Source organism: Flavobacterium sp., from assembly GCF_039595935.1.
Classification (GTDB): Bacteria; Bacteroidota; Bacteroidia; order Flavobacteriales; family Flavobacteriaceae; genus Flavobacterium.
In genome coordinates this window covers 692,057-749,727 of the sequence record NZ_JBCNKR010000006.1, presented here as the reverse complement: position 1 = coordinate 749,727, position 57,671 = coordinate 692,057, and the positions used below count along the sequence as shown (strand labels likewise).

General features: G+C 33.4%; 55 protein-coding genes, 3 tRNA genes and 1 pseudogene (1 of these 59 cut by a window edge). 23 read left to right on the top strand and 36 right to left on the bottom strand.

Annotation, left to right across the window (positions count from 1 at the left end; translation table 11 throughout):
* Positions 1-9: 9 nt before the first annotated feature.
* Together ABDW27_RS13000 and ABDW27_RS12995 are read right to left on the bottom strand one after the other, a co-directional pair.
* Positions 10-834, bottom strand: coding sequence for a BRO family protein (locus ABDW27_RS13000; RefSeq protein ID WP_343696301.1), 825 nt, complete (start codon positions 832-834; stop codon positions 10-12).
* A 58-nt stretch (positions 835-892) separates the two neighbouring features.
* Entirely contained in the window at positions 893-2,242 is a 1,350-nt protein-coding gene (locus ABDW27_RS12995; RefSeq protein WP_343696300.1) for a serine hydrolase, read from the bottom strand.
* A 220-nt stretch (positions 2,243-2,462) separates the two neighbouring features.
* Between ABDW27_RS12995 and ABDW27_RS12990 the strand changes: the two genes are divergently transcribed.
* From ABDW27_RS12990 to ABDW27_RS12960, 7 genes are all read left to right on the top strand, one after another.
* Entirely contained in the window at positions 2,463-3,677 is a 1,215-nt protein-coding gene (locus ABDW27_RS12990) for a cysteine desulfurase (protein ID WP_343696299.1), read from the top strand.
* An 11-nt stretch (positions 3,678-3,688) separates the two neighbouring features.
* Complete coding sequence (locus ABDW27_RS12985; RefSeq protein ID WP_343696298.1) at positions 3,689-4,114, top strand: hypothetical protein; 426 nt, start codon at positions 3,689-3,691, stop codon at positions 4,112-4,114.
* Between the two features lie 2 nt (positions 4,115-4,116).
* A complete protein-coding gene (locus tag ABDW27_RS12980; RefSeq protein WP_343696297.1) occupies positions 4,117-4,542 on the top strand; it encodes a SufE family protein in 426 nt (141 codons plus the stop codon).
* A gap of 137 nt (positions 4,543-4,679) precedes the next feature.
* Positions 4,680-5,090: a GxxExxY protein gene (locus tag ABDW27_RS12975; protein ID WP_343696296.1), complete on the top strand. Its 411-nt coding sequence runs from the start codon at positions 4,680-4,682 to the stop codon at positions 5,088-5,090.
* Between the two features lie 84 nt (positions 5,091-5,174).
* Complete coding sequence (locus ABDW27_RS12970) at positions 5,175-5,498, top strand: iron-sulfur cluster assembly protein (protein WP_343698132.1); 324 nt, start codon at positions 5,175-5,177, stop codon at positions 5,496-5,498.
* 83 nt (positions 5,499-5,581) lie between these two features.
* Positions 5,582-6,091 carry a DUF2480 family protein gene (locus ABDW27_RS12965; protein WP_343696295.1) on the top strand — a complete coding sequence of 170 codons (510 nt, stop codon included), beginning with the start codon at positions 5,582-5,584 and terminating at the stop codon, positions 6,089-6,091.
* Between the two features lie 77 nt (positions 6,092-6,168).
* Entirely contained in the window at positions 6,169-7,119 is a 951-nt protein-coding gene (locus ABDW27_RS12960; RefSeq protein ID WP_343696294.1) for a DUF3078 domain-containing protein, read from the top strand.
* A 61-nt stretch (positions 7,120-7,180) separates the two neighbouring features.
* On the opposite strand, the gene hflX is transcribed toward ABDW27_RS12960, so the two are convergent.
* The 7 genes from hflX to ABDW27_RS12925 all read right to left on the bottom strand — a co-directional run bounded on the left by hflX (position 7,181) and on the right by ABDW27_RS12925 (position 17,759).
* The gene (hflX, locus tag ABDW27_RS12955) at positions 7,181-8,410 is read right to left on the bottom strand and encodes a GTPase HflX (RefSeq protein WP_343696293.1); all 1,230 of its coding nucleotides are present in this window, start codon (positions 8,408-8,410) and stop codon (positions 7,181-7,183) included.
* Between the two features lie 146 nt (positions 8,411-8,556).
* On the bottom strand, positions 8,557-9,414 hold the full coding sequence (locus tag ABDW27_RS12950; protein ID WP_343696292.1) for a hypothetical protein: 858 nt from the start codon (positions 9,412-9,414) through the stop codon (positions 8,557-8,559).
* Between the two features lie 141 nt (positions 9,415-9,555).
* Positions 9,556-10,905, bottom strand: a complete 1,350-nt coding sequence (locus tag ABDW27_RS12945) for a DUF5689 domain-containing protein (protein ID WP_343696291.1) — start codon at positions 10,903-10,905, stop codon at positions 9,556-9,558.
* An 18-nt stretch (positions 10,906-10,923) separates the two neighbouring features.
* Complete coding sequence (locus ABDW27_RS12940; protein ID WP_343696290.1) at positions 10,924-13,740, bottom strand: carboxypeptidase-like regulatory domain-containing protein; 2,817 nt, start codon at positions 13,738-13,740, stop codon at positions 10,924-10,926.
* A 214-nt stretch (positions 13,741-13,954) separates the two neighbouring features.
* Positions 13,955-15,172: an MFS transporter gene (locus ABDW27_RS12935; RefSeq protein ID WP_343696289.1), complete on the bottom strand. Its 1,218-nt coding sequence runs from the start codon at positions 15,170-15,172 to the stop codon at positions 13,955-13,957.
* Between the two features lie 309 nt (positions 15,173-15,481).
* A complete protein-coding gene (locus tag ABDW27_RS12930) occupies positions 15,482-16,522 on the bottom strand; it encodes a Gfo/Idh/MocA family oxidoreductase (protein ID WP_343696288.1) in 1,041 nt (346 codons plus the stop codon).
* Positions 16,523-16,688: 166 nt separating this feature from the next.
* A complete protein-coding gene (locus ABDW27_RS12925; RefSeq protein WP_343696287.1) occupies positions 16,689-17,759 on the bottom strand; it encodes an NADH:flavin oxidoreductase/NADH oxidase in 1,071 nt (356 codons plus the stop codon).
* A 197-nt stretch (positions 17,760-17,956) separates the two neighbouring features.
* Here ABDW27_RS12925 and rseP point away from each other — a divergent pair, with 197 nt between their 5' ends.
* From rseP to ABDW27_RS12900, 5 genes are all read left to right on the top strand, one after another.
* Positions 17,957-19,297, top strand: coding sequence for an RIP metalloprotease RseP (gene rseP, locus ABDW27_RS12920; protein ID WP_343696286.1), 1,341 nt, complete (start codon positions 17,957-17,959; stop codon positions 19,295-19,297).
* An 86-nt stretch (positions 19,298-19,383) separates the two neighbouring features.
* Positions 19,384-19,457, top strand: a tRNA-Asn gene (locus tag ABDW27_RS12915).
* Between the two features lie 38 nt (positions 19,458-19,495).
* Positions 19,496-19,569, top strand: a tRNA-Asn gene (locus ABDW27_RS12910).
* A 93-nt stretch (positions 19,570-19,662) separates the two neighbouring features.
* Positions 19,663-19,827, top strand: coding sequence for a hypothetical protein (locus ABDW27_RS12905; RefSeq protein WP_343696285.1), 165 nt, complete (start codon positions 19,663-19,665; stop codon positions 19,825-19,827).
* On the top strand, positions 19,820-20,422 hold the full coding sequence (locus ABDW27_RS12900; protein WP_343696284.1) for a zeta toxin family protein: 603 nt from the start codon (positions 19,820-19,822) through the stop codon (positions 20,420-20,422). Before ABDW27_RS12905 ends, ABDW27_RS12900 begins: the two co-directional genes overlap by 8 nt.
* A gap of 199 nt (positions 20,423-20,621) precedes the next feature.
* Here ABDW27_RS12900 and ABDW27_RS12895 read toward each other — a convergent pair whose 3' ends face one another.
* Complete coding sequence (locus ABDW27_RS12895) at positions 20,622-21,293, bottom strand: hypothetical protein (RefSeq protein ID WP_343696283.1); 672 nt, start codon at positions 21,291-21,293, stop codon at positions 20,622-20,624.
* Positions 21,294-21,580: 287 nt separating this feature from the next.
* On the opposite strand from ABDW27_RS12895, the gene ABDW27_RS12890 reads away from it, so the two are divergent.
* Positions 21,581-21,976 carry a helix-turn-helix transcriptional regulator gene (locus ABDW27_RS12890; RefSeq protein WP_343696282.1) on the top strand — a complete coding sequence of 132 codons (396 nt, stop codon included), beginning with the start codon at positions 21,581-21,583 and terminating at the stop codon, positions 21,974-21,976.
* Positions 21,977-22,197: 221 nt separating this feature from the next.
* Here ABDW27_RS12890 and ABDW27_RS12885 read toward each other — a convergent pair whose 3' ends face one another.
* From ABDW27_RS12885 to ABDW27_RS12870, 4 genes are all read right to left on the bottom strand, one after another.
* Complete coding sequence (locus tag ABDW27_RS12885; RefSeq protein WP_343696281.1) at positions 22,198-22,731, bottom strand: hypothetical protein; 534 nt, start codon at positions 22,729-22,731, stop codon at positions 22,198-22,200.
* Complete coding sequence (locus ABDW27_RS12880) at positions 22,694-23,353, bottom strand: hypothetical protein (protein WP_343696280.1); 660 nt, start codon at positions 23,351-23,353, stop codon at positions 22,694-22,696. Before ABDW27_RS12880 ends, ABDW27_RS12885 begins: the two co-directional genes overlap by 38 nt.
* Positions 23,346-24,140 carry a TIGR04255 family protein gene (locus ABDW27_RS12875; protein WP_343696279.1) on the bottom strand — a complete coding sequence of 265 codons (795 nt, stop codon included), beginning with the start codon at positions 24,138-24,140 and terminating at the stop codon, positions 23,346-23,348. The genes ABDW27_RS12880 and ABDW27_RS12875 overlap by 8 nt, the downstream gene beginning before the upstream one ends.
* 561 nt (positions 24,141-24,701) lie before the next feature.
* The gene (locus tag ABDW27_RS12870) at positions 24,702-25,883 is read right to left on the bottom strand and encodes a C1 family peptidase (protein WP_343696278.1); all 1,182 of its coding nucleotides are present in this window, start codon (positions 25,881-25,883) and stop codon (positions 24,702-24,704) included.
* A 255-nt stretch (positions 25,884-26,138) separates the two neighbouring features.
* Here ABDW27_RS12870 and ABDW27_RS12865 point away from each other — a divergent pair, with 255 nt between their 5' ends.
* Complete coding sequence (locus tag ABDW27_RS12865) at positions 26,139-26,936, top strand: helix-turn-helix transcriptional regulator (RefSeq protein ID WP_343696277.1); 798 nt, start codon at positions 26,139-26,141, stop codon at positions 26,934-26,936.
* A gap of 73 nt (positions 26,937-27,009) precedes the next feature.
* Positions 27,010-27,873 (top strand): type II CAAX endopeptidase family protein, encoded by an 864-nt coding sequence (locus ABDW27_RS12860; protein WP_343696276.1) that lies wholly within the window; start codon positions 27,010-27,012, stop codon positions 27,871-27,873.
* Positions 27,874-28,011: 138 nt separating this feature from the next.
* Here ABDW27_RS12860 and ABDW27_RS12855 read toward each other — a convergent pair whose 3' ends face one another.
* The 13 genes from ABDW27_RS12855 to ABDW27_RS12795 all read right to left on the bottom strand — a co-directional run bounded on the left by ABDW27_RS12855 (position 28,012) and on the right by ABDW27_RS12795 (position 42,527).
* A complete protein-coding gene (locus tag ABDW27_RS12855) occupies positions 28,012-29,199 on the bottom strand; it encodes a hypothetical protein (RefSeq protein ID WP_343696275.1) in 1,188 nt (395 codons plus the stop codon).
* Positions 29,200-29,254: 55 nt separating this feature from the next.
* Positions 29,255-30,220, bottom strand: a complete 966-nt coding sequence (locus tag ABDW27_RS12850; RefSeq protein ID WP_343696274.1) for a transporter — start codon at positions 30,218-30,220, stop codon at positions 29,255-29,257.
* 60 nt (positions 30,221-30,280) lie between these two features.
* Positions 30,281-31,480, bottom strand: coding sequence for a helix-turn-helix domain-containing protein (locus ABDW27_RS12845; protein ID WP_343696273.1), 1,200 nt, complete (start codon positions 31,478-31,480; stop codon positions 30,281-30,283).
* 136 nt (positions 31,481-31,616) lie between these two features.
* On the bottom strand, positions 31,617-32,195 hold the full coding sequence (locus tag ABDW27_RS12840) for a DUF4136 domain-containing protein (protein ID WP_343696272.1): 579 nt from the start codon (positions 32,193-32,195) through the stop codon (positions 31,617-31,619).
* A gap of 266 nt (positions 32,196-32,461) precedes the next feature.
* Entirely contained in the window at positions 32,462-33,862 is a 1,401-nt protein-coding gene (locus ABDW27_RS12835) for a DUF2252 domain-containing protein (RefSeq protein WP_343696271.1), read from the bottom strand.
* A gap of 14 nt (positions 33,863-33,876) precedes the next feature.
* On the bottom strand, positions 33,877-34,707 hold the full coding sequence (locus tag ABDW27_RS12830; RefSeq protein ID WP_343696270.1) for a hypothetical protein: 831 nt from the start codon (positions 34,705-34,707) through the stop codon (positions 33,877-33,879).
* Positions 34,708-34,805: 98 nt separating this feature from the next.
* Positions 34,806-35,819: an HAD family hydrolase gene (locus ABDW27_RS12825; protein WP_343696269.1), complete on the bottom strand. Its 1,014-nt coding sequence runs from the start codon at positions 35,817-35,819 to the stop codon at positions 34,806-34,808.
* A gap of 101 nt (positions 35,820-35,920) precedes the next feature.
* Positions 35,921-37,546 carry an arylsulfatase gene (locus tag ABDW27_RS12820; protein ID WP_343696268.1) on the bottom strand — a complete coding sequence of 542 codons (1,626 nt, stop codon included), beginning with the start codon at positions 37,544-37,546 and terminating at the stop codon, positions 35,921-35,923.
* A gap of 446 nt (positions 37,547-37,992) precedes the next feature.
* Positions 37,993-39,426, bottom strand: coding sequence for a pyruvate kinase (pyk, locus tag ABDW27_RS12815; protein ID WP_343696267.1), 1,434 nt, complete (start codon positions 39,424-39,426; stop codon positions 37,993-37,995).
* Positions 39,427-39,431: 5 nt separating this feature from the next.
* A complete protein-coding gene (locus ABDW27_RS12810) occupies positions 39,432-39,920 on the bottom strand; it encodes an IPExxxVDY family protein (RefSeq protein ID WP_343696266.1) in 489 nt (162 codons plus the stop codon).
* 125 nt (positions 39,921-40,045) lie between these two features.
* The gene (gene rnc, locus ABDW27_RS12805) at positions 40,046-40,786 is read right to left on the bottom strand and encodes a ribonuclease III (protein WP_012023223.1); all 741 of its coding nucleotides are present in this window, start codon (positions 40,784-40,786) and stop codon (positions 40,046-40,048) included.
* Positions 40,787-40,795: 9 nt separating this feature from the next.
* Positions 40,796-42,049 (bottom strand): beta-ketoacyl-ACP synthase II, encoded by a 1,254-nt coding sequence (gene fabF, locus ABDW27_RS12800; RefSeq protein WP_343696265.1) that lies wholly within the window; start codon positions 42,047-42,049, stop codon positions 40,796-40,798.
* Between the two features lie 241 nt (positions 42,050-42,290).
* Positions 42,291-42,527 carry an acyl carrier protein gene (locus ABDW27_RS12795; protein WP_007137004.1) on the bottom strand — a complete coding sequence of 79 codons (237 nt, stop codon included), beginning with the start codon at positions 42,525-42,527 and terminating at the stop codon, positions 42,291-42,293.
* Positions 42,528-42,702: 175 nt separating this feature from the next.
* On the opposite strand from ABDW27_RS12795, the gene purN reads away from it, so the two are divergent.
* Positions 42,703-43,278: a phosphoribosylglycinamide formyltransferase gene (purN, locus tag ABDW27_RS12790; RefSeq protein WP_343696264.1), complete on the top strand. Its 576-nt coding sequence runs from the start codon at positions 42,703-42,705 to the stop codon at positions 43,276-43,278.
* 68 nt (positions 43,279-43,346) lie between these two features.
* Positions 43,347-43,823, top strand: a complete 477-nt coding sequence (rnhA, locus tag ABDW27_RS12785) for a ribonuclease HI (RefSeq protein ID WP_343696263.1) — start codon at positions 43,347-43,349, stop codon at positions 43,821-43,823.
* 52 nt (positions 43,824-43,875) lie between these two features.
* On the opposite strand, the gene ABDW27_RS12780 is transcribed toward rnhA, so the two are convergent.
* Positions 43,876-44,223, bottom strand: a complete 348-nt coding sequence (locus tag ABDW27_RS12780; RefSeq protein ID WP_343696262.1) for a DUF6249 domain-containing protein — start codon at positions 44,221-44,223, stop codon at positions 43,876-43,878.
* A gap of 296 nt (positions 44,224-44,519) precedes the next feature.
* Here ABDW27_RS12780 and ABDW27_RS12775 point away from each other — a divergent pair, with 296 nt between their 5' ends.
* The 5 genes from ABDW27_RS12775 to ABDW27_RS12755 all read left to right on the top strand — a co-directional run bounded on the left by ABDW27_RS12775 (position 44,520) and on the right by ABDW27_RS12755 (position 49,348).
* Positions 44,520-45,107 (top strand): sigma-70 family RNA polymerase sigma factor, encoded by a 588-nt coding sequence (locus ABDW27_RS12775; protein WP_343696261.1) that lies wholly within the window; start codon positions 44,520-44,522, stop codon positions 45,105-45,107.
* Positions 45,091-45,495 (top strand): hypothetical protein, encoded by a 405-nt coding sequence (locus ABDW27_RS12770; RefSeq protein ID WP_343696260.1) that lies wholly within the window; start codon positions 45,091-45,093, stop codon positions 45,493-45,495. Before ABDW27_RS12775 ends, ABDW27_RS12770 begins: the two co-directional genes overlap by 17 nt.
* A gap of 228 nt (positions 45,496-45,723) precedes the next feature.
* Positions 45,724-46,647 (top strand): PfkB family carbohydrate kinase, encoded by a 924-nt coding sequence (locus ABDW27_RS12765; RefSeq protein ID WP_035646428.1) that lies wholly within the window; start codon positions 45,724-45,726, stop codon positions 46,645-46,647.
* Between the two features lie 81 nt (positions 46,648-46,728).
* On the top strand, positions 46,729-48,627 hold the full coding sequence (locus ABDW27_RS12760; RefSeq protein ID WP_343696259.1) for an amidophosphoribosyltransferase: 1,899 nt from the start codon (positions 46,729-46,731) through the stop codon (positions 48,625-48,627).
* A gap of 415 nt (positions 48,628-49,042) precedes the next feature.
* Entirely contained in the window at positions 49,043-49,348 is a 306-nt protein-coding gene (locus tag ABDW27_RS12755) for a hypothetical protein (RefSeq protein ID WP_343696258.1), read from the top strand.
* Positions 49,349-49,409: 61 nt separating this feature from the next.
* Here ABDW27_RS12755 and ABDW27_RS12750 read toward each other — a convergent pair whose 3' ends face one another.
* From ABDW27_RS12750 to ABDW27_RS12735, 4 genes are all read right to left on the bottom strand, one after another.
* The gene (locus ABDW27_RS12750) at positions 49,410-50,021 is read right to left on the bottom strand and encodes a superoxide dismutase (protein WP_343696257.1); all 612 of its coding nucleotides are present in this window, start codon (positions 50,019-50,021) and stop codon (positions 49,410-49,412) included.
* Positions 50,022-50,160: 139 nt separating this feature from the next.
* Positions 50,161-50,790 (bottom strand): aminoacyl-tRNA hydrolase, encoded by a 630-nt coding sequence (pth, locus tag ABDW27_RS12745; RefSeq protein ID WP_343696256.1) that lies wholly within the window; start codon positions 50,788-50,790, stop codon positions 50,161-50,163.
* A gap of 414 nt (positions 50,791-51,204) precedes the next feature.
* Positions 51,205-51,816 (bottom strand): 50S ribosomal protein L25/general stress protein Ctc, encoded by a 612-nt coding sequence (locus ABDW27_RS12740; RefSeq protein ID WP_008465977.1) that lies wholly within the window; start codon positions 51,814-51,816, stop codon positions 51,205-51,207.
* A 126-nt stretch (positions 51,817-51,942) separates the two neighbouring features.
* Positions 51,943-52,884, bottom strand: a complete 942-nt coding sequence (locus tag ABDW27_RS12735; RefSeq protein WP_343696255.1) for a ribose-phosphate pyrophosphokinase — start codon at positions 52,882-52,884, stop codon at positions 51,943-51,945.
* 287 nt (positions 52,885-53,171) lie between these two features.
* On the opposite strand from ABDW27_RS12735, the gene ABDW27_RS12730 reads away from it, so the two are divergent.
* Positions 53,172-53,251 (top strand) — tRNA-Leu (locus ABDW27_RS12730).
* A 306-nt stretch (positions 53,252-53,557) separates the two neighbouring features.
* Here the strand turns inward: ABDW27_RS12730 and ABDW27_RS12725 are convergent.
* From ABDW27_RS12725 to araA, 4 genes and pseudogenes are all read right to left on the bottom strand, one after another.
* Positions 53,558-53,890: a hypothetical protein gene (locus ABDW27_RS12725; RefSeq protein ID WP_343696254.1), complete on the bottom strand. Its 333-nt coding sequence runs from the start codon at positions 53,888-53,890 to the stop codon at positions 53,558-53,560.
* A 359-nt stretch (positions 53,891-54,249) separates the two neighbouring features.
* Positions 54,250-54,712, bottom strand: a pseudogene (locus tag ABDW27_RS12720) (OsmC family protein).
* 263 nt (positions 54,713-54,975) lie between these two features.
* Positions 54,976-56,160 (bottom strand): aldose epimerase family protein, encoded by a 1,185-nt coding sequence (locus ABDW27_RS12715; RefSeq protein ID WP_343696253.1) that lies wholly within the window; start codon positions 56,158-56,160, stop codon positions 54,976-54,978.
* Positions 56,161-56,268: 108 nt separating this feature from the next.
* Positions 56,269-57,671 carry the 3' portion of an L-arabinose isomerase gene (gene araA, locus ABDW27_RS12710; RefSeq protein ID WP_343696252.1) on the bottom strand. 106 nt of this gene lie beyond the right edge of the window, so the window shows 1,403 of its 1,509 coding nt (coding positions 107-1,509); its start codon lies off the right edge, out of view — the gene reads right to left on this strand; its stop codon occupies positions 56,269-56,271.

The following is a 57,671-nucleotide window of genomic DNA, read 5'->3' as shown; positions in this document are numbered from 1 at the left end:
GGTTTTTTATCATTTTTTCTTTTTTGAATCATCCTCTTTTAGCATTTTCTTATGTCCTTGCTTAAGTTCTTTTTTAACATCCGAAAGTTCCTTTCCTAAAGGTAAATTTTCAGGAGTTTTTCCAACGTTCTTCACAATAATTTCTCGAACTTCTTTTCCAACTTGAAAATGAGTTTGTTCTAAATTTACCTGACCTTTAATCCCTTTATTTTTAATTCTTTCTTCTGTTTGTGTAGTTCTAAATAGATTAGCCGCTAATTCAGTTCTCCCCATATGATCCATTAATTTCCCTTTCTTTACTCCTCTTTTTTGTTCTAATTTCCATGATGGCATATTATACATTCCAATATAACCTGCATTTTGAAATTTTGCAAAATCAGTTACTCCAGATTGTTTAGCAATAGAAGCTAAAGACTTATTACCCTCCGTTAGTTCTTCACGAATTAAAATTCTCTCAATTTCTTGATTATTTTCCAAGTGAAGCTCAAATCTTCTGGTTTGTTGAGCAAAATAAACTTGTGCTTCTGCTACTTCAACTTTCTTTGGATCACCATTCATTACTGTTAAGTAACAAGCAAACCTAGAAAGTTTAAAATCCTGACTATCCACACCATTTATGTTTCTCATTTGAGCAATAATATTCTCATAATGAGGAATATTTAAAGAAACAAAAGCTTTTGTCGCTCTATCTAATACTTTCTGAAAAGATTTCATATTAGGATAACCTAGCATCTTCATCAAATCAGAAGCCCACCAATAAGTAATTCCATTCTCATTCTTGAAATCTTCGAACGAAAGTGAATTACCATTTGTTTCTTGAATATCTTCTTCCATAGTTATAGTCATTTTTACGTTGCAAAAGTACAAAATTAAATTACAAAGAGAATAAAAATCACTTTTTCACACTCTCAATAATCCCCTTCAAAAACCCATTAAAATCAAATCCAGGTTCTTCTTCCTTCACTCCCATTCTCACAATTACCATATCCAAAGACGGAATAATCGCCACCATTTGCCCTTGGTAACCACTGCAATAAAACATATCACGAGGAACATCCGGGAATTTTCCTCCGGCATTTAACCAAAATTGCGCTCCATATTTTCCTTCAGAAGTATTGGTTGGTGTTGCTGTATATTTTACCCAGCTTTCATCTAGAATCTGCTCGCCGTTCCAGTTTCCTTTATGAAGATATAATAACCCAAATTTTGACCAATCTCTTGGAGTTGCCCATCCGTAAGACGATCCTACAAAAGTTCCAGACATATCTTGTTCAACAATCATGGAGTTCATTCCGATTTTGTCGATTACGGCGCTGTACCAAAAATCAAGATATTCTTGTTGTGTTTTAAATTGTCTTCTTAAAATTAAAGACAATAAATTTGTCGTTCCAGAAGAATAATTCCAATGTGTGTTTGGTTTAAATTGAGCAGGTTTTTCCAATTGCACTTTTCCCATATCTTCTGCCTGAAAAAGCATTTTTGTGGCGTCGCAGATTGTGCTGTAATTCTCTTCCCATTCTAAACCAGAATTCATGTGAAGCAAATCGTTAATCGTGATAATTTTACGCTCATCATTTTTCCATTCTTCAACTGGAGCAGGTTTATAAATATCGATTTTTCCTTGTTTAGCCAAAACTCCAAAGGCAGAACTTGTAATACTTTTTGTCATCGACCAACCCAGAATTTTACTGTCTTTATTGAAACCTGTATCGTATTTTTCGGCAATCAAATGATCTTTATATAAAACAACAACAGCACGCGTTCTTTTAATTCTTCCGCCTGTTTTATCAAAAGCATTTTCAACTGCTTTTTTCAATTTTGAATAATCAACATTTGCAAACGAAGTATCTTTTGGTTCCTTATTTCCGTATGGAAAAGCGAGATTGTTTTCTAATTTTGTTCTTTTCGGAAGTAAATAAGGTTTTGTAACATCAAAATCATCATTAATCAAAACTGCCCCTAAACCTTCGCGATAAATTGCTTTTCTTTCTTTAAGTCCGTAAACAGATGAAAGAGCAAATTTTCCAGAATCATCGATTGAATTTTTGGCCAAATCAACCAAATTGATATCATTGTCGGTTTTTTGGATTAAATCCAACGAACGATTATCAATAAAATGTCCAGATGCGACACTTTTAGCCGAAAAACCAGAAATTAAATCAAGCTTTGGATAGGTTGTAAATCCGAAATACAAAAAAGCGACAACTACTAGAAGCAAAAGTACTTTAAGAAATTTTTTCATGATGATTTAGATATTTTTAATGCAATATAAATAATTTATGTTCACGATTTTAAGACTCAAATCACAAATCTGTTTGATATAATTCAGAAAATATAATCGATTTTTACCAAATCAGCATTTACAGCTTGTAACAATGGCATCATAAAAGGAAATTATAGAATTGCTGTATAAACAAATTTAGTTTTAGTACTTTTGTAAATAGATTTTTTCTAAATAAGACATGCTAGATATTCAAAAAATAAGAGCTGATTTCCCGATACTTTCACAAACTGTAAACGGAAAGCCATTAGTATATTTCGACAACGGAGCTACTTCGCAAAAACCACAAGTTGTAATTGATGCTGAAGTAAAATATTATCAGGAAATTAACGCCAACATTCATCGTGGTGTTCACACTTTAAGCCAGTTAGCTACTGATGCTTATGAAATTTCCCGTGGAAAAGTAAAAGAACATATCAATGCAAAACATGCTCATGAGGTTCTTTTTACTTCTGGAACTACACACGGAATCAACTTAGTTACAAATGGTTTTGCTTCTATCTTAAAACCGGGCGACGAAGTTGTTGTTTCTTCATTAGAACATCATAGTAATATTGTGCCGTGGCAGATGTTATGCGAAAAAACAGGTGCTGTTTTGAAAGTAATTCCGATTGACCAAAACGGAGAATTAATCATTGAAGAATTTGATAAACTGCTTTCTGAGAAAACAAAAGTTGTTACGGTTAATCATATTTCAAACGCACTCGGAATCATTAATCCGATAAAATATATTATCGATAAAGCACACGCTGTTGGTGCTGCAGTTTTAATTGACGGCGCGCAGGCAGTTCCGCATTTAAAACCTGATGTTCAGGAATTGGACTGTGATTTTTATGCTTTTTCGGGACATAAAATGTGTGGTCCAACCGGAACTGGAATTCTTTATGGAAAAGAAGAATGGCTCAATAAACTTCCTCCTTATCAAGGCGGCGGCGAAATGATTAAAGAAGTTACTTTCGAAAAAACTACTTACGCAGATCTTCCTCATAAATTTGAAGCCGGAACTCCAAATATTGCCGGCGGAATTGTTTTAGGAACTGCAATTGATTATTTAAACAGCGTTGGTTTTGAGAATATTCAGGAATATGAACACGAACTTTTAGAATACGCTACAAAACGTTTATCTGAAATTAAAGGTTTAAGAATCTACGGAACCGGAAAAAATAAAGCTTCTGTAATTTCGTTTAATATTGATGGAATTCACCCGTATGATGTTGGTTCTATTATAGATAAATTAGGAATCGCCGTTAGAACCGGACATCATTGCGCACAGCCAATTATGAATTTCTTCTGTATTCCGGGAACAATTCGTGCTTCATTTTCATTTTATAATACAAAAGAAGAAATTGACCAGATGGTTGATGCCGTTAAGAAAGCTCAAACAATGCTAAGCTAAAAAAACTATTTATGAGAATATTATCTTTATTGCTTTTAACCCTTTTTATTGCGACTGGATGCTGCAGTCAGAAAAAAACACACATGGCCGAAACTCAGATTGAATATTCTGCAATGTCAAGAGGATATTTTAAAAAGATTGTCCTTCAAAATCAAACTGCTTTTGTTACAAACGGAAGAGATCAGCAGCCTATTGAAACTAAAATTGATGATGCTAAATGGAATAAAATTACGGCTGAATTTTCAAAAGTAAATTTAGATAAACTTTCAACTTTAAAAGCACCAACAGACAAACGTACTTACGATGGTGCTGCAATAGGAAATTTAAAAATAACTAAAGATGGAAAAACGTATGAAACCCCTGGTTTCGATAATGGTTTTCCTCCAAAAGAAATCGAAAAACTAGTTAATTTACTGGTTGATTTTGCTAAAGAATAATTATGACAATAAAGGAAATACAAAACGAAATAATAGACGAATTTTCGATGTTCGACGACTGGATGCAGCGTTATGAATACATTATCGAACTAGGAAAAAGCCTTCCGTTAATCAAAGAAGAGTACAAAGTAGATGAAAATTTAATCAAAGGATGCCAGTCTAAAGTTTGGCTTCAGGGCGAAGAACAAGGTGATAAAATCGTTTTTACCGCAGACAGCGATGCTATTTTGACAAAAGGAATAATTGCGATTTTAATTCGCGCTTTCTCCAACCAAAAAGCATCCGATATTATAAATGCAGATACTGAATTTATAGATGAAATCGGTTTAAAAGAACATTTATCTGCGACACGTGCCAACGGTTTGGTTTCGATGATAAAAAACATCAAAATGTACGCTTTGGCTTTTGATGCAAAAAATAAAAACTAAAAAATTTTAAACCATATAAGTAATATAAGAAAATTTAAGTTTTGTTTTAAATGAACTTATATAGCTTATATAGTGGAAAACAAATGTTGTAAGTTTTGTCTTTCTTTTTTATTTCTTGTTATTGCTAAAAAAGGCAAATGATAACAAAGAAATATTTGACTGATTTAATTTATCAGGTTAACGGAGCAGCGATTGAAGTTCATAAAAGTATTGGGGCTGGGCTTTTAGAAAGTATCTATCATCAATGCATGATCAAGGAATTGTCTTTACGAGGAATTAATTTTAAATCTGAGTTAGTGGTTCCTGTAGAATATAAAGGCTTAGAATTAAAGTCAGATCTAAGATGCGATTTATTCATTGAAAATTGTTTAGTTCTTGAATTAAAATCAGTCGATCAAATTATACCAATTCATGTTGCAAAACTGATGTCTTATATGAAACTTTTAAAGTCACCAATTGGTTTAATGATAAACTTTAATGTAACAAACATTTACCACGAAGGTCAAAAAACATATGTCAATGAGTTATATCGCTGGCTGGAAGATTAAATATAAAAACAAATATCATCATTAAAATTATTAAGTTTAGTTTAAATGAACTTATATAACTTATATGGTGGAAAAACAAAAACAATGGAACAAGAAATAGACACAAACGAATTAGGAGAATCTATCGTAAGAATTTTAAAAGGAATTTACGATCCTGAGATTCCTGTTGATATTTACGAATTAGGATTAATTTACGACGTAATGGTAAATACAGATTACGAAGTAAAAATTCTTATGACACTTACTTCACCAAACTGCCCTGTTGCAGAAAGTTTACCTAGAGAAGTAGAAGAAAAAGTAAAAGGAATCGAAAACATTAAAGATGTTGACGTTGAAATTACTTTCGATCCGCCTTGGAGCAAAGATTTAATGAGCGAAGAAGCTAAATTAGAATTAGGAATGCTTTAAAAAATAGTCATAAAGTTGAAAGTCATAAAGTCCAAAGTAAAAAGACTTTATGACTTTCGACCTTCGACTTTCAGACTAAAAAAATGGAAGAAATCATCAATAAAGTTGCCAATAGTGCTTTAGAAGTTTTTGATTTGGAGGATTATTATCCAAAAGGAATGCGTGTTCAGATTGACATTTCGCAATGGCTTTTGGAAGGATTTTTATTGAAAGAAAAAGACTTTAGAGAACATCTTAAAAATCATGATTGGTCACAATACCAAGATCAATATGTGGCGGTACACTGCAGTACAGACGCCATTATTCCGGCTTGGGCATTAATTTTAGTGAGTGTTCATTTAGCGCCTTTTGCTAAAAAAGTAGTCAATGGAACAATAGAAGACCTTGATGCTAGTTTATACGAAGAAATTCTGAGCAAAATTGATTACACTGCTTATAAGGGAAAACCTGTAATTGTAAAAGGCTGTTCTAAAAAACCAGTTCCAATGCGTGCTTATATTTTGGCAACAACTTATCTTCAGCCATTTGCCAGAAGCATTATGTACGGTGAAGCATGCTCTGCTGTACCTTTGTATAAGGAATCTAAGAAATAACCTGCATTTTCAGGGAATTTACGCCAAACCTTAAGTTAGTTTTTTGTATATTTGAGAATACACTAAACTACAAAACCATGAAAAAGCTGGCGTTTTTACTATGTATCCTGGCGAACTTTACTTTTGTTCAGGCCCAAAATTCGGAAAAAGAATTAGTTCAAAACACAGAAAAAGCTGTAAAAAAAATCAACGATACTATTGAAGAAGAGGGCTGGAAAGCAAAGGGAACTGTATCACTTTTATTAAATCAGTCCAGTTTTAATAATTGGATTGCGGGTGGAGAAGATAGTTTTTCCGGAACTTTAGGAATAAACTACGACTTTAATTATAAAAAAGACGACTTAACCTGGGATAATAAAATTCTGGCTTCTTACGGACTTTTACAAACTAAAAATACTGATTTCGGGAAAAAGACAGATGACCGTTTAGAGTTTAACTCAATTGTTGGTAAGAGAGCTTTTGGAGAATGGTACTACTCTTATTTTTTAAATTTTAGAACTCAGTTTACTACTGGCTATATTTATGGTCAGGATGAAAACGGAAAAGAAATCAGAACTGAGCAAACTAAATTTATGTCTCCCGGATATCTTACCACTGGGCCCGGTATTTACTGGTCTAAAGATGAACACTTAAAAATAAACTTTGCACCCCTAACTTCAAAGTTCACTTTTGTAGACAATGCTTATACAAGTGGAATTGATAGATTTACTGGTTTGCCTTATGTCGATGGTGATTATTTTGGAGTTGACGAAGGTAAAACCATGCGTTACGAACTTGGTTTTTATGCTTCTGTTTATTATAAACTGGCCATTATGACCAATGTAACTGCAGAAAACACATTGAATTTATATTCTAATTATTTGGAAGATCCTCAAAACGTAGATATTAATTACTCTCTAAATATTATTATGAAAGTAAATAAATTCCTTTCTGCAAATTTAGCTTTCCAGGCTATTTATGATGATAATGCTTTTAGAGGGCTTCAAACTAGAGAAGTATTTGGTTTAGGAATTAATTTTGGCTTTTAAAAACTCTTTTTAATCAATAAAAAACGGCTTTTGAAAAATTATCAAAAGCCGTTTTTCAATTTTATTCTTCTTCCTTTTCAATGGCATCCTTGTAATCAGGATATAAAAAGTTATTATATGGAAATCTGGTAATGTGAATCTGGCGAACCGCTTCGTAAACCATTTCTCTAAATTCCTCAAAGTTTTCTTTTCTTGTCGCAGAGATAAATAATGCTTTATCATGCCCAACATTGCTCATCCAGGTTTGTTTCCATTCCTCTAGAGTCCAGTGTTTTCTGGTTCTTTCGGTAATCAAATCATCTTCGTCAATTGTCAGGTGTTTATAAGCATCGATTTTATTAAAAACCATAATTGTTGGTTTATCGTTGCTTTTAATTTCCTGTAAAATCTGATTTACAGATTCGATATGATCTTCGAAATCGGGATGTGAAATATCGACAACGTGCAAAAGCAAATCGGCTTCGCGAACCTCATCCAGTGTACTTTTGAAAGAATCAACCAATTGTGTTGGCAGTTTTCGAATAAATCCAACCGTATCCGAAAGCAAAAATGGAAGGTTTTTAATAACCACTTTTCGAACTGTTGTATCTAAAGTTGCAAACAATTTATTTTCAACAAAAACTTCACTCTTTCCAATTGCATTCATCAAAGTTGATTTCCCAACGTTTGTATAACCCACTAAAGCTACACGAACCATTGCGCCGCGGTTGCTTCTTTGAATACTCATTTGTTTATCAATCGTTTTGATTTTTTCTTTCAATAACGAAATTCGGTCACGAACAATACGTCTATCCGTTTCAATCTCCGTTTCACCGGGACCACGCATACCAATACCTCCTTTTTGACGCTCAAGGTGTGTCCATAAACCTGAAAGTCTAGGCAGTAAATACTGGCATTGTGCTAATTCAACCTGAGTTCTTGCATAAGATGTTTCGGCTCTTTGTGCAAAAATATCCAGAATCAAATTGGTTCTGTCAAGGATTTTGCAGTCAATAATTCGTGAAATATTTTTTTGCTGCGATGGCGTTAATTCATCATCAAAAATAACCGTCGATATCGCGTTTTCTTTTACAAAAAGATTTATTTCATCTATTTTTCCCGTTCCCACAAAAGTCTTCGGATTCGGGCGTTCCATTTTTTGCGAAAAGCGTTTTATAACCTCACCACCAGCGGTATAAGTTAAAAACTCTAATTCGTCTAAATATTCATTAAGTTTTTCCTCACTTTGACTTTGAGTTACAATACCTACAATGGCCGTTTTCTCAAAATTTATAACTTCTTTCTCTAGCATATCTTAAAATAAGGGTACAAATTTAATCATTTGTAAACTACTACAATTATAGAATTTCAATTTTAAATCCTATTTAAAAAATAAACCATTTATAAATCAGGTCTTAACCTTACTTATAAATGGTTTAAAAGTATTTAAAAACTTATTTATTCGTAAATAAACGTTTTTTCAGTTTTTACAATTCCGTTTTCTTCTATTTGTGAACAAGAAATCGGGAAATTTAATTTGTTGTATTTATATTTTCGGCTTACCGCTACTAAAGCTGTAGACGATGGGCTGAAATTCATTTCATTATTATAAGATATCGCCTCAAAACTAAACTCATCTTCATGGTATGAAATCATGGGTACAATTACTTTATAATTTTGACCAAATAGATTTTGAACGATTAACTGATCTACTGATTTTTTATCATCAAAAGTATATGTTTTTGAGATCTTATCTCCCACTAAACCTTTATGTTTCACAACATTATCGTTAACATAAACATATTCTAATTTACCAATTATTTGTTTATTTCTATCACGTGAAGTACGTCTTACGATAATTCCGTTCTCAATAATGTATTCAATATCTTCAACTAAATTCTGGTGATTTGTACTTTTTTTAGTAGTTACTTTTACACGTGCGCCTTCATAAACAAATGATACTACCTTTGTGATGTAGTCTGGCCCTTCCTGGTATTTTTTTACAAACTTTGTAATGTTACCGTCAGCATCATAAGTATAATTGATAACTTCTTTCCAGTCACTTCCCACTTTATCTTTAACGGTCATATCCAGCAGTCCGCTTTTGTTATAAAAAAAGTGCTGTACGACATCAGAAGTGGTTATCGTTTGAAGTTTACCATCTTTAAAAACCATTGTTTTATTAACAATTTCACCGTCTTTAGAGTTTTGGTAATTCGTTTTTACAATATTAATCTGCTTTAATTTAACATTGTCCTGACCTTGCATCAAGAATGGGAATACCATCATTAAGATGGCGATAAAGTAGGTTCTCATTTTGTTCTCGTATTGATTTGGGATGACCAAAATACAAAATTCTGGCAAAATCTAATAGTTTAAAATCTCAAAAATAATACCTCATTAAATTATTCTCCCATAAATCAGTCTTTTAACCGAAAACCAGCAAAAACAGTTTTCCTACTTTTCGCCAAAAATCTTCACATCGTCAACCATAAATGCGCCGTTTAAAGTCTTATCTTTTCCAGATCCTATATATTTAAAAGCAATATGAATGTTACCTGAGTAAGCAGATAAATCTATTCCGCCTGAACTTATAAATTGACGCATTGGTGTAGAAAGATCAGCAACTTTTGCCTCTAATTTTGTCCATTTTGCTTTGCTGATATTTGATCCGTCAAAGTTTGTTGAAACATAAACTTCGAGTGCATTTAACGGAGAATCTACTTTTAAATCATGCTGTGCACTTCTAAATGATAATATTGCATTTTTATAATTTGTCAAATCAATTTTAGGAGAAACCAGCCAGGCAATATTTTCGGCTGCGGTTGTGCTTGTAGTATTAAATTCGGCATAACCATTTCCGGCATAAACCATACTTTTCCATAGTTTAGTGGCTTTCTCTACAATATTACTCCATCCCGGAAGTGCAAAATTGACATTGTTTTTAACGGACTGAAAATCCTCAGCAAAAAAAGGAACGCTTCTCTTTCCGTTCATTACGATATCATTTTCCGAGCGAACCATTAATTGATAATCTGTACCAAATTTTGTCAAAATTCCTCTCACTTTTCCGCTTCCTTCCGGCACAAAATGATCTGCAAATTTTGCGTAACCGCTTGTTCTGAAAATAATTTGATTTCCTGTTTTATCTCTCAGATTCCAGTTTGAAGATCCTCCAACATTATTTGATTCTTCAAAATAGTTTCGTCCTAAAGCCGCTTCTGTAAACTGAACATCATTAAGTTCTATTAACGTATTTAATTTACTGTCATCAAGCGCTTGTTCTATCGAAAGAGATTCAACTAATTGGCTTTCATCAATAAGAGTACATGAAGCATTTAAAACATTTTTATACTCATTTTGGGAAATTCTGCCTATCGTTGGATCGCCTGAACTGCTAACATACAAACTGCCAATTCTTAATCCTCCATAATATAAATCTGTAAATTGATTTTTAAGTTTTACATAGACTTTATTCCCAATTCGATAATCAATATAAGTGTTTGACGCATCAACCGGAACACTAAAACCTATTGCCGGGATTCTTTCTGAAGCTTTTGTCTGTAGTGTAATCGTTTTGAAAAAATTTCCTCCTTCATCACTTGAAACCACATAAGCTTCAATAATATCATCGTATAAATATTGTTTTGCAGTTGTACCCGACATTTCATAGACTTTTTCTACTGTTTTGTTTACTTTATAATCAGGCTGTGTACATTCTAATCTTGGTGTTTCAGCATCTTTACTGCAGCTGCAGATTAATAATAATGATGAAACTAAAAATGAATTAAAAATTATGTTTTTCATGGCAAATAAATTTTCGGTCTATAAACCGATTGTAAGATTTAAAAAATAAGTTCTTCCGTAACCGCAATAATATTTTGGACCAAATGATGGTGTTCCGCTAGAAATATCCTGATTTAACGCTCTGAAATTTGCGTTTCGAGCCTGCTCAAAACCGCCGGTTTTATACATTAGATTCAGGACATTATTTACACTGGCAAAAAGTCCAACATATTTTTTATGAATTCGCAAGGACTTTCCTCCATTGATATTTAGTAATATTACTGGATTAAATTTTTCTTGTTTCAGTAATTCATTTCCTCTTTCGGAAGTGGCTTCGGGAAAAGGAAATCCGTTTGCTGAATTAATATAGAATTGTGAGGTTCTTGATATTGGCGAAACATCAATATAATTATCACTCAAATAATTGATATTTGTTCCAATCCACCAAAATTTAGGATCGCGATATTCTAAACCAATTGAAATTGCATTTTGCGGCATTCCCGCTTGTTTGTAGTTTTTAAGATAGGCCTGACCAAAATCAAAAGTTGTCTGCGCACCATCTTTTGCGGCGTTTGCATCGTTTGTAATGGATACATTTGGATTACTGTTGTAAACATAATTTCCGTAAGCAGCAGATAAAGTAGTTTTAAGAGTAGGCGAAATCTGATATTCAAAACTCAATTCTGCACCTGTATTTTTCTTATCTAACTGAGTAAGAGTCTGACTAACAAAAGCATCTGTTGCATCGTAACCTGCTCCATTGTCGAAAATTCCTTCTGCATAAAAAAAGGAAGTTTTAGAACTGTTTTTTATTAACGCATAATAAGCTGTTAAACGTAATTTGAGTTTTGGCGAACGGTAAACATAATTGGCTTCTGCGCTAGTAATATTTTCACTTTCAATTCCTTCAACTATATTATTATTTAAGCGTGAATTTGAAAATGTATTTCGCAATGAAGGTGCTCTTGTTAGATGCGCGCCATTTACAAAAAACCATTCTTTACCCGAAATTTTATATGTGAATCCGCCTTTGAAACCAAAATTTTCAAAATTTACCTTTTCACTTTTTCCTAAAGAAGTTGTGGGATAAATTCCGTTTTGGTATAATCCCTCTCTTTGATAATCTGATACTGAATACGATTGTGCCAGATAAAATTCGGTTTTGTTGTACGTAAATTTAAATTGAGCAAAAGCGTCAATTGTATTGGCTAAAAGGTTGTAATTATAACCATAAATATCTCCTTGTTTTACCTGTCTATTCGGATTCTGTAAATCTGATTGAGCAAGATCGCCTTTATAAAAAGGATCAATATCTTCAAAATATGCTCCGCCAAGAAGATCTAATAAGTACTGAAAGTTATGCGATTTTAAATTCTTAAAAGTTATTCCTGCATCAAAAGAAATATTAGAATTAATCTGTGTATTTAGATTTGAATTTACTGCAAAAGTTTTATCATCTGTTCTGTCTTCATATAAAACATAATGACTCTGCGCTGGCTTATAACCATTTTGACCTGGTTTTTGATTTGTTAAATACATTCTGTTCCAGTCAATTTGAGAATTTGCCAATAATGTGATTTTGCTTTTCTCTGCATTTTCATAATCCGGAGTAAAATCTCCAGAAAATTCGCCTTTATCTTTTGCGTAAAGCGAGCTAAAATAACTCGGCATTTTTCTATAATAAACCGGATCCGGACTATCAGCATTTTGGTAATCGATATTACTGTTACCGACTTTTCCAAATTGATACATTACACCCGAATTCAGATTTGTTTTTTCATCAATTTTAAAATAATGATTGAGCATGAATAACGGTTCAGCTACATTTTTTACTCTTGCGTTTCGTTTTTCTCCATTCTGAAATCCCCAGTACGAATTGTATTTTTCGCCCATTAAATTCGTTACTTCATTTGTATTTGGAGAATTTTTGCCACGAGAATTTGGCGTATAAAATCCGGTAAAATTGAAAGAATGTTTATCGTTCAATTTCTTTTCAACACTCATAAAAAAAGAATCTGCATCGAAATTTGTTCCTTCAAAATAGCCTTCATCCGCCCATCTTTTACCTGCAGAAACAGCGTAAGCCCAACCCGAAGCATTCATTCCTGAAGCATAGCTCCCAATCGCACGCCAAGTATAAGTTGTATTGCTTCCTGAAAATGTGAGCTGCGTTCCTTTTCTGTATAAAGAAGCCTGAGTAGAAATTTGCTGCGTTCCTAAAACGCCTCCAAAAGTATAATTTGAAGCTGCGGTTCCAACAGAAAATTCCTGATTTCGAAGCACATTATTTAATCCGCCCCAATTGTTCCATTGCGGTCTGCCGTCGTAAATTTTATTCATCGACATTCCGTTGAGCATCATAGTTCCGTTTTCGCTGTCTAAACCACGAACTCTAAATCGGGCCTGACCCCAATTAAATGCAGAAGCCTGCATAAAAGCATCTTTAGAAGATTGTAAAAGTCCCGAAGTCATTTCAGAAGAACTATTATCATCAGATAAATCGCTGTCTAATAACGTTATTAATGCTGGTGGAATATCGTCTGAAAATGTATCTTCTAATTGCAGTATTCCGAGATTGATTTTTTGCCCAAAATCAGACTGAATTTTTAAAAGCTGATCTTTATATCCCTGACTATGAACCCATAATAATTGCTCTCCTTTTAGGGGAGAATTAAATTCAAACCTGCCTTTTTTTGAAGTAAGTGCGGTAATTGAAGTGTTTTGAATATTGATTACAACATTCTCAAGAGGTTTTTCTGTTTTAGCATCAATTACAAATCCGAAGAAGATTGTTTCCTGAGCAGAAGCAAAACTAAAAGACCATAAAATTAAAAAGACTGCGTATTTTTTTACCATTAAAAAATTCCAATTTACTTTGAAAATTATTTTTGGATATTACTCCATATTCAAAAGATAAAATTGGTTTTTGGAAAAAAGGTTTGTCTCATTTATAAGACAAGCAATACAACATTCAAATTTAGAAATAAATTTTAAAAAGAAATAAATTTCCTACAAAAATAAAAAAACGCAATCCAAATCAATTTAATTCCTTCAGATTGTATACAATAAATTATTCTGTCGTTCTAATTTTAGAAACCATAAAGGCAATCAGAACACCAAAGATTCCGATAAAAGCAAAAGAAAATTGTAATCCGAAGTTTTGAGCGATGTGACCAATTACCGGTGGTCCCATTAAAAAACCTAAGAAACTAACACTCGAAACTATTGTTAAAGCTTCTCCGGGAGGAACTGTCGGGTTTTTTCCGGCCATACTATAAACAGTTGGAACTATCGTTGCAACTCCTAAACCAACTGCCATAAAAGCAATCGTACACGGCACAAGATAAGGAAGAAAAACAGCCGTAAAAAGCCCTGCCGAAATCATGACACCGCTTATTTGCATAACACGTTCACGACCAAATTTATTAATTAATCCGTCGCCTAAAAATCTTCCGCTGGCCATCATAATCATAAAAGATGTATATCCTAAAATTACCAAAGGTCCCGGTGCTTGTACAATATCTTTAAAGTAAACTCCGCTCCAGTCAAACATTACGCCTTCGCTGGCCATACTGCAAAAACCAATTACGCCAAGCCAAATTAAAGCACTGTCTGGTTTTACAAATATTCTTCTTTTCTCGGTATTATGCTTGATTTTTTCTTTGGCTCTGATTAAAAACTTAAAGTTGAAAGCAATCATCAATAAAACAATTACGCCAACAATTAGAAAGTGATGTAATGGTGATAATTTTAAAGCCAACATTCCTAAACCGACTAATGCTCCTGTAAATCCTGCAAAACTCCACATTCCGTGAAAAGAGGACATAATTGTTTTTTTGAAAAGTACTTCGGTATAAACGCCTTGTGTATTTACTGCAATGTTTGCTAAGTTTCCAAATAATCCAAACAAAAACAATCCTATTGATAATTGCAATCCGGTTGTGGCTAAACCTAAATTGGCTAAACACAAAACATACATTATTAAGGAGAAAATCAAAACGCGGTGACTTCCAAATTTGGTTACCATTTTTCCCGAAAAAGGCATAACAATTAACTGCCCCATTGGCAAGGCAAAAAGTATAGAACCTAAATCACCTTCGGTTAAATGTAAAGCCGTTTTAATGTCAGGAATCCTGCTTGCCCAGGTTGCAAAACTTAATCCCATTCCGAAATAAAACATTCCAACGGCAAAACGAATTCGGTTTAGATAAGAAGCTTTTGCTTCTCTAAAAACTTTCTTGATTTTTCCTTTAGTCTGAAAAAGTTGTAAGGGATTAAAATTTATCAAAATGAATGCGTTTTGGGATTATATTATAAATGTACAAAAAACCTTTGTATTTACTTAAAGGTACAAATTGTTGAAATTATTTACAACGTTATTGTTTATAAATCGGTCGGTTTTGCCCGCAGATTTTACGGATTAAACGGGTTTTGCACAGCTGTTATTTTATTGTCACGCATAAAAAAAGACGCACTGCTGTGCGTCTCTACGATATATATTGTATGCATTTTGCTTACAGATTATAAAAAAATTAAATCAGCGTAAACCCATTTAATCTGTAATCCCGATAGCCATCGGGAGTGGGCAATCAATCTTTTATAAATTAATTACAGTTCGCTGCGCATTACTTGCAATTGCTGCTTCTATAATCTGCATTACTTTTACGCCATCTTGTGCCGTAACCGGTTCTTCAATATCGTTTGTAATAGAATTGAAAACGCCGTCGAAAAATGAGAAATAATTTCCCTGAAGTGTCGGCACTTTTTCACGAATAACTTTTCCATCAATTTCTGTATGCAAAATTCCCTGCAAATCTTCAGATTCTGTTCCCCAAGATTCTAAATTTGGTTTCTTTCCTATTTTTAATTCGTCTTCCTGAACGTCTCCGCGAGGTTTTAAAAAAGAACCTTTTTTCCCATGAATTGTATATGCAGGATTGGCTTCTCTTACAAAAAAACCTGCTTTTAGACGTACTCTGAAATCGTCGTAAATTAATGATAAATCAATCCAGTCATCAACTAAAGAATTTTCTCTTGTTATTCTGATATCTCCAAAAACCGATTTTGGTGAACCAAATAAACAAACAGCCTGATCAATAATATGCGGACCCAAATCTTTTAAAACTCCGGCGCCGTCATTGGCGGTTTCTTTATGTACTTTCGGACTCAATAACGGATTGTATCGGTCAAAGTGAAATTCGGCTTCGACCAAATCTCCCAGAACACCATCGTTAATTATTTTTTGAATGGTTTTAAAATCACTGTCCCATCTTCTGTTTTGAAAAACGGCTAGTTTCAATCCTTTTTCTTTGGCAATTTTAGCCAGTTCCTGAGCTTCGGCTACAGTTGTTGTAAAAGCTTTTTCGACAACGGCATGTTTTCCTGCCAGAAGTACTTTTTTGGCATATTCATAATGCGTTCCAACTGGTGTATTTACGATTACCAAATCGACATCATCGGCTAATAAATCATCAATTGAAGGATAGCTTTTTACGTACGGATAATCTTCCTGAATAAGTTTTTTAGATCTTTCCCAAGAACCTAATAATTCAAAACCGGGATGAATATCTAAAAACGGAGCATGAAAAACCTTTCCCGACATTCCGTATGATAATAGTGCTGTTTTTATTTTTTGCATTTTGATATGATTTTTTGCCACAGATTAATGTGATTAAAAAGAATTTTCTTTTTTGCCACGAATTTTCACAAATCAGTGCGCTCAAAAACTTAAAATAATTCGTAAAATTTGTAGCAACCAAAACTAAAAAAATCACTTTAATCTGTGCAATCTGTGGCTAATAAATTTAAAGTTTAGCTCGTTCGTATTGTTTTGGCCATTGAGTATCGCTGTTTAATTCTTTGGCGAAATCTAACGGTAAATTCGGATTTCTTAATGATTCTCTGGCAAACAAAATTAAATCGGCCTGACCTTTCTCTAAAATTTCTTCGGCTTGTTTTGCTTCTGTAATTAAACCAACTGCTCCAGTTAAAATGTTTGATTCTTTTTTTACTTTTTCTGCAAAAGGAACCTGATAACCTGGACCAATTTCAATTTTTTGATGTGAAACTAATCCACCGGAAGAAACGTCAATTAAATCAACTCCTTTATCTTTTAAGATTTTAGAAAGCTGAACTGATTCTTCCGGATTCCATCCGCCTTCTGCCCAGTCTGTTGCTGAGATTCTCACGAACAAAGGTAAATCTGAAGGCCATTCTGTCTGAACTGCTTCTACAATTTCGAGTGTAAAACGAATTCGGTTTTCAAAACTTCCTCCATATTCATCGGTTCTCACGTTTGTTAGAGGAGATAGAAACTGATGTAATAAATAACCGTGTGCAGCGTGAATTTCCAAAACTTTATATCCCGCTTCAACAACTCTTTTTGTTGCATTTTTAAAATCGATAATTACTTTTTGGATTCCGTTTTGGTCTAAAGCTTCCGGAAGATATGGTTCTCCGTCGTGATACGGAATCGCACTTGGCGCAACTGTCTGCCATCCGCCCTGAGCGAAATCTAATTTTTTATTTCCTTCCCACGGAGAAGAAACACTTGCTTTTCTTCCGGCATGTGCCAATTGAATTCCGGGAACAGAATTTTGAGAAACTATAAATTGGTTAATTTGTTTTAGCTTTTCGATATGTTCGTCTTTCCAGATTCCGAGATCAGCAGGAGAAATTCTCGCTTCGGGAGAAACTGCTGTCGCTTCCTGAATGATTAATCCTGCGCCGCCGCTTGCACGACTTCCTAAATGAACAAGATGCCAGTCGTTTGCAAATCCCTCAACGGCTGAATACTGGCACATTGGCGAAATAACGATTCTATTTTTTAAGGTAATGTTTTTTAATGTTATGGGAGAAAATAATTGTGAAGCCATAATTGTAACTTTTAATGATTTTAGGCTACCAATAAATTGACAGCCGTTTAAAAAGTAAAGTTACAGTATCTTGTTAAAACGAGAAATTGAAATGTTTATTAATTAACAAACATTTAAAATCTTAAGTATTATCTTGCGGCTTTAATTAAATAAGAAAACGCTACTTTTGTGCGTTAAATACGAACTAAAAATTTACAATGGATATAGTTATCAAACTCTCTCAATTTCTATTGAGTTTATCTTTACTTATTATTCTTCACGAATTAGGACACTTTATTCCTGCAAAATTATTTAAAACCAGAGTCGAAAAATTTTATTTGTTTTTTGATGTTAAATATTCACTATTAAAAAAGAAAATTGGCGAAACAGAATACGGAATCGGATGGTTACCACTTGGAGGTTATGTAAAAATCTCAGGAATGATCGACGAAAGTATGGACAAAGAGCAAATGGCACTTCCACCGCAGCCATGGGAATTTCGTTCTAAACCAGCTTGGCAGCGTTTAATTATTATGCTTGGCGGTGTTACTGTAAACTTTATTTTGGCGTTTATTATATATATAGGAATGGCTTATGCTTACGGTGATACGTATGTGGCAAATGCTGATTTAAAAGACGGAGTTTTTATCGAAAATCCTGCAATGCTTAAAGCTGGTTTTAGAACTGGAGATAAAATCATTTCTATTGATGGCAAAAAGGTAGAAAATTTTGACAGTGACATGAACATGAATGTGATTATGTCGAAACATATTTTGATTGAAAGAGACGGAAAACAACAAACAATTAATATCCCGAATGATTTTGTTGATCAATTATCTAAATACGAAAAAGGTTTATTAATCAACATTAGGATGCCTTTTGTTGTTGGTAAAATTGCTGATGATTCTGAAAATACTTCTTTGAAACCAAAAGATATTATTGTAAGTCTTAATAATCAAAAAGTAAAGTATTTTGATCAGGCAAAAGTTATTTTAGAAGCTAACAAAGGAAAAACAATTCCAGCGGTTGTTTTACGTGATTTAAAAGAAACTCCAGTTACGGTTAAGGTTTCTAAATTAGGAAAACTTGGTATTGGTGTTGGAGGTTTAGGCATCGAATCTTTGGAAAAATTAGGTTACTATAAAGTAAGCACAAAAGAATATAGTTTCTTCGAATCTATTCCGGTTGGAATTCAAAAAGGAAAAGATCAGTTAGTAGGTTACGGAAAACAGCTGAAAATGATTTTTAATCCTGAAACAAAAGCTTACAAACAAGTGGGTGGTTTTGCAGCGATTTACAACATTTTTCCAAGTTTCTGGAGCTGGGAAACGTTCTGGTCAATCACAGCTTTATTGTCAATTATGCTTGGAGTTATGAATTTATTGCCAATTCCGGCTCTTGATGGCGGACACGTGATGTTTTTATTGTATGAAATTATTAGTGGTAAAAAACCGAGCGATAAATTCCTTGAAAACGCCCAAATGGTTGGCTTCGTACTACTTATAGCGCTGCTTTTGTTCGCAAACGGTAACGACATTTATAAGGCAATTATGAAGTAGAAAAAAAAATCAAGAAAAAGAGTTAAAATATTTTTGAGAAACTAAAAAATCGATTATATTTGCACTCGCTAAAAAGAGCAATACTTTCCTCCTTAGCTCAGTTGGTTAGAGCATCTGACTGTTAATCAGAGGGTCCTTGGTTCGAGCCCAAGAGGGGGAGCAACTTTTTTTAGCAAACATATTTACCTTTAAGGTGATTCCTCCTTAGCTCAGTTGGTTAGAGCATCTGACTGTTAATCAGAGGGTCCTTGGTTCGAGCCCAAGAGGGGGAGCTTATTAAATACCACTTACTATTTGTAAGTGGTATTTTTTTGTTTATACGGCTTTTTAAATTTTATTTATATTTTTTGTAAATTTGTAAAACTATGAAAGACATATCAAATACAACTGAAAGAGTTAAGTTTGCTTTAAAGCAAATGGAAAAAGTTATGCCTATTGTTAAGCAACAAGTAGCCGTTTATGAAAGAAACATAGCATTAGGTAAAGACCAAAGAAAACCACCCATAGCTCCTCAGTTCAAAAATGTCTAAACCCATTTTACTTGTTATAGCAGGATGCAATGGATCTGGAAAATCAACTTTTTCAAAAGCACTTTCGCCTGACAATTTCACCCCTTTTGATTACGATTTTCAATTTTTAAAGTTTTACAATTCCTTAATTGATTCAGACATAAAGGAAATGATGGCTCATCAAATGGCTTTTAATGAATTAGAAAAACAAATTAAAAACGCAATTAAAAATAAATCTAGTTTTTGTTACGAAACCAACTTCAATTCTACTCCTCTCCATTGGCCCGACATATTTAAAAGTAACGGGTATGATTTGCAGCTAATATTTCTGTGTCTTGATTCCATTCAAGAAGCTAAAAAAAGGGTCGCAATTCGTGTAGAAAATGGCGGACATTATGTTCCGGAAAATGAAATAGAAAAACGCTATTATGATGGGTATAACAATCTGAATACATTTTTTGATTATTTTGATTACGTAGATTTATACGATTCTTCAAAACATTTAAATCATCCTTCCCATGTTTTATCTATCGAATCTGGAAAAATTTCTTCTTTAAACAAATTACCCGATTATTTAAATAACTTGATTCCAAACATAATCAAGATTATACCTTGAAAAGAATAAATTTTCTTCCAGCAATTCAATCATATTTCAAACATAGCTCGTGGTTTCAACCACGATAAACGCGACACAAATTATAAAAAATGTATTACCCAAAAATTGCATTTTCGCGGTTGAAATCGTGGGCTATGTTTATAAATCCTATTAAGTTTTTTATGGTTTAATTGCTTGCCTATTTTATGCTTTCATGCATTTATTGGTTCACGTTTTTACTCTCAAAAATTTTCATCATTTCTTCTGCTTTTCCTGTTTCGTTGATTGCTTTTAATGATTGTCCATATCTAAAGTAGTAAACGGTTTCTAAGTTTTTATCCAAATCATATAACTCAGAATAGTATTTGACAGCTTCTTCCAGATTGTCTTCAAAATAATACTTGTCAGCCACTTTTTTAAGCATTTCTACAGATTTGTATCCTTTATCTAAAACATTAGCGTAGGTGTCTACAATATCTACTTTTACGAACTTTTCCGAATAGGCCGGTTTGGTAACCTCAACATCGACTGGTTTAACGGTTTCTACATTCGCATCTGCCATATCTTTTGAAGCCATAATTGTATTTGTTAATCGGGCTCTTGGTTTTTTATAAATTGGGGTTACCGTTCTGGTATTATTCGGGCCAAGATCGTTAGTATAAACCATGTCAAGTTTTGAAACTTCGTATTTGGTAGTTCTTTTTCCAAAAGGCATATTGATAACCTCAACAACCAAATACGATTCTATAACACGATCGTCGTCTGGTTTGTTGTCAAATTTAAAGGGCGCTCTGCGAGTGTCTGCATTGGCAACCAAATAATTAGTCTGCTGGGCAAAACTATTTATAGAAAACAAAGCCGCAAGAGCAAAATGTCGTAAATATGTTTTCATAAGTAATGTAATTAAAGTTAATACTCCATAAAACACTATATAAAGCTACTGATTTCGTGACACTTATACATTACTTTAACTATGAAGTACTTATAAAAACGATTAAGTGTGCGTTTTGCTTTTTGCCCAACAATTTGTAGTTTTTATAATTATGGTTTTTGATCTTTTGCTGTGCGAAAAATTGTATTTTTGTGTTATCCCGAAAAACCAAAATTGTATCGCACAAAACAAAACTTGTATTTTACAGACAAAATACTTTTTTCAGGAATTTTAAATATCTTTGAATTATGAGCACACTAACAAAACCAAATCATATAGGGCGAAAAATAAGCCGCATTCGTGAACTTCGTGATATGAAGCAGGAAGCTTTGGCGCAGGCTTTAGGCACAAACCAGCAGACTATTTCTGCTATTGAAAACAGCGAAACTATTGACGAGGAAAAACTGAAAGCAATTGCCGAAGCTTTGGGCGTGTCTGTTGAAGGAATTAAAAATTTCTCTGAAGAAGCTATTTTAAATAACATTCAAAATAACTACGAAGGTTCTGTTGTTCATAGTGGACCAACTGTAAATCATAATTGCTCTTTTAATCCTCTTGATAAAGTTGTGGAACTTTATGAGCGTTTGGTTCAGGCTGAGAAAGATAAGGTTGAGTATTTGGAGAAGTTGTTGGAAGGAAAGTAGAATTTCTTTTTTAAAATCTATCAAAAGAAATAATAGACCTTTTTGCTAAATAACTATTGCTATTAGTTTTAGCAATAGTTATTCATGAGTAGTATTAAATCGCTTTAAATAAGTCCCAAATATGGATATTCTTTTTGTAACAATGAGTAAAAGGAAATATACCTTAACCGTACCTAATAAAAGTTAATACATATTTATTAATTATAATGTTTGCATAAATTTTATTGTTTAAGATTTAAAATTTCTGTTGCATTATCTGACTTCCACATTTTTAGATTATTCGTTTCATCAATATAAAGCCTAGCCATTTTTGCAAGCTCTTCAGTAGCATAATTATATTGAGCACTACTTACTTGACCAGCACTTAATAATGTACTATACCCAACTTGAATTTCCGCATGTGCTTTATTTATATCTCTAATCGGCCATAATATAGGCTTGTAATAAATCTTTGCGTGATTTCTTATTTCATTAACAAACAATAATGCTATTCCATAGAAATTTTTTTCTTTAATAGCTGGCTTAGAGTTTTTGTCTAAACGAACTCCTTGGCGTTTACAATAGTTTAATGTCGTGTAACTAAGCCTATTAACCGACAAGTCATCTGTCTTTACCCTATATGCATTGGGCTTTACATTTCCTTTAGCATTTATATTAAGAGGATTAAAAACCACTTTTACAATTTTTTCATCCTCTTTAATTTCTTTAGGAACTGATTTAATAAAGAGCTTGAATTTTTCTAATAATACTTCCAATAGTTAATTCGTTAATTTCTACATCATTAAAAAACTCTACCTCACTACCATTAAATTTAGTATAGTAAGATATTGCGTTATTCCCAATTTCTAAAGATAGTCTTTCTTCAAGATCATTTTCCCAAATTAAACTAGCTGTTCCAGTTGGATTTGGAAATATATCAGTAGGTGGAAAGAATTCAGAACTTAAATCCAAAACTTCTAAAAAGTCAATAGCATTTGCAGCACTTTTCACTTGTAAAGGAAATGCTCCATAGCCATCCCAACTTTCTTGTAAAGACTTAAATGATAAGATTGATTCTATAATCTCTTTCTTTTTTCTATTATTTAATACTTCATTATTTAGAAGATAATTATCCATTAAAAATACATTTTCATAATCCTCCAAAGAAAAAACACTTTGTTCGTTAATAACATTTTCAATATTAGGCTTAATATCAACTTTAGAAATTTCTTTTACAATCGAAGCGTTAGCAACATTGCATACCCCAAACACTAAAGCTGTCGAGTAGGCTCCTGCAAGTGCGCCATATCCATTATTTTTAGTTTCCAAGAGCTCACAAATATCCTCTCGACTGTAATTCATGTCCTCTATAATATATTCACTTATATATTCATTCATTGTTTAAGATTTTTACCGATTTACTATTTAAGAACCATATAAAAATATCAAAAATTTCTTCATTTAATTTTCTAAATATCTCTGAAAGATTTTCACAATTGATGTTTTCTGCGTTATATCTATCAATATCACAAATTAAATGTCCTAAGTTAGGGTTTACATTTGCGCTGTTAGGCTGAACTGTTAATCCTGATTTTAAATTTAATCCATCTTTGTCCTTTACGTAATTAACGCTATTGACATTTTGTTGGATAAATTCTTCCATCGGGTATGTATCTAAACTATAAGCAATCCTTTCGTTTAATAAATCTTTTGCTATCTGAGTTAAGCTTGTATTTTCAGGTATTTTTATTCCGATTATATTAATTTTTCTAATTGCAATTCTTGTTACATTCAAAATATTAAATGAAATCAATAGATTTTTTATCTTATTTATTTCAAAGTTTTGAATATCTGCGAAGTTTTTATATCCTAAGCCATTAATATTGATATCTATTGAAGTAGGGGTAAAAATAATTGTTTTATTTCCATCGTTAGATTTAAGAGAAAATCCTTGCCCTCTAGTTGTATTTACAATTGGGGTTTCATGTTGAAACTGAATTTCGTAATTTTTTGAAACATTATCATGCATTCTAGGATACTTCTCTGCAAATTCAGTTAAAATTTGACCCTTATTATCGCATATAACATTATTTTCTTCAAATCTAAACTGAATAGTAACTGTTCTTAAAAAATTACGTGTAAAAGTCTCTTTAATTGAATGGTCTACATTAGGAAATCCAAACATATTTTTTTTATAAATATAACTATATTAATACTATATATAAATATATTAAATCAAAATTAACTTCGATTTAAACTTTTGCAAAGGTACAAATTAAATATTTTTCGCTACTAATATATTAATTTACTTGAAACAGTGCATTAATATTTAAGAAAACTTAATTTCAATTTAAAAATTACTCATTAAAAAAGCATAATTTATTAAATTATACAAACAATAAATCAACTAGAATTTCAATAGTAAACAATCAACTTAACTCTTATAATTTTTTGATTTGTAACTGTTTATATTGTAAGATTTTTAAGCTTTAAGGTATGAATTAAATTAATTCATTTTGCAATTAATATTGAAAATATTAAGAAGCATGATCGAAATCATCAGTAATCCTTTAAGCTCATTTTTTTTAATCATCTTGTCAATGCTAGAAAAGTTATTATTTATAAATTCTCATTCAATTTCGTATACCTTGCGTTTTAATTTTTCAACTCATTATAACTCAAAAAAAAAGCGCCGCAATCCAAAGATCACAGCGCTTTTCTATTTTCATTAAAAACCTAAAACTTCTTAAACCCCTAATTTCTTAGCAATTTCAGCAGGAATTCCGCCTTTGTTTACCATTAAGGCAGTTGTTTTATATTTCACGAAATTTTTGGTTACAAATAAGAAACCTTTGTAGTCGTTTGTTTCTCCCCAGGAATTTTTTACGATATAGTATTCTTTTCCGGTTTGATCTTTTGCAAGACCAATAATATGCATTCCGTGGTCGTCTGTAGTGGTGTAGCTGTCAAACGCTGCCTGACGCATTTCTGGAGTAATTTCCGGTTCAGCTTTTGGTCCGTTAAACATATCTGCTTTTTCTTCGGCAGTCATGTCGTCAAATTTCTTTGTTGGTACGTATGCCACACCGTTTTTCCAGCTAAAGCTTTTCTCGCTTACGTCTGTCGCCCAAGCCACTGTATAACCTTTTTTCAATGCATTGTCGATAATATCGGTCATGTCGTTTACTTTTACGTTGTAAACCTGATCTAATGACCAGTTATCTGGTACCATTAAAGTTGTTTTTTGGTAATATGGAGCCGTTGTAAACGAAGACATTTCTACATATTCGTCAGGATTAATTCCTACCACTTCTTTTGCAAAAGACTGCGGCGTATAATTTTTTCCTTTGTAATTGAAGTTATCCGGCACTTTTCCTAAATAAGAATCGATAACGGCAGCATACGCTTTTTGCCAGTTTGGAGTTAACTCTCCGTTTGGATTTTTAACCACCGCAGCCAAAACACCTTCGATAAGAGCAGACATTTCGGCAAATTTATTTTTATCCGTTCCGTAGTTCAAACCTGTGTAAACTTCTCTTGGTACGGTTCCGTATTTTTTGTACATATTAATTACGTCGTGCAGCGAACCTCCGTCACCTAAAGTGATTGCGCCGTGCATACGAACATAATTTACACCTTTGTCAACATACACATTTCTTGCCGAAAATACCTGAGAAAGTTCAACAGGCTGTTTTCCTAAACGAATCATTTCTGACTCTAAAAATGAGTTTGATGCATAACTCCAGCAAGTTCCGGATGAACCCTGGTTTTTAATCGACGTTGTTCCTAAGTTAACTACTTCGGTGAATTTAAAAGCTTCTTTACTTTTATCACTCGCATTTAGCTTTAAGGAATTTACCAAAATGTCCTGCGCAAAACAGCCGCTTACACCCACTAAAAATGCAGATGCCGCGAAAACTGATTTCATCGTATTTTTATACATAATCAAAAGATTTAAATAGTTACTTATTTGTAGCCTGTATTATATTTTTGTTACAAAAAAATTAAATATTCGGTAAATAAACTATTATTTAACAGTTAATGTTTATACAATGTTTTTATTAATCCTCAAAACCTTACAAACTATATAAAAACATAATCTGTTTACAATCAAATCTTTTTTGATTTTATATGCAAATAAATAGTATTTTGGTTCCATAAATGCCACGCAACAAAACCGAAAATGTACGAACTCGAAAAAGAGCAATATTTAGGTAATACTAAAAACATTTTTACAACTTCAAACGGAATTGCGGTTGTCGAAACCGAATACCAAAATAAGGTTTACGAAGGCTGGCATTCGCACAATAACGCACACATAACGCTTTTCCTGAAAGGCGGAACTACTGAAAAAAGAAAAAATTTCAGCGAAACAGTCGGTTCCGGTTCGTTATTATTTTATCATAGTGATGAACTTCATTTAAACCAAAATACACTTTTTCCTTCCCGAAATATTAATATTGAAATTGAAGAAAACCTGCTGAAAGAACTTCAAATGTCTGAAGCTGTACTCGAAAAATCGATTCAAAATTCGGCATTTACCAAATTTCTTATTCTGAAGATTTTCAAGGAAACGCTTACCGCTGATGCTTTTTCTGCCGATACGATTACGATGCTTTTTTCGCAGATTTCGAATGCTCAAAATCATTTGGAACGATTTGAAAAAAGTCCATTTTGGGTCAAAAGTTTACAGGAATTACTGAACGATTGTTGGAACGAAAACCCGAATTTGCAGGATTTAGCGACGGTTTTAAACTTAAATCCCATTACGATTTCAAAACATTTTCCGAAATATTTTGGCTGTACTTTGGGAGAATATATGCGGAGAATTAAAATTAATCGTTCGCTTTCACTGATACAAACGCACGAAAGTAATTTAACCGAAATCGCCCTCGAATGCGGATTTGCAGATCAGAGTCATTTCATCAGAACGTTTAAAAACCAAACTGGATTTCTGCCCAAACAATTTCAAAAATTGTAAAGAGGCAAATTTCATTCTATTTTTTGTTTTCGGCCTGATTTACTTTTGCTTCAAATTAATAAACCAAACCAAAATGGAAACGCTTACCACAAAACAAAAAATATTCAATTTCCCATTAACCAAAATTATTTTAGGATTAATTGCTTGTCTTTTAATAATTAATATTGGGCAGTTCTTTGCGGGGAAATTATTACTGCAAACTTCTCTAGACAAAGATTATAGAAATCTTATAAAAGGAATTATTGTGTGTGGTTTAGCTTTAATAAGTTATATTGACTTTTTTAAATATTATGAAAAAAGAACCATAACAGAATTAGCTGTAAAAGGACTTGCCAGAAATTTAATCATTGGAATTTTAATTGGTGTAGTTTTACAATCGCTTACAATTTTGGTAATTTACCTTAATGGCGATTATGAAATTCTTTCTGTAAATCCGTTTTCGTTTATCATTATTCCGCTTACAATTGCTTTTACCGCGGCAATTATCGAGGAGATTTTGGTTCGCGGAATCCTTTTTAGAATTATGGAAGAAAAACTGGGAAGTTATTTTGCCTTAATAATTTCGGCACTTATTTTTGGCGCTCTGCATTTGGTAAACGAACATAGTACTTTACTTTCTGCATTATGTATTACTATTGAAGCCGGATTATTATTAGGCGCTGCTTTTATTTATACCAGAAATTTATGGTTCCCAATCGCGATTCACTTTGCGTGGAATTTTATGCAATCGGGAATTTTCGGCGCCATCACATCCGGAAACGCCAAAACAAACAGCTTACTGATTTCTAAAATTCAGGGTTCTGAATTTATTACCGGAGGAGATTTTGGTCCCGAAGGTTCTGTTCAGGCAGTTATATTTTGCTCTGCAGCTTCTATTATATTATTGGCTTTAAGCCGAAAGGAAAATAAAATTATTAAACCGTATTGGAAGAAATAATTTTTTTCTGCCACAAATTCACGAATTATATTTGAGTTCCCGATAAATAATTATTGGGAATTTTACATTTCACAATTAACAACTCACAATTCACCATTAACAATTCACCATTAACAATTAACAATTAACAATTAACAATTATCTAAGCCAATTACTTCCAAAAACAATATAATACGCCCAATCTTCATTTCCTCTGGCAACATCAATTCCCATTCGGAGTTTGAATTTTCGTGCTATTAAATATCTAAAACCCGTTCCGTAACTGTACACAACCGGTTTGGCAAAAGCCTGATCCCAGTCGTTAAAAGCACTTGCGAGACCTCCGTAGCCCATAAGGCTCCATCTTCGATACAAATCCCAACGTAATTCGGCTTCGGTAACAATACTGGTTTTTCCCTGATATCTTGCTGCCGGAATCCCTCGAAGGTTAATCCCCGGCCTTAGATAAAAAGGCGGACTCCCAAACGCCTGCTCTCCTTCTACCCTAAGCCCGCCAATTAATTTTTCTGTTAATGGATAAAATCCTATTGCTGATAAATTGACGCGCCAGGCATCATAATCGCTCCCTATTGCATCATCTGACCAAAAGAAATCTGACTGAAGCCTGATTCCTTTATCTGGTGTAAAAATATTGTCGCGTCCGTCAAACTGAATCGCCCCTCCAAACTGGCTCACTGTACTTTTTATATCGCCAGGTTTTACAAACGGCGGGGGAAGGTTAATATCCGGAAGGTTTATTTTAGAATTTATAAAGAAATATTGCGGCCCTGCGCTCCATTTTGCATTTCTAAATTGTTTTAACCATTGGGTATAAAAAACAGTCGATTTGAAGTTGAGTTTAAATTCCTGATCGGGTACGTTTGGCAGATTGTTTTCATAAAAAGATAAATTCATATCGCCATATCCGGCCATTACGCGATATAAAATTCTAGGTTTGACCAAAGTTGCTGATCGAAATGCACCTACCATCCAGCTTTTGTTTCCGGTATACATTCCGAGTCCTCCTGTTATATCCGGATTTATGAAACGTTTTTTGCCGTTTTCATCAATAACCGGCGGTCGTTTTTTTAGAAATACAGGTACAAGTGCGCCTCCAATATTTCCCAAAGCAGGCTCTGTAATAATGGTTGGAACCACAATAAAACCATGTGCATAAATAATATAATCACTTAAGTCGAATGCTCCATCGAGAGAATCTTTTACACTAATATGAGGTTTTTGTGCCGTTATTGCTTGTAAAGAAAAAAGACAAAATGCAAAAATGAAAACTAACTTCTCAAAAAGTTTTCTGTTTTTTAATGAAGAATCTGAATCTGTATTTCTCATTTAAATCAAATTTTAAAATTTATTTATCTCTTAAAACACATTCAATCCTTTATCATTATTCTTTCTTTTCTTTTGCTAAACTAAACACATGTGCCAGAGTAAGGAAAAAAGTGTTTCCCTGAAAACGATTGTGAGCACCAAATTCCGGAAGCCATCGAAGTCCTGCAGAAGTTTTACAGCCAATATGAAAATAGTTTACCTCAGCACCCACAGCAGCAATTCTGTCTTTGTCTGGTTCAAGTACAAAATTACCTATCGGGATTTTATCATTTGACACTTTATATTGTAAATAATAAATTATACCAGCATTTAAAATTCCTGTTGGTGCGGTTTTTTCGGCATTTAGCATGTAAAAAGTTTTTCCTAAACCGCCATCAAGACTCAAAATGTCTCCAGTTTTTATATCTGTATCTTTCTTTTTTCCGTTTATTTCATAAGATGCCAAAACAGAAAAATGAAACGTTTTTTTATCATTAAAAAACAAAGTTGTTCCAGCTGAAAATTCATTCATAAGCATTCCTAATCCTGCATTGTCTGAAGCTCCTGCGGTAAATTTTCCGGTGGGAAGATATAATTGATAACTAAACACAAAATCGGCTCTTTTTTCATGCCAGCCCAATTGAACTGGCTGAAAATACATGTCTGTAAATGCAAGTGAGTTTTTTGAATCAATGGTATTTCCCTGAATTGTGTTTGAGGCAAAAGCTACTAAAAGTGTCGCTCCGTAATTGGCTCCCAATATTTTAAAACTGCTTACATAATTGGCTCCAATTCCCGTTAAAAACATGGTTAAATCAGGATTTGCTGATTCGTTTCCGTTGGCATCTCTCAATGAACCGGCATCATATAAATAAGCTGGTATATAAACACTTAAAGCATTTGCCGGCGCTTGTGTCCCGGATTGTAATCCCATTGCCCCTAAAATATGCCCGCCTTTGAGCTGTGCATTTCCTAAAAAACAAACGGAAAGGAATAATATTGTAAACGCTGATTTTATTGCTGGTCTTTGTTTTAATTTCATTTTCATGGTTTCTTCTTTAAATTAATTAGACTTTGTAATCAACCTTTACAAACTATTTTTTCAATTTGTTGATTGTTTAAAGAAATAGGAATTGTTTTTTTCAGGGCTGATCCTGATTATTCTGAAGTATTCTGAAGGAGATTTTCCGGTATGTTTTATAAAAGCTCTAAAACAAGTTGTTCTGGATTTAAAACCTGACGCCCACGCCATTCCTTCTAACGAAAGATCTTTCCAGTCTGAATCGTTTATTTTTTCTTTAAAATATTCGATTCTTTTTAGATTGATATAATCCTGAAAATGCAGGTTAAACTCTGAATTAATCAGATTAGAAAGGTTGTTTACCGTAATTCCGGTTTCTTCTGAAATATCACGAATTACCAGATCTTTCTTTAAAAAGAGTTTTTTTGAGGCAAAAATGCTGTCTAATTTAGCCAGATATAATTTTCTTTTTTCGGGAGTTAATTCCTTAACTATCGGAAGTGAATTTTTTGCTTCCTGTGCAGAAAAAGATATTAAATCATCTGCGGCCAAATCATACATTTCGATTTCGTTTGCATCATAAAAAATCTGTGGTTTAAAATACAGCCATCCTACCGTAAAAACTAATACGGAAGAAATAAGAATGTAACATGAATAATCTATGTTATCGACATTGTTGTTTATTAAAAAGAAATGAACAAAAAGTGTAGAGAATAAAAACAACACCGTAAGATTATAAACTCTTATCCAGCTTAAAATTTTTACACGGTTTAAATGATTATTTTCTTTAAATCTTTTTATGTCATAATTTAAGATCATCATAGTCTGGCAGAAAGCATATATGAGCCATACACTAAGACTTAACATTGAGAAAGGACTTTTTATTTTTTGCGAAAGGTAATCTATGAAATAAAAATCAGTGTAATTACCAATCCATACTACAATGGTCAGCGAAAAATAGATTAAAAATGGAAGAAAATGAAACCAGTCGAATTTTTTAAAGGCTGAGTTAGGAAACAAAACACTTCGAACATACAAAAATGCACAAGGAGCCGATAAAAAAATAAACGATTTGGTGATCATAAACAAATCAGGGAAATCTTTAAAAACATTGGCCGATAAGTAAAAATTATAGATGCTTACAACAGCAAGGCTAAACAAAAACAGTCCTAAGAAGAAACTTTTAGAATAGTTTTTCTTTGAAAAAAGAACCATAAATGAAGTAGCAAAACCTACAATTGTCGCTATAAAAAAGAAAAGTGAAAGTACTATATCGATCATAATTCCTGGCTTGATTATAAAAAGTAGAAACCTCATTTCTTTTAAATTACTTCAAAAGAAAATGTAAAATGAAATTTTAACAGAAGCTGTACTTTTCGGGTGAGAAAAGCACAGTCTTCCCTATAAAACTTTTAGATTATTTTTTAACTGCTCCCGGAGGAAATCCTTCTAAGATTTTTTTGATAGAACTATTTATAAATTCCTCAGGATTGTCTGGTTTGCTGTCGATTTGGGCATTTCCAATTCCCTGCCAGACTAACTTTTGTGTTTTTATAGAAACGATATCAATAATTAATGAGCCATCGACATAATCATACGTATTAAATGTCGTATTGGCTCCGCCCATCATGGCACCGCCGCCCCAATATCCGTAAGGGCGATACATTCCGCCATAACCATAAAAATTAGAATCGGCCGTAACTTGAGTTTTATTTTTTAATATAGAAACTGCGTTTACTTTTAAATCCGGATTAGAGCTTTCTGTAAATCCTTTTGCGATCATTTCTGCACGAATTGCTTTTGTAACACGATCTACATTTAATTGATTTACCTGACCTTCCTGTGCTTTTAAATCGTAAACGGCAAAGGTTTTATATTCACTAAAATTGGCAGAATGATCATAATCTGTTGTTACTTTTACTGTTGGAGAACAGCTGTAAATTAAACCCAAAACTAATATTGGGAGTATGCGAAGATTTGTTCTTTTAATATTCATCTTATAGAATTTAAATTAATGATTAATTAGCTTAACTCGAAATTTTTAATTCTGAAAAATCTTGAATGAATCGTAAAGGGCTTCGACTGATGTGCGGGGAAAACACAAATAACTATATTACAGGCATTTAGATACAATTCAAAGATAAATCATTTTATTTAATTAACATAATAAACGGCATAAAATTCTTACTTATTTAATTTTAACATATTTTAATAACAGAATAAACCATTTATTCGTGTTTGCATTTTTTTTGTTAATGAAAATTATATTTCTGCTGCTATCGGAATTCTGCCTTCTTTAACAGCCATAGTCATTTTGTTGTAATCTGATTCATTTTGATCGGCATATAAAATTGAAAATTTCGAAATCGCATCTGCAAATTCGTTACTATCTCCTATATATCCAGATAATATCGAAGGGTCTCCTGAACGTGCATGAGCTCTCGCAAGTGCCCATCCGCAGGCTTTGGCATAATCTGTCATATTTTCTTCTTTCATAATTTCAAGAACGGGCTTTACTTTTGCATCGCGAAGCTGACGGATATAAAAATATCTTCCTCCTTCACCATCTGTCCATCCCAAAAACATATCTGAAGCTGACTGCATTAGCTTTTGCCCCATAACAATTCGCTCGCCCTGATGTTTGTATTTTCCTTTAATTTTTACATGTTCTTCTAGCACGCTTTTTCTTGCTTCTTTAAACTGCAGAAAAATAGGTTCTCCGGTTGCAGACATTAATAAACAAATCCCGCAAAGTGTTCCAACACTTCCTACGCCTACCACTTTCATTACAAAATCATGCATCGAATATCTGTTTAATAAAATTTGCTTTTCTTCTGAAAGAGATTCTAAATATTTTTTATGAACAAGTTTTGCTTCTTTTAAGGTATAATTCTCTTCATCTCCTGAAAGATGATAAATTAAAGGCGGTTCATCTTTTATTCTTGCCCGGGTACCATCCTGATACGTCATTTTTGCAAATTCTTTTTCATGCGCTGTATATTCCAAAGCTTTTTTTATTCTTTTTTGATGAAATTCTTTTATGTCTTCATCTTTTCCAAATTCGATAAGTTCAGCCAGATCAATATCGGCATACCAAATCTGGAGTGCCGATAATTTACTGTAATCCAGCATATGTCTTTTATAACTGTCAGCAACGTTCCATGCAAATTCTTTACAGCTTTTGTTAGAGAACTTTCTCCATCGGCCGGCAATTGCAAAACTTGCGGCGAGCCTTTTTACATCCCATTCCCACGGTCCCTGAAAAGTTTCATCAAAATCATTAATATCAAAAACCAATTTGCGCTCCGGCGTGGCAAAACCTCCAAAATTCATTAAATGACAATCTCCGCAAAGCTGTAAATTGATTCCTGTATTTGGCGTATGTTCTAAATCTGCAGCCATAATTGCCGCCGCTCCACGGAAAAAAGCAAATGGTGATTCCATCATTCTTCTGTATCGAATAGGCAGCAGACTTTCAATTCTTCCAACACTTGTTTTTATTAAAATATCGATTGGATCTTTGCGATCTTCAGATGCTGTCCATTCCTGATGCGACGAACGCGGCACAATTTTTCTAATCGCCGCACCTTTTTCATAACGTTCTGCTTTTGATGCTGACGGATCAAACGAAATTTCTGTTTTATCTGCTGATTTTTCGATCATAAAATGACTTTAAATTATGAACCCGGAAACACAAAAGCTACAACCGCTCTTAAACCCCAGTCTGGTTTTATTGCCTGATGTCCAACAATTGGAATTAGCGGCTGTACTGAAAATTGAACGACCTGAGAACCAAATTTTGTAATTCCGCCAATAGAAGGATTTAGGGATATTAATGTTATATTACCTTCCCAGTTTTGTGTTATCTCTGAATTGATACCTAAACTGGCTCCGCTTTTATAACTGTAGGATAGAAATATTTGTGTGTAAAACTGATTAAAATCTGCCCGATCCTCATTTCCTGCAACCGACCAAATTTGGTTGGCTATAAAACCAACCGAAAGTCCATTTGCCTGATGCATTATCAATGCGCTTGGACCAACTCCAAATTTTTCTGTTCCTAAAACCTTTTCTGTGGCAGTTGGAACCAAAAATGCCGGACCAATTCCATAGATCAGTTTCTTACTTTTGGGAGCAAAAAAAGCTGTTACGGTAGCATCACTTAAACCAAATTCATGTGTATTAAGTCCTGTTATGTTTCTTTGGTCTACAACCGGAAGGATATAACGTGTGATTAAATTTAAATTATCTGATAATTTAAAAGGAATTACCGGCTGTATGTTGACAGTATACTTGACTCCGTTGTAAGGACCAATTCCATAATTTATATTATTTTGAAGCGGTACACTAATTAAACTCGCCACTGGATTTGCTAATTTATCTGCAAGTTCCTGTGCACTGTTTCCCGGTTTTGAATCCGATTCTTGTGCAATAACCGTGAATGACAGCATCAAAAAAGCTGCACTAAAAATTAATTTATCGATAATACTGCCTTTAATTCGTTTCATAATTATTCCTTCTAAAGATTTTTAATCGACTCTAAAATCCAAATGAAACAGCTCTTTTTTAGAAGAGTTGCTTCATTTTAGATCCTAACTAATTCAAATTATTTATCTGCAAAAACTTTTTTCCAGTCGTCTTTAATGCTTACCACATGCCACTTATTTTTTGCGGCTGTACTTAAGGACAAATTATCTTTTTCCTGATAACTGTATTCTCTAATCGAATCGTTATGATTTACCAGTAATTGAAATGATGGATATTTATTTCCCTGCGAATATTTAAGCATGGCAATATCGCCTGCTCCTCCTTCATTTCCACAGGCAAAAACCGGACGCTGGCCAATATGTAATTGTATACCAACAGGTTTTCCTTCTTTGTCATTAAAATGATCTAGAGCGGGTTCTCTCTGTACTGCATTTTTAGCATCATCGTATTTATATTTAAAAGAAGTACCTACTACCTGGTCTTTTGGAATTCCGTAAAAATCCTGAGATATAGCTCGCACTACTTCTATTGTCCCGCCGGTTACGATATAAGTTTTAAATCCATTTGCCCGTAAATAATTCAATAATTCCAGTTGCGGCTGATATCGTATTTGCTTTACCGGAACATTTTTGCCGGGATATTTTGCATCCTTAAAAAATGTATTGACTGATGTTTCAAATTCATCTTCGGTCATACCTGTATGGGTTGCACCTACAAGCTGTATAAGTGCTTTATCGCCTCCTTTTTCAAAATAGCTTTTATCTTTTTCGATTACGGCTTTAAAAGGTTGTTTTTGTGCCAAAGACGGATTTGCTTCAACCATTTTTTTTACCCGATAAAAAGCAAATAATTCCTGAACATAAGGTTTTTCAGCCCAAAGTGTTCCATCATTGTCAAAAGTTGCGATTCTATTTTCTGTAGGAATAAAATCCGGGCTTCCTTTTTTGGTTACTTTTTCGACATAAGCAATTATATCTTCCTTTAGAGGTCCGTTATTCCAGCTTGGCAAAGGATCGCCGGTTATACTATTCTCTGTTTGCTTATTCTCTGTAGGCGCAGTTAAAGTATCCGATTTTTTACAAGAGAAAAAAAACAAAAGCAATAGCGGTATAAAAATTATTCTTTTACGCATACTTTTTTCTTTTATTAACGAGATTCAGATTCTTAAATCTGAATCTCGTTATCATTATTTATTTTTTCTTTTTTGAAGCTGCCTCTTCTTCCTCTTTAACTTTAGGCAAGCACATTTTTCTCAATATATTTTTGTGCTTTAATATCTCTCATTGCTTCTTCCATTATAGTATAAGCAGAGAAGCTTGGCGGGATTGATCTTGGCGGATATTCCTTAAATGTTTCAGCAAATACTCCTACCTCATAAATAGCTCCATAAACTGCCGGTACATGATTCATTACCCAATCCCAGTAAGTATTTGAAGTAAAGTCGGCCCTTTCAAAAGGATCCTGATACAAATTGAATATTTTTTGAAGACGAAGCTTAGTAAATGGTTCTGCCCAAACTCCAAGTGTACCAGCTAGACGCTGCTCTGCAAAAACATACTTATAGTCTCCTTCTCTTAAACCTACCAAAAGGCCGTCATCATCAGTATAAAAGAATTTATCTCTGGCACTTTTTGCAGATTTTCCACGTAAAAAATTACTTTGATCATAACCATCAAGATGCACTTTATAAGTTTTTCCGTTTGCATTATATCCTTTCAAAAGTTTATTTACTAAATCTGGTTCTCCTGCAATTGAAGCCAGAGTTGGCATCCAATCGTTATGGCTCATTAACTCAGTAGTTATAGTTCCCGGTTTAATTACACCCGGCCAGCGAACTATACATGGCACACGGAAAGCCCCTTCCCAGTTTGTATTTTTTTCTGAGCGATACGGTGTCATGGCACCATCAGGCCATGTATTCATGTGAGGACCGTTGTCTGTAGAATAAATAACAATAGTATTATCAGCTATTCCTAAATCGTCTAATGTTTTAAGAATACTTCCAATAGTTTCATCGTGTTCAATCATACCGTCGATATATTCGCTGTCTCCATGCGTATATCGCCCTCTATGTTCTGCCCTAACGTGTGTACGAAGGTGCATACGAGTCGCATTGAACCAGCAAAAGAACGGTTTTCCCGCTGCATTTTGTCTTTTTATAAAATCAATTGCTGCAGCAGATGTTTCATCATCAACCGTTTCCATTCTCTTTTTAGTAAGGGCACCCGTATCTTCTATTTTTTGTTTTCCAACTCTTCCAAAACGAGGATCGGTAGTAGCATCATCCACATTTGTTGCGGTACATTTTAAAACTCCTCTTGGACCAAATTTTTTGAAATAAGCCGGATCTTTAGGATAATCAGGTAATTCTGGTTCTTCCTCGGCATTTAAGTGGTATAGATTTCCAAAGAATTCATCAAAACCGTTTACAGTAGGCAGATTTTCATTGCGATCCCCTACGTGGTTTTTACCAAATTGTCCCGTTACATATCCTAAATTTTTCATGATTCCACCAATAGACGGATCTAACTGGCTCATTCCCATTGGTGCTCCCGGATATCCTACTTTTGTAAGCCCAGTTCGAAGCCCGTGTTGTCCTGTTAAAAATGCAGCACGGCCTGCCGTACAGCTTTGTTCTCCATAATAATGTAAGAAACGTAATCCTTCGTTAGCTAAACGATCTATATTGGGAGTTGTATACCCCATAACACCATCGCTATAAGCGCTAATATTGGTAGTTCCGATGTCGTCACCCCAAAGAACTAAAATGTTGACTTTTTTTTGAGCTTTCACCTGAACAATCGTGAAGCAGATAAATGCGAAAAGCACTATGGCATTTCTAAATTTACTTTGTTTCATGGTAATAAGATTTATTAATAATTCGTTTGTATAAGGGTTTTTATGTGAAATCGAACTATAACTTTCTGCTTGAATGATGCAGAAAAAATAACCTGTATTAAAAGCAATTTCTTAGAACTTTTTTGCTGTTGATAATGGGGGGATTTGCAACAGCAAGTTTTTAACGTTTTGTTAAGTGTCTCAAAATTAAGTAATAAAAAACCGAATTATCCTATTTTTAAGGCTTTACGTTGTTGCAAATTATAACTTGCAACATCAAAAGGGTTTTATTTTGCTCCAATATGTTTCAAATTATAATTTGCAACATCCATTTTTAAGCTGAAGAATCTTATCTTTTAATTTTTTATAATTGAAAAATTAAAATTGAAGCTATTTAAAGGTATATAACAAAAAAATCCACCCGGTATCGGATGGATTTTTTTAAATATTGTAATCTTAAAAGAAAACTATTCTATTTCAGAAACTCTCATAGTATTAACCATTCCTTTTTCTTTAATTGGCATTGCAGCAAGGTTAATTAAATAATCTCCTTTTGAAGCATACCCTTTTTCAACTGCAATTTTATTTACATCTGTTACTGTGTCATCTGTACTTTCTTCATTATCATAATAGAAAGATTTAACTCCCCATAATAAATTCAATTGTGTTAAGATTCTTCTGTTTGAAGTAAATACTAAAATATGAGCCGAAGATGGTCTCCAAGCCGAGATTTGGAAAGCTGTATAACCGCTGTTCGTTAATGTACAAATTGCTTTTGCTTCGATTTCGTTAGCCAATAAAGCTGCTTGGTGGCAAACTGTTTTAGTAACAAAACGTTTTGTTTTAATTTGCGGCGTATTTTGCGGAACCTGAATTAATGGTGAATTCTCAACAGCTTCACAAATTTGTGCCATTTTTTGAATTACTTGTACTGGATAATTTCCAGTAGCAGTTTCTCCAGAAAGCATTACAGCATCTGCACCATCCATTACAGAGTTAGCAACGTCGTTTACCTCTGCTCTTGTTGGAGTTAAACTTGTAATCATTGTTTCCATCATTTGTGTAGCAACGATAACCGGAATTCGGGCGGTTTTTGCTCTTCGAATTAAATCTTTTTGTACCAATGGAACTTCGTGAGCAGGAAGCTCAACACCAAGATCTCCACGAGCAACCATTAAACCATCGCAGTAAGCTACAATTTTATCCATGTTCTCAAGAGCTTCCGGCATTTCAATTTTAGCAACGATTGGAATTTTATATTCTGAATGCTTAGCGATTAATTCTTGTAAATCTTGTAAATCGCGTGGTGTTTTTACGAATGAAAGTGCGATCCAGTCTACTTTTTGCTCGATTGCGAAGATGGCATCGGCAATATCTTTTTCTGTTAAAGCTGGTAAAGATATTTTTGTGTTTGGAAGATTTACTCCTTTTTTAGATTTTAATTCTCCTCCCTGAATAACTCTAGCTACAACTTCAGTTTTTTTATCTGTTGAAACAATTTCGAAAATAAGTTTACCATCATCAAGCAAAATACGCTCTCCCGGATTCACATCATTTGGGAAATTCTGATATTTCATGAACACTCTTTTTGATGTTCCGATAATATCTTCAGCAGTTGTAAAAGTGATTTCATCACCATCATTTACTACTGTTCCTTCTTCCATTACACCTACTCTAAGTTTTGGTCCCTGCAAATCTCCAAGAATTGCTGTTGTGTAACCAAACTCTTCGTTTAATCCTCTGATGATGTTAATTTTTTCTTTTACTCCTTCGTAATCTGCATGCGAAAAATTGATTCTAAACACATTCACCCCTGCATCGATCATATCTTTAATGATCTCTCTTGTACTACAGGCAGGCCCAAGTGTAGCAACAATTTTGGTTTTCTTACTTGTCAACATTTTTTTTAAAAAATTAGATTGTTTTTTGATTTTATTTTATTGGTATCTACTGCATAAATTGCCGCAATACTTTCTATTGAATTTAGTTGTTGCTGAATTTCTGAAAAATCGACAGCCTCCTCACTGTTATCGATTTTCAGGAAAAAATCTACTTTTTTGAATTCAGGAAGTAAATGAATTGTTGTAGAAACCTCACTTGTTTCATTAGAAAACAAATTCTGGAAATCATTTGTACTCACAGAAATGATCTCATTTTTATTCTGAATCAAATTCCATGAAACAGCTTTCTCAGAATCATAATAATAAAATCTCGAAAAATTTGCCTCGCCTTCTTTAGTCTGAGCATGGATCTCGTTTTTGCTCTTACTTAGGTTAATAGGAAGGGTCTTATTGATAAAATAGGCCAATCTATAATCTTCTAATGAAGTATGAATTGCCATTAAATAATAATCAATTTCGTCAAATTCGTCTAAATCCAATCTATGAACAGCCATATCATGAAAAATCAAGTTGTAAATATACTATTTCTAACGGAGCATCAATAGTTATAATCTGCTTGTTTTTGTTAATTTATAAACGAAAACGATTTAGCATTAAGAAAATTACACCATTTTTGTAATTATTTCTTATCTATTTTTTCCTGAAATGCAAAATAAGCTCTTTGTGAAGCTTTCTCTTCTGCTTTCTTTTTTGAAGTTGCCCGCGCTCGTGCGACCACTTTATCGTCTATACTTAATTTGACCCCAAACAATCGTTGTCCGTCAATGCCGTTATCTTCAAAAATGTCGTAATGAAAGATCCTCTTTTCTTTCTGACACCATTCGATAACTAAACTTTTATAACTAATTACTTTTCCTTCCAGTCTTGCAATATCGACATAAGGTGTAATTACTCTTTTTTGAATAAATCTCTCACAATACGAATAGCCTTTATCCAGATAAATTGCACCAATTAATGACTCGAAAATATTACCGTGAATATTTTCGCCAAAATGCTGAACCGGTACTTTGCTTTCTACAAAACGTACTAAATTCAAATCTTTACCAAGTTCATTCAAATGTTCACGGCTTACGATTTTTGAACGCATTTTTGTCAAATAGCCTTCGTCTCCGTTTGGTGCTTTATTAAATAAATGTGCAGCAATAACGGCGCTTAACATCGCATCTCCTAAAAATTCAAGACGTTCGTAATTGATAGGATGTCCGGCTTCGTCAAGTTTATTTGACGATCTATGCGTAAAGGCTTTTTTATAAAATTCAATATTAATAGGCTGAAAACCAAGAATTTTCTGAATAGTGTCAAAAAAAATCCCGTCTTCTAGAGAACGGGATTTAGAAAATATTTTTTTGATAATATTCATAAGCGAAAATTAGTCAGCTAATTTTTTAAACAATACACAAGCATTGTGTCCTCCAAAACCAAAAGTGTTACTCATAGCAACGTTTACTTCTCTTTTTTGAGGTTTGTTTAAAGTTAAATTCAATGAAGGATCAATGTTTTCATCAACAACCGTATGGTTGATTGTAGGAGGAACAATACTGTGTTTCATTGCCAAAATAGAAGCAATTGCTTCGATAGCTCCGGCAGCACCAAGTAAATGTCCTGTCATTGATTTTGTTGAATTGATATTGATATTTTTAGCATGCTCACCAAAAACATTACTAATTGCTTTTAACTCTGCAACGTCTCCTAACGGAGTAGAAGTTCCGTGAGTATTAATATGATCAACATCTTCTGGATTCATTCCAGCGTCTTTCAACGTATTTTTCATTACTGCAATAACGCCAATTCCTTCCGGATGTGGTGCTGTTAAGTGGTAAGCATCAGATGACATTCCGCCGCCTCCAATTTCACAGTAAATTTTTGCGCCTCTGGCTTTTGCATGTTCGTAATCTTCAAGAACTAAAGCTCCTGCTCCTTCTCCTAAAACAAAACCATCTCTGGTTGCATCAAAAGGTCTTGAAGCTGTTTCCGGGCTTTCATTTCTTGTAGATAAAGCGTGCATAGAACTAAAACCACCCATACCTGCAATAGTTACGGCTGCTTCAGATCCACCAGATATAATAACATCACACATTCCTAAACGAATGTAGTTGAAAGCATCAATTAATGCATTTGCAGAAGATGCACATGCTGAAACTGTAGTATAATTTGGTCCCATGTACCCGTTACGCATAGAAATATGCGCAGGAGCAATGTCAGCAATCATTTTAGGAATAAAGAAAGGATTAAATTTTGGAGTTCCGTCACCTTTTGCATAATACATTACTTCTTCCTGAAAAGTTTCTAAACCTCCAATTCCAGCTCCCCAGATAACACCAACTCTTGTTTTATCAACATTATCGTTTGTAATTCCAGCATCTTTGATCGCCTCATCACTGGCAGCAATTGCATATTGAGCAAATTTATCTAGTCTTCTAGACTCCTTACGATCCATGTAATCTTCAATATTGAAGTTTTTTACTTCGCAGGCAAATTTCGTTTTATGCTTCTCTGTATCATAATATGTGATAGGAGCGGCTCCGCTAACTCCATTCACAAGTGCATTCCAATATTCCTGGATATTATTCCCGATAGGAGTAAGTGCACCTAATCCTGTTACAACAACTCGCCTTAATGCCATAAATATGTATTTTGTGTCTTTAAACAAATAAAACCCATGCTTTCTTAACTGTATTGCTACTTAAGAGCCATGGGTATTACAATATAAATATATCTTTTAGATTGAAAATCAATCGAAATTTAAATTTTAAAAAATAATAACACCCGACTTTTAACAAATTTCAAGTTTCAAAAAATAAATTCCAAAATTTGGAATTTGGAATTTCAAAAATTGGGATTTTTAAAAATCGGGTGTGGTATTATTATTTTTTAGCTTCCTCGATATAAGAAATAGCTTGACCTACAGTAGCAATGTTTTCTGCTTGATCGTCTGGAATTTGAATATCAAATTCTTTTTCGAATTCCATAATAAGCTCAACAGTGTCTAATGAGTCAGCTCCTAAATCATTAGTGAAGCTTGCTTCTGTTACAACTTCGTTTTCGTCAACACCTAATTTGTCTACGATAATCGCTTTTACTCTTGATGCAATGTCTGACATAATCTTTAATTTTAGAATTTAATTTGTTGGCAAAAATAAAAAACTTTATTTTAAAACAACTATTTAGTTTATAAATGTGACACTAATTTATAAAATTAATTTCAAGAAAGGTCTTTTAAAGCTATTTATTTTCGTTTTTTATTCCGTTTTTTGCACTCTCAAAACACACAACTTTATGAAAAAAATTATCGTTTTTGCCTCAGGATCAGGAACTAATGCAGAAAACATTATAAAATATTTTTCGAATACCCAAATTGCAAGAGTCGTTTCTGTTTTTACAAATAATGCGTCTGCAAAAGTTATTGACAGGGCAAAAAATCATCAAATTCCAGTCGAAATCTTCGAAAAAAACGAACTTTTAGAAAGAAACATACTACAAAAAATACAAGAAATCGATCCGGATTTGATCATTCTTGCCGGTTTTTTACTCAAATTTCCAGAAAACATAATTGAACAATATCCAAACAAAATAATCAACATTCATCCTGCACTTTTACCTAAATATGGAGGCAAAGGAATGTATGGAATGCACATACATAGAGCCATAGTAAATAATAAGGAGAAAGAAACCGGAATTTCTATTCATTATGTAAATGAAAACTATGATGAAGGCGCTATTATTTTTCAAGCCAATGTTACTCTGACAGATGAGGACACTCCTGAAACTGTTGCAGAAAAGATCCATGAACTGGAACAAAAACATTTTCCTGAAATTATTCATAGAATTCTTGACGAAAATTCCAAAATTTAAATTCCAATTTCCAATTTTAGACAAAGCATTAAATCTGCAATCTAAAATCTACAATCTAAAATAAATAAATGAATCACGAAGTACATATATATACAGATGGAGCTGCAAAAGGAAATCCCGGCAATGGTGGTTATGGCGTGGTTATGGAACTCGTGGGAACTCCATATAAAAAAGAATTCTACGAAGGTTTTCGCTTAACTACTAATAATAGGATGGAACTTCTGGCTGTAATTGTAGGATTAGAAAAACTTAAAAACCCAAATATGAAAGTTCTGGTTATATCCGATTCTAAATATGTTGTAGATTCTATTGAAAAAAAATGGGTTTTTGGATGGGAAAAAAAAGGATATAAGGATAAAAAAAATCCAGATTTATGGAAACGTTTTTTAATTGTTTACCGAAAACACCAAGTCGATTTTAAATGGATTAAAGGTCACAACAATCATCCGCAAAATGAACGATGCGATCAACTCGCCGTTATGGCATCAATACAGCCGAAGCTTTCTGTAGATGTTTATTACGAAACCATTGGATCTAAGGAATAAAAAAACGCATCAAATATTTTGATGCGTTTTTTGTACTAACTCAATTTCTTACTTACTCTTTATCTAAATCTTTTGCAGTTTTAAATCCAGTCAAAAGTCCGATACCTGCCATTATAAAAATAATTGAAGGGTAAACCGCTCCATCATTAAGAGAAGTGTAAGTTGTAATTACCAAAGCAAGGAAAATTCCAACACCACTACCTATTAATAAAAATGCTAGATTTACTACAAGGATTTTCCATGGTGAGACTCCATTTGCTTTTGCCTGTAAAAAAATACTGGCATCAACCCCTTTTTCTATAAGAGCTAAACGCTCTCTGTTTCTTGTTGAATAAATAAGATAGACAATCCCAAAGATCATCGCAAAAAAGCTAAGTGGTACTAAAATTTCTGGTCCCATAATTTTATATTTTTTTTAATTGATTGATACTCCATATGACGAGGGTTTTTAAAATGAGGTTACAACTTTTTTAAAAAATTTTCAAATTTCAAATCCTAAACCCCAAAATCACCTGATAATCAGTTAATTTTGAATTAATATTTCTTTTAATAAATGTCAAAGCTTTGTCAAAGTTTAAAACTTTGACAAAGTTCTATACTATATATATGTATAATTCAAATTTGGAATTTTTAAAAAATTTAAAATTTATTTAAAAATCTTGTAACCTAAAATGAAACTCTGTCGTCCTATATAATATGAGTACAATAACTGATCAACATTATATCGATAAAATTTTGCAGGGCGAGACAAATGCGTTTGCCGTTCTTGTTGATCGTTATAAAAATATGATCTTTACATTGGCTCTCAAAATGGTTAAAAACAGAGAAGAAGCCGAAGAAGTTTCACAAGATACTTTTATTAAGATTTACAGTTCGATAAATAAATTTAAAGGCGATTCTAAGTTTTCGACCTGGGTTTACAAGATTGCCTATAATACTTGTCTGGATCGATTAAAGAAAAATAAAAAAGATGATTTGAATATTTCAATAGATGATTTTTCTTCGCATTTAATCAAAACAATGGACAATGCACTCAGTGCTTTAGAAGAAAAAGAACGAAAACATACAATTCAGAAATGTTTAAATTTATTACCCAATGATGAAAATTTCCTTTTGACTTTATTTTATTTTGATGATCAAAATTTAGAAGAAATTGGAAAAATTATGAATATTTCGGCAAACAATGCGAAAGTAAAATTATTTAGGAGCAGACAAAAATTAGCCGTAATTTTGAGACAGCAGTTAGAACCGGAAATAATAGAATGTTATGAAAGAGAGCGATAAAAATTTAGAACAGCTTATTGAAAAAATGATGACTGAAGACAATCTACAGTCACCTTCAATAGATTTTACTTCAAAAATAATGGCAAAAGTCGAATTATTAGAAGAGAAAAAAATCAAAACATATAAACCTTTAATTTCTAAATCGGTTTGGATGCTTATGGGAGCTGCTGTAATTGGTTTGTTTATTTATATTTCTCTTTTTTCGTCAACAGAAAGCAACCTGAAAATAGATAAAATAGGAGAATTATATTCTAATAAAATCGCAGGAATATTTTCTGGAATTCAGCTTTCAAAAACACTCTTATACACTATTTTAGTTGTGCCTTTTATGGTTTTGGTTCAGGTTGGGGTTTTGAAAAATTATTTTGATAAGAAGTATGAGTTGTAGATTATAAAAATTTAAATGAAAATTCCTTGCTTTTTTTCAAAATAAACATTGCATTTTAAATCTGGAAAACCTATTTTGAGCTTTCTAAAAAACACATTTTAACCAATTCATTTACAATAGTTTTACTTCGAAATCGTTGTCATTTTTTTAAGAAAATTTTGAGAACACAAACCGTTGCAAGATTGTAACTTATAGAGTATCTTTGCACCCTAATTCGAAATTCATAAAATGAATAAATTATTGATTGTTGGAACAGTTGCTTTCGACGCGATTGAAACTCCTTTCGGAAAAACAGATAAAATATTAGGTGGTGCTGCAACGTACATTGGTTTATCAGCATCATTTTTTAACTTACAATCGGCCATAGTTTCTGTAGTTGGCGACGATTTTCCTCAAGAACATTTAGATCTTTTAACTTCAAAAAATATTGATATCTCTGGTATCGAAATTGTAAAAGGCGGAAAAACTTTTTTCTGGAGCGGTTTATACCATAACGATTTAAATTCAAGAGACACTCTTGTAACTGAATTAAACGTTTTGGCTGATTTTCAGCCAAAAGTTCCTCAAAACTACAAAGATGCTGATGTTGTGATGTTAGGAAACTTACATCCGTTGGTACAAAGCAGTGTTTTAGATCAAATGGAGAAAAAACCAAAATTAGTAGTTTTAGATACTATGAACTTTTGGATGGACTGCGCTCTTCCAGAATTACTAGACGTTATTAAACGTGTAGATGTTATTACAATCAATGACGAAGAAGCAAGACAACTTTCTGGTGAATATTCATTAGTAAAAGCGGCTGCCAAAATCCAGGATATGGGACCAAAATATGTGGTGATCAAAAAAGGAGAACACGGAGCGCTTTTATTCCATAACAGAGAAGTATTCTTTGCACCAGCTTTACCATTAGAAGAAGTTTTCGATCCAACAGGAGCCGGAGATACTTTCGCAGGTGGCTTCTCTGGATTTATTGCGCAAAGCGAAAACATTTCTTTTGGAAACATGAAAAATGCAATTATTTACGGTTCAAATTTAGCTTCGTTCTGCGTAGAAAAATTTGGAACCGAAAGGATGGAAACATTAAGCAAAGCCGAAGTAGCGATTCGATTACAACAGTTTAAGTCGTTAACTCAGTTTGACATAGAAATATAATGCCTAAGAGCCTCGATAAAACGGGGCTTTTTTTATTACGTTAATACACACAACTTACAACAACACACAAAATAAAAAACAATGAGCGACGCTTTAAAACACGAATGTGGTATAGCCTTAGTTAGACTACTTAAACCGCTTGAATATTATAAAGAAAAATACGGAACTGCATTTTACGGAATTCAGAAAATGTATTTAATGATGGAAAAACAGCACAACCGAGGACAAGACGGAGCTGGTTTTGCAAGTATTAAATTTGATGTTGATCCGGGACAGCGCTACATTAGCCGTGTTCGTTCTAATCACTCACAGCCAATACAAGACGTTTTTAAACAAATCAATGAGAGAATCAGCGAAGAGTTAAAAGCACAGCCTGAGCTGGGAGATAACATGAAAGAACTAAAAGCAAATATTCCTTACGTTGGAGAATTGTTTTTAGGACACGTTCGTTACGGAACTTTCGGAAAAAACAGTATCGAAAGTGTTCACCCTTTTTTACGTCAAAGTAACTGGATGCACCGTAACCTGATTTTGGCCGGAAACTTCAATATGACAAATGTTAAAGAGCTTTTCGAAAATCTGGTTGAACTTGGACAGCATCCAAAAGAAATGGCTGACACCGTTACTGTAATGGAAAAAATTGGTCACTTCTTAGATAAAGAAGTAATGCAATTATACCAAGACTGTAAAGCCGAAGGTTACTCTAAAAAAGATGCTTCGCCAGTAATTGCTGAGCGTTTGGATATTGCCAAAATACTAGCTCGTTCGGCTAAAAACTTAGACGGTGGTTACGCAATGGCCGGATTATTAGGTCATGGTGATGCTTTTGTTTTTAGAGATCCTGCAGGGATTCGTCCGGCTTACTTTTATCAAGACGATGAAGTAGTTGTCGTGGCTTCTGAAAGACCGGTTATTCAAACTGTATTTAATGTACCTTTTGAAAGCGTTCAGGAAATCGATCCGGGAAATGCTTTGATTATCAAGAAAAACGGAAAAGTTTCTATGAATCAAATCTTAGAACCAACCGTTAAGAAAGCTTGTTCATTCGAAAGAATTTATTTCTCAAGAGGAAGTGATGCTGAAATCTACCAAGAGCGTAAAGATTTAGGTAAATTAATTTTACCTGCTGTTCTTAAAGCAATTGACAGCGATACAGATAACACTGTTTTCTCATATATTCCTAATACAGCCGAAACTTCATTTTATGGTTTAGTTGAGGCCGCTCAGGATTTCTTAAATCAAAGAAAAAATAATTACATTCTAGAAAACAGAAATACCTTAACTACAGAATCACTTCAGGAACTTTTAGCTGTAAAAATACGTACAGAAAAAGTTGCTATTAAAGATGCTAAACTTAGAACCTTTATTACCGAAGACAGCAGCCGTGACGATTTAGTGGCTCACGTTTACGATGTAACTTATGGCGTAATTAAACCAGAAGATAATTTAGTTATCATTGATGACAGTATTGTTCGCGGTACGACTTTAAAAATGAGTATCATCAAAATGATGGATCGTTTAAAACCAAAGCGTATCGTGATTGTTTCATCTGCACCGCAAATTCGTTACCCTGATTGTTACGGAATTGATATGGCTAAATTAGAAGGTTTGGTTGCTTTTAGAGCAGCACTTGCTTTATTAAAAGAAAGAAACCTGTACCATATTGTAGACGAAGTTTATGCAAAATGTAAAGCGCAGGAAAATTTCCCAGACCGTGATGTTGTAAATTACGTAACCGAAATTTACGATCAATTTACTGATGAGGAAATTTCAGATAAAATAGCAGAAATGTTAAGCTCTCCGGAAATCAATGCTGAAGTAAAAATTATCTTCCAGACTGTAGATGATTTACACAAAGCTTGTCCTAAAAATCTTGGCGACTGGTACTTTACAGGTGACTATCCTACCCCAGGAGGTAACCGTGTTGTAAATCGTGCCTTTATGAACTTCTACGAAGGGAAAGACGCCAGAGCTTATTAAAAAAGTATTAAAAAAAGGTTAATTTGTGCATTTCATCGGTTTTTTTTGCCGTTCATCCTGTTTGTTTGGTAAAAATGAAAAGCTACAATACTTTTGAGATACCATAACATTAGTAGGTTAAGTTTATGGTAGATTTGGGGCAAAAAGGGTGGAAGCAATTCCACCTTTTTTATTTGGTACAAACTCAAGTATTTCGATTTTAATGCATTACGTTCACTTTATCGGATATATTTGCCATTCATCTAAAAAGTTTTTTAAATTAAAATAACTACCATACATTTATAAAACCATAACATTAGTAGGTTAAGTTTATGGTAGATTTGGGGCAAAAAAGGTGGAAGAGATTCCGCCTTTTTTATTTAGTACAAATTTGGAAAATTCTTAATATTGCATTGTAACTATTAAAACCCAACGAATGAAATTCCTTAAAAAAATTTTTACAATCACTATACTAAGTATTTTCTTTATTAGCTGTTCTGCAACCAAATCTGCCGACACTAATTCAATTAAAGATGGAAGTTCAATTAAAAATGCAATCAAGGTAAAAAGTGTATCAGAAGAATATCAAATCGTGAGAAAATTGTGCCCGGGCTGTCAAATAAACGGGCAAGCTTTATTAAGCGAAGGAAATAAACACTATGATCTATTGAAAGCAACTAATGAAAAAGGAGAAGAAGTAAATTATTACTTTGATATCAATAGTTTTTTTGGAAAATGGTAAAATAAAAAAAGACGAGCACCAATGGTACTCGTCTTTTTTCTTTGTTCTTTAGTCTATCTTCTTATTTTTCTAAAGCAAATCTTCTAGCAACTTCTGTCCAGTTGATTACACTGAAGAAAGCCTCAATATAATCTGGTCTTCTGTTTTGGTAGTTTAAATAGTAAGCGTGCTCCCAAACATCCATTCCTAAGATTGGAGTTCCACCGTGACCAGCAACTTCCGGCATTAATGGATTATCTTGATTTGGAGTACCTACAACTTCTAATTTTCCTCCTTTTTGCACTGTTAACCAAGCCCATCCAGAACCAAACTGAGTTGCACCTGCTTTAGCAAATTTTGCTTTAAACTCTTCGAAAGTTCCAAAAGAAGATTCGATAGCAGCCAATAAGTCTCCTGTTGGTAATCCGCCTCCGTTTGGAGACATTACAGTCCAGAATAAGTTGTGATTGTAGAAACCTCCACCATTGTTACGAACTGCTGCGTTTGATTTATCTAAATTAATTAAGATATTTTCGATTGTTTTTCCCTCTAAATCTGTTCCGGCAATTGCTGCATTAAGATTTGTAGTATAGGCATTGTGGTGCTTTGTATGATGGATTTCCATAGTACGTGCATCAATATGTGGTTCTAATGCATCGTATGCATAAGGTAATTGTGGTAATTCAAAAGCCATGGTATTATGATTTTTATGGTTTATAATAATTTATTCCAAATTTAGACATTTAACTTTGGAATTGAAAATACTATTTCGTTATAATTGAATTAAATTCACTGATAATTCACATTTTTACAATATAAACGACTGTAAATCTTTATTTTCCATTAAAAGTCGTCATTGTATTTTCCAAACCTGCTGTTCCGAAAGTTCTAATAATTTCTGATGAAATTTCTAGTCTTTCCGGTAATTTCGAATTCTCATCTTCATTCCATTCACCTAAAACATAATCTATCTGCTGCCCTTTTTTGAATTGATCGCTAATACCAAATCTATATCGAGTATAATTTTGTGTATTTAAAACCAGATTAATGTTTTTCAATCCATTGTGGCCGCCGTCGCTTCCTTTTGGCTTAATACGAATGGTTCCGAATGATAGGTTTAAATCATCTGTAATAACCAAAATATTCTCTAATGGAATATTTTCTTTATCCATCCAGTATTTTACCGCCTTTCCGCTAAGGTTCATATAAGTATTCGGCTTTAAAAGAAAAAAAGTTCTTCCTTTAAATTTATATTCAGCCAAAGCGCCAAGCTTTACGGTTTCAAATGAAAGCCCCTCTTTTTTGGCTAAAAAATCTAATACTTTAAATCCGATATTATGTCTCGTGTTTACGTATTCAGCTCCTATATTTCCTAATCCTACGATTAAATATTTCTTCATATTGTCTTCTGTGTTCTCTTCTTTTGATGTTGATGAAAACAGTTTTGTTATCCATTTTATCATTTGGCAAAAATAAGGTTAATTGAGGAATGTGGCAATTGGATAATTTGAAAATTAGATAATTGTTTGCTAAACGTAACTTAACCGCAAAGATCGCAAGGGTTTTACGCAAAGGGCGCTAAGAAAATCTCCCGCAGATTTGGCAGATTTTATCTCAGGAACTTATGAAAAAGATACTTTCTTGCCAGCCCTGACAGAAGCGGCATCCTTTTTCCTGCTCCTTTAGCAGGGAAAAGATATAGCGGATGGCAGGAATGTTACGTCTTGAAAAAACGGAGAGTTCTGCTCCTGAAAATTAACAGCAAAGAACGCAAAGGTTTTTTCTAAGAACCTTAGTACCTCAGCATCTTAGAAACTTAGCGTCTAAAAAAAAGCCCCAATCGTAAGATTGAGGCTTTTTGTATAGTTTGAAAAAAATTATTTTTTCTTTCCTTTTGCAGGAGCTTTTGCAGCTTTTGCAGCCTCTTGAGCAGCTTTCATAGCAGCACGAGAGATTCTCACTTGACAAACAACAGTGTTGTCTGGGTGCATAATTTTGTACTCTGGTTTTCCAACTTTAGTAACATATAATTTGTTACCCATTTCAAGTGGAGTAATGTCAGCTTCAACAAAATCAGGAAGATTTGCTGGTAAAGCTTTAACTTTTAATTTACGTTGGTTTAAACGTAAAACACCTCCCGCAAGAACACCTTTAGATGTACCAACGATTTTCACAGGAACTTCCATTGTGATTTCTTTATCATCAAATAATTGGAAGAAGTCGATGTGTAAAATTTTGTCAGTTACTGGGTGAACCTGGATATCTTGCAAAATTGCATTGAATGATTTTCCTTTTCCAAGTTCGATCACAACTGTGTGAGCGTTTGGAGTGTAAACCAAGTTTTTGAATGCAGTAACGTCTGCTGAGAAATGTACTGCCTGGTTTCCTCCGTATAAAACGCAAGGTACCTGTCCAGCATTACGTAAGGCTTTAGTTGACACTTTGCCCACGCTTTCTCTTTCTGATCCTTTAATTGTAATCGATTTCATTGTAAAAAAATATAGTTATTAAATAAATATTCTTATTTGCTATGGCTTTAGGCAATACGCTTTAAGCTTTAGGCTTTTTAAAATGCGAAACAAAGCTTACGGCTTAAAGCCTACAGCCTACTGCTTCTACATTATAAATTTTCCACTAATGGAATTGTTGTGGTGCACCATGTGCATAACTTCTGCAAAAAGAGGTGCACAACTCACTACTCTAATTTTGTCTGAATGTTTCTTTAACGGAATAGAATCGGTTACGATTAACTCAGTTAATTTTGAATTTTCAATTTTCTCATACGCACCGCCAGATAAAATAGCATGTGTACAAATTGCTCTTACGCTTAGTGCTCCCTTGTCGATCATAAGGTCGGCAGCTTTTGCCAAAGTTCCTCCTGTATCGATCATGTCGTCTACTAAGATTACGTTACGACCTTTAACTTCACCAATCAATTCCATAGTGTCGATAACATTGGCTGCTTTTCTTTGTTTGTAACAGATTACTACATCTGATTCTAAAAACTTAGAGTAAGCATATGCTCTTTTTGATCCTCCCATGTCTGGAGATGCAATGGTTAAATTTTCTAAATTTAAACTCTGCACATAAGGCAAAAAGATTGTAGATGCAAATAAATGATCTACTGGTTTTTCAAAGAATCCCTGAATTTGGTCTGCATGCAGGTCCATTGTCATGATTCTTGTTGCTCCGGCTGCAGTTAATAAGTTAGCTACTAACTTAGCTCCAATCGGAACCCTTGGCTTGTCTTTTCTATCCTGTCTTGCCCAGCCAAAATAAGGCATAACAGCTGTAATATGTCTTGCTGATGCGCGTTTTGCAGCATCAATCATTAATAACAATTCCATCAAATTATCTGCCGATGGAAAAGTTGAACACACGATAAAAACGCGTAAACCTCTAATTGATTCTTCGTAAGACGGCTGAAATTCTCCATCGCTATACGTTGACATCGTTACTTTTCCTAACGGAATTCCGTACTGTTCTGCAATTTTTTCTGCAAGATAAACACTTTGTGAACAAGCAAAAATTTTAGCTTCTGGTTCTAGGTGCGACATTATAATTTGTTGTTTTATTCCGTTACGCTTATAAAAATTCAGCAATATCTTTTAAGATAAAGCAGAATACGCATAAATGTCTCGGATGTAGTTAGTTGTGTGTGCTTCGTTTTAACGAGCTGCAAATTTATAAAATTAATCGAACACTGAAAGTAAATATTTGAGATTTTTTATTAGAATTTATAATTTTATTTTTTACATTTGCACCGTGTTAAAGGAATGGGCACATTATTGGTTCATTCTATTGCGTTAAAATAATCTCTTTTGATTGTTTTTTCGTCTGCTAAGCCCGGATGGCGGAATTGGTAGACGCGCTGGTCTCAAACACCTGTGGGAAACCGTGCCGGTTCGACTCCGGCTCCGGGTACATAAAAACCTCTTCTTAACGGAAGAGGTTTTTTTTATTACGTTAAATCTCAATTCCTAGTCTAATTACTCGAAATTTTGGTTTTTATCAATTCATTATGATAATCATTCGAAAGAGAGACATCTAATTTTAAATTAGAATTATTCTTTAGCAAATAACAACTCGAATCATTAAAAACAATGTGAGTAAACTTTTCTGGAGAAAAATACCTCTTTACATAAAGAGAATAAATCCTATGTCTTTTAGTGTTTCTAATTGTTCTATCAGGATTTATATTTTTTTTTATTTTTCTTAGGGTTTGACTCTCTAGAAGTTGGAGCACCCATAAATCCAAAAGAAGCATTTGGATTTTTTTTTATATATATCTAAGCAAATATTTGCAATTGTATTTAAAACATAAAAAACATGCTTAGTATTCTTCTGCTCTATATTCTCTAATAAAAGATTAAATCTCTTACCTGACAATCTATGATTTTTAAGATAAAACTGAGCTACAAATATATCATGTTTAAGCTTTAAAACTTCAACGATATATTGCTGATTTATTATATGTGATTTAAAAGTAAACCTTTCTAATGGCGTATTATTTGAATCATAATCACTACCTTTTGAGGTATATTGATAACCTTCTAATGCCATTTAAAGAATTAAAGGTTTTAAAAAGAAAGGTAGTTATACTTACTAGATCTATTTTTATTTATATCATTTATAGTCAATACGTGACCAACATGCACAACATTGCAAGTAAAATTGATATTTTTAATATCTTTACCTACACCCTCATTACTTATTTGAGGTTTTATTTTTTTCGAGAATTTTGAAATAATTTTCATCTTTCTAGATATAAAATGTGAATAACTGGTTTTAATTGTGAATAACTGTTGTGCAAATGTAATATGTTTTATTCTAAAAAACACTATTTAATACTCAAATTAACAGTAATTTCAGTAAAATAAAAATATATAACAGAAAGCATCTCAAATTAATTTACTAGTGATTTATAGAAAAACCTCACAACTCCCCTCATGCAAAACAGGAAAATTGCATGAATTAGCAATAAAACACAATTGATTCGCTTTCTTATGCAACTCCAAAGCCAATTCTATTTTATCGGAATTTGAAATTTTTACTTTCGGATATAATCTTGCCTCAACAAAACGACCGCTTCCATCTGGGTTTACTTCCAAAGTTGCTTCTGCGTTGTCTGAATATTCAATAACTTCTATTCCGTTTTGAGCGCATACATATAAATATGACATCATATGGCAGGAAACTAAACCGCTCAACAATAAATCTTCGGGATTGTATAATTCTGGATCGCCTTTAAATGCTTTTGCTGCTGAAACATCTAAAACTGGTTTTCCTTCAATTTTAATTTGATGGGTTTTACTATAGTTTTTTGAGGATGACTCTTCTTTTTTTTGAAGTCCAGTTTAACTGTGCTTTGAATAGATGTTTCATTTTGTCTTCTTTAACATAGCAAAGTTACTATTAAATACAGTTAAGGCTTTAAGTTTAAACACTATATTGTCATTTCGACGAAGGAGAAATCTTCGCGAGAAATTCCACACTGCAATTCCAATCTTTGTAGAGCTACTTGCGAAGATTTCTCCTTCGTCGAAATGACAAAAATGAATGAATTCTTTGTGTCAACAAAAAAACCTCGAAAGCAATTACTTTCGAGGTTTTTAGAAAATTACTAAATTAATAAACAGATTCTAAAACTATTTTTTAACTGAAAACTTAAAAGTAGTTTTCGTTTTATAATTTTCTCCCGCGTTTAAAACCGTTGTTGGGAAGTTTTTCTGGTTTGGAGAATCTGGATAATGTTCTGTTTCTAGACATAATCCTGTTCTGTGTGCAAAAGTTCCTCCGTTTGGCATTGGCAACGTTCCGTCAAGGAAGTTTCCAGAATAGAACTGAATTCCAGGTTCGTCTGTTGTCATTTCCATAACTCTTCCACTTGCTGCGTGGTATACTTTTGCGATAATTGTTTTTCCTTTTTCAGGATTATTCAATACCCAGCAGTGATCGTAACCTTTTCCTTTTTCTAACTGGTCATTTTTAGCATTAATGTCTTTTCCAATTAATTTTGGAGTTCTAAAATCGAAAGGAGTTCCAGCAACATCTTCTAATTTTCCTGTCGGAATTAAATCAGCATCAACTGGAACTAATTTATCAGCATTTAACGTCAATTCGTGATCTAAGATAGTTTTTGTAAAATCTCCTGATAAATTGAAATAAGAATGCTGCGTTAAGTTCACAACCGTTTTCTTATCAGTTGTAGCTTCATACAAAACTTCTAATTGATTATCGTTTGTCAATGTGTAAGTCACAAAAACTTTCAAAGTTCCTGGATAACCTTCTTCCATATCTTTACTTACATAAGATAATTTTAAAGAAGCGGTTTCGCCAGATTTAACCTCATCAGCTTTCCAAACCACATTAAAGAATCCTTGCGGACCGCCGTGCAAAGCATTTGGCGCATTGTTAATTGCTAACTGATATTCTTTTCCATCTAATGAAAATTTACCTTTTGCAATTCTGTTTCCGAATCTTCCGATCAAAGCTCCAAAAAATGGATTTTCTTTTTCATATTGTGCCAAAGAACTAAATCCGATTACAACATTTTCTGAAACGCCAGCTTTATTTGGCACTTTCAAATCGGTAATTCTTCCTCCAAAAGTGATGATATCAACCTCCATCCCATTTTGGTTTTTGAGTTTATAGCTCTCAACTTTTTCGCCTTTAGCTGTTGTTCCGTATTCTGATTTTTCAATTGTAACTTCTCCTTTTTTATCTGAAGAAACTGTAGTGTTATCCATTTTTTTATCGCTTTTGCATTGAACTGTAACTATAGCAATACCTAGCATGCTTAGTATAAAAAGGGAACGTTTTAATACATTCATAAATGATAGTTTTTTAAGTTAGTAAAGTCTTAAAGCCGAAAGTCTTAAAGTCAATTCCTCAAAGTAACTAAATCTTTAAGACTTTATGACATTAGACTTTTGACTAATTTAAAGGCCGTGTTGAAACAAATGGTAATATGCTTCGTTGGCATTAATTTTATCTTTAAACTCTCTTACAGTAGTTTTTTCATCAATAACCAATAATTCTATTCCCGCAATATCCGCGAAATCTTCCATGTATTCAGTTGTAATTGACTGGCTATAAACGGTATGATGTGCTCCACCAGCTAAAATCCAAGCTGTAGCTGCAACTTCAAGATTTGGTTTGCAATCCCAAAGAACACGTGCAACAGGTAATTTTGGCAATTCAGCCATTGGCTTAACTGCTTCAACTTCGTTTACAATTAAACGGAAACGAGTTCCCATATCAACCAAAGAAACATTGATGGCATCACCAGCAGGAGAATTGAACACCAAGCGAGCTGGATCTTCTTTTCCGCCAATTCCTAATGGATGTACTTCACAAGAAGGTTTTCCATCAGCAATAGACGGACAGATTTCCAACATGTGAGAACCTAAAACATATGATTTTTGTGGCGTGAAATGGTATGTATAATCTTCCATGAAAGAAGTTCCGCCATCAAGACCAACACACATCACTTTTAAAGCCCTAACCATTGCTGCCGTTTTCCAATCTCCTTCTCCACCAAAACCATAACCATCGGCCATTAATCTCTGTGTTGCAATTCCTGGCAATTGTTTCCAAGCACCAAGATTTTCGAATGTATCTGTGAAAGCTCCAAAACCTCCTTCTTCAAGGAAAGCTCTTAAACCTAATTCGATTTTTGCTGCTTCAACCAAAGAACTTCTTTGAGCACCGCCTTCTTTTAAAGAATCTGTTAAGTTATAAGAAGACTCATAAACTGCCAATAAATCGCTTAATTCTTTATCTGTTACTTTTTCGATATGTTTAGTAACATCTGAAGAATCATATCCGTTTACAGACATTCCGAAACGAATTTGAGCTTCAACTTTATCACCTTCTGTAACGGCAACTTCGCGCATATTATCTCCAATACGAGCTACTTTTAAGTTTTGAAGTTCGTCCCATCCAAGAACTACTCTTGACCAGATTCCTAGTTGTTTTTGAACTCTTTGATCTTCCCAATGTCCAACTACTACTTTACGTTTTTTACGTAATCTTGACATAATAAAACCGAATTCACGATCTCCGTGAGCCGATTGGTTCAAGTTCATGAAATCCATGTCGATAGATCCCCACGGAATTTCAGCATTGTATTGTGTATGTAAGTGGCATAATGGTTTTTTTAGGATATTTAATCCGCCAATCCACATTTTTGCCGGTGAGAAAGTGTGCATCCAAGCAATAATTCCGATACAGTTTTTAGCTGAGTTTGCAGCCAAACACACATCTAAAATCTGCGAAGGCGATTTCACCACGTCTTTGTAAACCACTTTTACAGGAATCGAAGACGAAGCGTCTAATCCTT

Excerpts from the sequence above, each read along its gene's own strand:
- ABDW27_RS13000 (WP_343696301.1), bottom strand. The coding sequence starts at position 834 with ATGGAAGAAGATATTCAAGAAACAAATGGTAATTCACTTTCGTTCGAA.
- ABDW27_RS12995 (WP_343696300.1), bottom strand. The coding sequence starts at position 2,242 with ATGAAAAAATTTCTTAAAGTACTTTTGCTTCTAGTAGTTGTCGCTTTT.
- ABDW27_RS12990 (WP_343696299.1), top strand. The coding sequence starts at position 2,463 with ATGCTAGATATTCAAAAAATAAGAGCTGATTTCCCGATACTTTCACAA.
- ABDW27_RS12985 (WP_343696298.1), top strand. The coding sequence starts at position 3,689 with ATGAGAATATTATCTTTATTGCTTTTAACCCTTTTTATTGCGACTGGA.
- ABDW27_RS12980 (WP_343696297.1), top strand. The coding sequence starts at position 4,117 with ATGACAATAAAGGAAATACAAAACGAAATAATAGACGAATTTTCGATG.
- ABDW27_RS12975 (WP_343696296.1), top strand. The coding sequence starts at position 4,680 with ATGATAACAAAGAAATATTTGACTGATTTAATTTATCAGGTTAACGGA.
- ABDW27_RS12970 (WP_343698132.1), top strand. The coding sequence starts at position 5,175 with ATGGAACAAGAAATAGACACAAACGAATTAGGAGAATCTATCGTAAGA.
- ABDW27_RS12965 (WP_343696295.1), top strand. The coding sequence starts at position 5,582 with ATGGAAGAAATCATCAATAAAGTTGCCAATAGTGCTTTAGAAGTTTTT.
- ABDW27_RS12960 (WP_343696294.1), top strand. The coding sequence starts at position 6,169 with ATGAAAAAGCTGGCGTTTTTACTATGTATCCTGGCGAACTTTACTTTT.
- hflX (WP_343696293.1), bottom strand. The coding sequence starts at position 8,410 with ATGCTAGAGAAAGAAGTTATAAATTTTGAGAAAACGGCCATTGTAGGT.
- ABDW27_RS12950 (WP_343696292.1), bottom strand. The coding sequence starts at position 9,414 with ATGAGAACCTACTTTATCGCCATCTTAATGATGGTATTCCCATTCTTG.
- ABDW27_RS12945 (WP_343696291.1), bottom strand. The coding sequence starts at position 10,905 with ATGAAAAACATAATTTTTAATTCATTTTTAGTTTCATCATTATTATTA.
- ABDW27_RS12940 (WP_343696290.1), bottom strand. The coding sequence starts at position 13,740 with ATGGTAAAAAAATACGCAGTCTTTTTAATTTTATGGTCTTTTAGTTTT.
- ABDW27_RS12930 (WP_343696288.1), bottom strand. The coding sequence starts at position 16,522 with ATGCAAAAAATAAAAACAGCACTATTATCATACGGAATGTCGGGAAAG.
- ABDW27_RS12925 (WP_343696287.1), bottom strand. The coding sequence starts at position 17,759 with ATGGCTTCACAATTATTTTCTCCCATAACATTAAAAAACATTACCTTA.
- rseP (WP_343696286.1), top strand. The coding sequence starts at position 17,957 with ATGGATATAGTTATCAAACTCTCTCAATTTCTATTGAGTTTATCTTTA.
- ABDW27_RS12905 (WP_343696285.1), top strand. The coding sequence starts at position 19,663 with ATGAAAGACATATCAAATACAACTGAAAGAGTTAAGTTTGCTTTAAAG.
- ABDW27_RS12900 (WP_343696284.1), top strand. The coding sequence starts at position 19,820 with ATGTCTAAACCCATTTTACTTGTTATAGCAGGATGCAATGGATCTGGA.
- ABDW27_RS12895 (WP_343696283.1), bottom strand. The coding sequence starts at position 21,293 with ATGAAAACATATTTACGACATTTTGCTCTTGCGGCTTTGTTTTCTATA.
- ABDW27_RS12890 (WP_343696282.1), top strand. The coding sequence starts at position 21,581 with ATGAGCACACTAACAAAACCAAATCATATAGGGCGAAAAATAAGCCGC.
- ABDW27_RS12880 (WP_343696280.1), bottom strand. The coding sequence starts at position 23,353 with ATGAATGAATATATAAGTGAATATATTATAGAGGACATGAATTACAGT.
- ABDW27_RS12875 (WP_343696279.1), bottom strand. The coding sequence starts at position 24,140 with ATGTTTGGATTTCCTAATGTAGACCATTCAATTAAAGAGACTTTTACA.
- ABDW27_RS12870 (WP_343696278.1), bottom strand. The coding sequence starts at position 25,883 with ATGAAATCAGTTTTCGCGGCATCTGCATTTTTAGTGGGTGTAAGCGGC.
- ABDW27_RS12865 (WP_343696277.1), top strand. The coding sequence starts at position 26,139 with ATGTACGAACTCGAAAAAGAGCAATATTTAGGTAATACTAAAAACATT.
- ABDW27_RS12860 (WP_343696276.1), top strand. The coding sequence starts at position 27,010 with ATGGAAACGCTTACCACAAAACAAAAAATATTCAATTTCCCATTAACC.
- ABDW27_RS12855 (WP_343696275.1), bottom strand. The coding sequence starts at position 29,199 with ATGAGAAATACAGATTCAGATTCTTCATTAAAAAACAGAAAACTTTTT.
- ABDW27_RS12850 (WP_343696274.1), bottom strand. The coding sequence starts at position 30,220 with ATGAAATTAAAACAAAGACCAGCAATAAAATCAGCGTTTACAATATTA.
- ABDW27_RS12845 (WP_343696273.1), bottom strand. The coding sequence starts at position 31,480 with ATGATCGATATAGTACTTTCACTTTTCTTTTTTATAGCGACAATTGTA.
- ABDW27_RS12840 (WP_343696272.1), bottom strand. The coding sequence starts at position 32,195 with ATGAATATTAAAAGAACAAATCTTCGCATACTCCCAATATTAGTTTTG.
- ABDW27_RS12835 (WP_343696271.1), bottom strand. The coding sequence starts at position 33,862 with ATGATCGAAAAATCAGCAGATAAAACAGAAATTTCGTTTGATCCGTCA.
- ABDW27_RS12830 (WP_343696270.1), bottom strand. The coding sequence starts at position 34,707 with ATGAAACGAATTAAAGGCAGTATTATCGATAAATTAATTTTTAGTGCA.
- ABDW27_RS12825 (WP_343696269.1), bottom strand. The coding sequence starts at position 35,819 with ATGCGTAAAAGAATAATTTTTATACCGCTATTGCTTTTGTTTTTTTTC.
- ABDW27_RS12820 (WP_343696268.1), bottom strand. The coding sequence starts at position 37,546 with ATGAAACAAAGTAAATTTAGAAATGCCATAGTGCTTTTCGCATTTATC.
- pyk (WP_343696267.1), bottom strand. The coding sequence starts at position 39,426 with ATGTTGACAAGTAAGAAAACCAAAATTGTTGCTACACTTGGGCCTGCC.
- ABDW27_RS12810 (WP_343696266.1), bottom strand. The coding sequence starts at position 39,920 with ATGGCTGTTCATAGATTGGATTTAGACGAATTTGACGAAATTGATTAT.
- rnc (WP_012023223.1), bottom strand. The coding sequence starts at position 40,786 with ATGAATATTATCAAAAAAATATTTTCTAAATCCCGTTCTCTAGAAGAC.
- fabF (WP_343696265.1), bottom strand. The coding sequence starts at position 42,049 with ATGGCATTAAGGCGAGTTGTTGTAACAGGATTAGGTGCACTTACTCCT.
- ABDW27_RS12795 (WP_007137004.1), bottom strand. The coding sequence starts at position 42,527 with ATGTCAGACATTGCATCAAGAGTAAAAGCGATTATCGTAGACAAATTA.
- purN (WP_343696264.1), top strand. The coding sequence starts at position 42,703 with ATGAAAAAAATTATCGTTTTTGCCTCAGGATCAGGAACTAATGCAGAA.
- rnhA (WP_343696263.1), top strand. The coding sequence starts at position 43,347 with ATGAATCACGAAGTACATATATATACAGATGGAGCTGCAAAAGGAAAT.
- ABDW27_RS12780 (WP_343696262.1), bottom strand. The coding sequence starts at position 44,223 with ATGGGACCAGAAATTTTAGTACCACTTAGCTTTTTTGCGATGATCTTT.
- ABDW27_RS12775 (WP_343696261.1), top strand. The coding sequence starts at position 44,520 with ATGAGTACAATAACTGATCAACATTATATCGATAAAATTTTGCAGGGC.
- ABDW27_RS12770 (WP_343696260.1), top strand. The coding sequence starts at position 45,091 with ATGAAAGAGAGCGATAAAAATTTAGAACAGCTTATTGAAAAAATGATG.
- ABDW27_RS12765 (WP_035646428.1), top strand. The coding sequence starts at position 45,724 with ATGAATAAATTATTGATTGTTGGAACAGTTGCTTTCGACGCGATTGAA.
- ABDW27_RS12760 (WP_343696259.1), top strand. The coding sequence starts at position 46,729 with ATGAGCGACGCTTTAAAACACGAATGTGGTATAGCCTTAGTTAGACTA.
- ABDW27_RS12755 (WP_343696258.1), top strand. The coding sequence starts at position 49,043 with ATGAAATTCCTTAAAAAAATTTTTACAATCACTATACTAAGTATTTTC.
- ABDW27_RS12750 (WP_343696257.1), bottom strand. The coding sequence starts at position 50,021 with ATGGCTTTTGAATTACCACAATTACCTTATGCATACGATGCATTAGAA.
- pth (WP_343696256.1), bottom strand. The coding sequence starts at position 50,790 with ATGATAAAATGGATAACAAAACTGTTTTCATCAACATCAAAAGAAGAG.
- ABDW27_RS12740 (WP_008465977.1), bottom strand. The coding sequence starts at position 51,816 with ATGAAATCGATTACAATTAAAGGATCAGAAAGAGAAAGCGTGGGCAAA.
- ABDW27_RS12735 (WP_343696255.1), bottom strand. The coding sequence starts at position 52,884 with ATGTCGCACCTAGAACCAGAAGCTAAAATTTTTGCTTGTTCACAAAGT.
- ABDW27_RS12725 (WP_343696254.1), bottom strand. The coding sequence starts at position 53,890 with ATGGCATTAGAAGGTTATCAATATACCTCAAAAGGTAGTGATTATGAT.
- ABDW27_RS12715 (WP_343696253.1), bottom strand. The coding sequence starts at position 56,160 with ATGAATGTATTAAAACGTTCCCTTTTTATACTAAGCATGCTAGGTATT.